This is a genomic window from Burkholderia sp. RS01 (assembly GCF_039748055.1).
Lineage (GTDB): Bacteria > Actinomycetota > Actinomycetes > Actinomycetales > Micrococcaceae > Arthrobacter.
In genome coordinates this window covers 1-57,109 of the sequence record NZ_JBDLAK010000013.1, presented here as the reverse complement: position 1 = coordinate 57,109, position 57,109 = coordinate 1, and the positions used below count along the sequence as shown (strand labels likewise).

The window sequence follows — 57,109 nt, the reverse complement described above, 5'->3', positions numbered from 1 at the left end:
TGACGTCATCGAAGAGCTCGCCCGCAGGCTTGAGCTCGCGCCGAAAGCGCTTGAAGCCTGGAGCCAGCCCATCTCAGTCAGCGACGCCGAATACGTCCTGGCGGGGCTGTATGCCCGGCAGGCCTGGGACCTGCGCGACTACGCCCTCGCCGCCGAACATGCCGCCTCGGCCGCGCGCATCGCCCTCGAAGGCAAGAACACCAGCGCCTGGTGGAACATGACCTACATGCAGGCCGAGTGCCTCATGAAGCAGGGCCAGCTGAAGGAATGCCAGAGGGTCATGGAACACCTGCTGGAGCACCCCATGGCCACGGAATCCGCCGGGCTGGGCGTCCGTGCCCGCCAGATGCTCGCGGCGCTGTGCCACGGGCAGGGCCAGCTGAGCGCCGCCGTCGAGCATGCCCAGAAGGCCGTGGAACAGTGCGCGCAGCTGCCCAAGGGCTCCACGCTGATCATCGGCGCGCTCCGTGCGCTGATCGGCGCCCTGGCGGAAAGCGGTCGCCTGGACGAGGCCTGGAAGTACTGCCAGGACATGAACGAGCAGATGGACGAGCACTCCATGTCCCAGCTGGCCGGGGAGGTGGCCTGGGTGATCGGGAACGTCGCGTTCATGCGGCACGACTACCCGGAGGGCATCAAGCACCACGAGCGTGCGGCCAAGCTACTCTCCCCCGCGAACGACATCGATCTTTGGGCCCGCTTCAACAAGGCGTCGGCCGCCGTCCGGCTCTCCTCCGGGATCGTGGAGCCGGAAACCCTGTCCGCCATTGAACGCGCCGAACTTGCGCTGTCCATTGTGGGCGGCAACAAGACGGACCAGCTCGAGGTGGCCTTCATCCGCGCCCGCTGGCTCTACCTGACCGGCGACATCGTGGCGGCCGTGCAGAAACTGCGGGAGATCCACGCCGAGCGCGCCGCACTGGCCAAGCACACGGCCGGCGAGGTGTCGCTGCTCCTGGGCAAATCACTCAAGGCAGCGGGCGAATCCGAGGAGGCGCTGGTCCTCCTCGAAGAAGCGCAGAAGGAGTTCAGCGCCGCCGGCGCCCAGGACCGCGTGCAGCAGGCCCTCGACGCCATGCTGGAGATCCGGCTCGCGCAGCGCCGGGCCGCCGCGGCCGAAGCCAGCTGAGACAACCGAAAAGGCGCCGCCGCGAACGGATCCCGGGGGCGCCTTTTCGTTGGCCTGCTGGAGGCGGCCGCTACATAAGAGCTGCCGCTACTGGAACGTCCGGCCGGTCAGCTTCTCGAACGCTTCGACGTAGCGGGCCCGCGTGCGCTCCACCACGTCCGCGGGTAGGGCCGGCGGAGGCGTGTCCGAGGCCTTGTCCCAGCCGGACTCGGCCGAGGTCAGCCAGTCACGGACATACTGCTTGTCGTAGGAGGGCTGGGCCTTGCCGGGCTCGTACGTGGCGGCGTCCCAGAACCGCGAGGAGTCGGGCGTCAGGACCTCGTCGCCCAGCGTGATGGCGCCGGTCACCACGTCGTAGCCGAATTCCACCTTGGTGTCCGCCAGGATGATGCCGCGGTCGCGGGCGGTCCGCTCGGCCTTGGTGTAGATCTTCAGGGTCAGCTCGCTCAGGCGCGCGGCGATGTCGTCGCCCACCATGGACACGACGGCATCGTAGGTGATGTTTTCGTCGTGCTCGCCCACCTCGGCCTTCGCGGACGGCGTGAAGATGGCCTTCTCCAGGCGGGAACCGTCCACCAGCCCTGCCGGCAGCGGGATGTTGCACACCGTGCCGGACTGCCGGTACTCCACGAGGCCGGAGCCGGTGAGGTAGCCGCGGGCAATGCATTCGACCGGGAACATCTCCAGCTTCTTGCAGATCATGGCCCGGCCTTCCACGGCGGCGGGAACCCCGTCTGCCACCGAGGAGGCCAGCACATGGTGCTCGACCTCCAGTTGGTCGAACCACCAGAGGCTCAGCTGGGTGAGGATGCGGCCCTTGTCCGGAATTTCGCTGCTAAGCACGTGGTCGTAGGCGCTGATGCGGTCACTGGCCACCACCAGCACGCAGTCCTGCCCGAACTGCTCGGTGATGGACTCGTCCACCGGGACGTACAGATCGCGGACCTTGCCCGAATAGACGTGGTTCCAGCCCGGAAGCTCAGGGGGCGCGGTGTCCAGGCCGCGCCTGGACTCGCTGCCGTTGCCCTCAAGTTCAGCCACTGTCATGCCTTTTCTTTAGGAGTGGAGCCGGCCTTGGCAGCCGACGGGGCCGCGGCAGCAGACGCCACCTTGATTTCGCCGCGGGCGGCCTTGCCGCCGATGTCCGAACGGAACTGGGCGCCGTCCAGCTGAACCAGCTCCACGCCGTCGTACGCCCTTTCCCTGGCTTCGACGAGGTCGGAGCCCAGCGCCACCACCGCGAGCACGCGTCCGCCGGCGGAAACCACCTTGCCTTCGTCGTCGAGTTTGGTCCCGGCGTGGATCACGTGGACGCCGTCCAGCTCGTCCACCTTCTTGAGGCCGCGGATGCGGTCGCCGGTCCGCGGGGTGTCGGGGTAGTTTTCGGACGCCACGACGACGGCGACTGCGGTGTCCTTGGACCAGCGCAGCTCTTCTGCCTTGTCCAGTTCGCCCTTGGCAGCTGCCAGGAGCAGGGCACCGAGCGGCGTCTTGAGCCGGGCCAGCACGGCCTGGGTTTCGGGATCGCCGAAACGGACGTTGAATTCGATGACGCGGGTGCCGCGGGACGTCAGCGCGAGGCCGACGAACAGGACGCCCACAAAGGGGGTGCCGCGGCGGCCCATCTCGTTCACGGTGGGCTGGGCCACGCGGTCGATGACTTCCTGGACGAGGCCTTCCGGAGCCCACTCCAGCGGCGTGTAGGCGCCCATGCCGCCGGTGTTGGGGCCTTCGTCGTTGTCGTAGATGCGCTTGAAGTCCTGTGCCGGGGACAGGGCAACGGTGTTGCGGCCGTCGCACAGGACGAACACGGAAACCTCGGGGCCGTCCAGGAATTCCTCGATCACCACGGTGCCGCCGGCGTCGAAACAGCTCTGCGCGTGGGCGAGGGCTTCGTCGCGGTTGTTGGTGACCACCACGCCCTTGCCCGCGGCCAGGCCGTCATCCTTGACGACGTAGGGTGCGCCGAAGGTGTCCAGGGCCGCTGCAGCTTCCTCGGCGTTGCCCGCCACGAGCGCCATGGCGGTGGGCACGCCGGCTTCGGCCATGACCTGCTTGGCAAAGGCCTTGGAGGCCTCGAGCTGGGCTGCTGCCTTGCTGGGCCCGAACACGGGAATGCCCGCGGCACGGACGGCATCGGATACGCCGGCGGCGAGGGGCGCTTCCGGCCCGACGACCACCAGGTCGACGTCCAGCCGGGTGGCCAGCGCCGCCACGGCCTCCGGATCGTTCCCGTCAATGGCGTGCGTTGGGACAAGCTTGCTGATGCCGGCGTTGCCCGGAGCCGCATGGACTTCGGAAACGTTGGGATCTGCAAGCAGGGAGCGGACAATGGCGTGTTCGCGGCCGCCGGGGCCAATGACGAGTACCTTCACAGTCTCCAAGCGTACTTCGTGGAGAGGGCTGGCTCCTAAGCTGTGTCGGGCCCGGCCGGCGGCCCCCGTCCGTGCTTCCCGCCGCCTGGAACAATCCCCCGGACCCGCCGCTACGAACAACGGGCATGAAGAAGCTCACGAAGTGGCTCAAGGGCCCCGCCCCATTGGCGGCGCTGGCCGGCGTAGCGGCTGCCGCCGTCGTACTTTCCGTCGCGGAACTGATCGGCGCGTTTTTTACGGCGCGGGCCACCCCCGTCATCGCGCTGGGCTCCACGTTCATCGACTTCACGCCGCCGTGGATGAAGGACTTCGCGATCGCCACGTTCGGCACGAATGACAAGGCCGCTCTGTTCGTGGGCATGGGCCTGACCATTTTCCTGCTGGCGTGCGTGCTGGGCGTGGTGGCCTACCGCAAGTGGTCGCTGGGTGTGGCCGGAGTGCTGCTGATGGGCGCCATCATCGTGGCCAGCGTGGTGACCCGGGCCAGCGTCAAGCCGGTGGATGCCGTGCCGACGCTCCTCGGAACGGTGGCCGGACTCATCATGCTGCGGCTCCCGGTCTCCCGGCTGTGGCGGATGAGGCCCTTTCCCGAGGCCCCGGCCGACGTCGCGGCGAAGCTTCCGGACCGGCCCGCAACCACCCGGCGGGCATTCTTCACGGCAACCGGCCTGACCGCCGTGGCCGCCGGGATGGCCGCGACCGGCGGCCGTTTGCTGAGCGCTGCGCGCAGCAACGTGGCGCAGGCCCGCGGGTCGCTCCGGCTGCCGTCGCCGGGCAAGGCCGCGGCCGCGGTGCCCGCCGGGGTGCAGTCCGCGGTGCCCGGCGTCACGCCCTGGCTCACGCCGAACGGCGACTTCTACCGGATCGATACGGCGCTGAGCGTTCCCGAAATCAACGCAGACGAGTGGGAACTGCGCGTGCACGGCCTCGTGGAACAGGAGGTCCGGCTCACGTTCCAGGACCTGCTCGACGCCGACCTGATCGAGTCCCATGTGACCCTCACCTGCGTCTCCAACCCCGTGGGCGGCAACCTCGCCGGCAACGCCAAATGGCTGGGGCTGCCCATCCGCGAAGTCCTCAAGCGTGCCCGGCCCAAGGACGGCGCGGACATGGTGCTCTCCACGTCGATCGACGGGTTCAGCGCGTCGACTCCGCTGGAGGTCCTGCAGGATGGCCGCGACGCCATGCTCGCCATCGGCATGAACGGCGAGCCGCTGCCGCTGGAGCACGGCTACCCCGTCCGCATGGTGGTGCCAGGGCTGTACGGCTTCGTCTCCGCGACCAAGTGGGTGGTGGACCTGGAGGTGACGCGCTTTGCGGACAGCAAGGCGTACTGGACGCAGCGCGGCTGGTCCGAGCGGGGCCCCATCAAGACCATGGCCCGGGTGGAAGTACCCAAGTCCTTCGCCGTGGTGCCCGCCGGGCGGGTGGCGATCGGCGGCACGGCGTGGGCCCAGACCCGGGGCATCACCAAGGTGGAAGTCCAGATCGACGGCGCCGGGTGGGCACCGGCCGTCCTGTCTGACGAGGCCTCCGTGGTGACGTGGCGGCAATGGTCCTTCGACTGGGACGCCAAGCCCGGCTCGCACTACATCAGGGTGCGTGCCACGGACGGCACGGGCGAGGTCCAGACGGAGAAAAGGGCGGATCCGGTGCCCGATGGCGCTTCCGGCTGGCAGTCCGTCATGGTCACCGTGGAGTAGGGGCGGACCGGCCCCTGACGGGTCCCGGGAATGCGAATCCGGCACCATAGACTTGGGCTATGCCACTAAATTCGCATGCCACGTTCTCTGTGGAGTCCGCCGTCGAACTCGCGGTTGTGGAACGGAGCGGATTCGTCGAATCCCGGCACATCGGAGCAGCAGTGGTCCTGGCCGCGGACGGCATGGTGGTCACCCAGCTCGGCGACATCACCACCCCCATCCTTGCCCGCTCCACGCTGAAGCCGCTGCAGGCCCTGGCCTCAATGCAGTCCGGCGTTCCGCTCCGGGGTGCCCAGGTGGCCCTCGCCTGCGCCTCCCACACCGGCTCGCTGGACCACATGGACGTGGTGGAGGGCATGCTGAAAGCCGCCGGCGTTAAGGAGGAGCAGCTTCAGTGCCCGGCCGCCTGGCCGCAGGACGAGACAGCGCGAACGTGGCTCACCCGCTCCGAGAAGGGCAAGTCCAGGCTGGCCTACAACTGCTCCGGCAAGCACGCCGCGTTCCTGTGGGCCTGCACCGAAAACGGCTGGGACACGCACAGCTACCTGGAGCCTAACCACCCCCTGCAGCAGCGCATCCGCACCGTGATCGAGGAGTATTCGGGCGAGAACATCGCGCACCTGGGCATCGACGGCTGCGGCGCCCCCGTGGCCGCGATTTCGCTGACCGGCCTGGCCCGCGCCTACTCCAAGCTGGCGAAGGCGCCCGGCGACAAGAATTCCAACGCCCGGGCAGCCACGATCGCCACGTCGATGCTGGACTACCCGTGGGCCGTGCAGGGCAGGGGTGAGGCCAACACCATCGTGATGGAGGAGCTGGACGTCATTGCCAAGATCGGCGCGGAGGGCATCCTGGTCATGGCCACGACGCAGGGCGTATCAGTGGCGGTGAAGGTGCTGGACGGAAACCTGCGTGCCACGTCGCTGATCGGCCTGACGCTGCTGGCCGCCGCCGGCGCCGTGGATATTCCAGGCGTGTCCAGTGTGCTGGAAAAGGTGGTGGAGCCCGTCCTCGGCGGCGGCCGGCCGGTGGGCAGGATCCGCCTGGGGCACGCCGTTTCGGCCCTGCTGGACTAGGCCCCTAACCTGGCCGCCCTACGCGGGCCAGGCGCCGGGCCGGAGGGCGAAACAGCCGGGTTCCGGAGCCTGTGGCGTAGGGTAATGACGGAAGAAAATCGATGTGGAGGTGCCAGGACGTTGGCTGTTTCCCGACGCCGGATTGACCCCGAAGAGGGCCGAGCGGCCGTGGCCCAATGGTCGGCCGCCGGCACGCCGCCGGCTGCAGGTTCCGCCGCACCTTCCGCTGCGGGTACCGGCGCAGGTACCGCCGCACCGGAGGTCCCCCGGTCCGTGATTGCGACGGCGGTGCGCTACTCGCTCGAGGAAGTCACCGCCCGGGCACCCGGCAACTCCGTCGAGGTCCGGGTCCCGCCGTTCGGCGTCACCCAGTGCGTCGAAGGCCCGCGCCATACCCGAGGCACGCCGCCGAACGTCATCGAGTGCGACGCCGCCACCTGGCTTGCGATGGTGACCGGCACGTTGAGTTGGGCGGACGCCGTCGGGGGCGGACGGGTGGCTGCCTCCGGACTCCGCGCCGACCTGTCGGCGCTGCTGCCCCTGTAGCCACGGCCTGTCGTCGCCTTAACGCGTGACACTCCGCCCCGGGATAGTCGGGGCGGAGTGTCGCGGGCTACGAGCTGGAGGCTGTGGCCGCAGCGCCGTGCAGCTATTCGTGGTTGATGGCCGCCGACGGCTTGCTCATCTGGAACTCGGGGATCTGGTCGGCGGTCGGGCCGCCACGGAACTTGGGTGACGGCTGGCCGCCGCCGCTGATCCGTTCAAGTTCCTGGTCCTCGAAGTCGTCCTCGACGCCGAGCATGATCGCCGAATCGTGGTTGGTGATCTCGCCCTTGAAGGCCCGGACCATGACGTCACGGTCAAACTGTCCTTCCCACTTGGAGACCACGAAGGTGGCCACGCAGTTGCCCAGCAGGTTGACCACCACGCGCATCGAGTCCATCAGGCGGTCGGCCCCCAGGAGGAGGGCGACGCCGGCAACCGGGAAGATCCCGAGGGCTGCCGCGGTGGCGGAGAGGGCCAGGAAGGAGGATCCGGGGACGCCGGCCATGCCTTTGGACGTCAGCAGGAGGACACCCAGTGCCGCGAGCTGCTGCCCCAGGTCAAGGTGGTGGCCGAATGCCTGGGCCAGGAACAGCAGGGAAATCGAAAGGTAGATCGCGGCGCCGTCGAGGTTGAACGAGTAGCCAGTGGGAACCACCAGGCCGGTGGTGGCCCGGGAGCAGCCCGCGTTGGTCAGCTTGGTCATGATGCGCGGCATGACGGCCTCGGTGGACGCCGTGCCGAGGGCCAGGAGAAACTCCTCCCTCGTGTACTTGAGGAACTGCCACAGCGGGACGCGGGCGAAGCCCCACGCCACGAGGAACAGGAGCCCGATGAAGACCAGGGCTGCGCCGTAGCAGGCGGCGATGAGCTGGGCGTAGGTTCCGAGGGTGTCCAGCCCGTATTGGCCGATGATGAACGCCATCGCGCCAAACGCGCCGATCGGGGCCACCTTCATGATCCAGGACATGATCTTGAAGATCAGTTCCAGGACGGTCTCCATGAGGCTGACAACCGGCATGCAGCGCTCGCGGCCGATGACGACGATGGCCGCCCCGAAAAAGACCGAGAAGAAGAGGACCTGCAGCAGGCTGTTGCTGGCGAAGGCTCCGATGACGCTGGTGGGAATGATGTCCAGGATGAAGGATGCGGCATCCTTGGGCACGGCGTGGCCGGTCTTGGCGTCGACCGCCTCCTGCGACAGGGTGCTCGGGTCGATGTTCAGGCCGGCTCCCGGCTGGACGATGTTGCCCACAACCAGGCCAAAGACCAGGGCGAAAAGCGTGGCCGCTGTGAAGTACAGAAGTGCTTTGACTCCTACCCTTCCGACCGCCTTGACGTCGCCTACGGCTGAGATTCCGGTGACGATCACCAGGAAGATCAGCGGCGCGATGATCATTTTGATGAGCTGGATGAAGCCGTCACCTAGCGGCCTCAGTTGAGCGCCTAGGTCCGGCCAGAAATGCCCTATGAGAACACCTGCCACGACGGCGATCAGAATTTGGAAGAAGAGCGACCTGTACAGGGGCTTCTTCTTCGACGGCGCCGAACTCGCCTTCAGCGCCGCGGAATCTGGGATCTTCATTGATCTGTACCTATTCAATCGGGGACAGCCCCGGAAATCGGGGTCTAATTCCAAAGTAACCCCGCTCACATTATTCCGCAAGGGGATAAACACTTTCCACACTACGGAAAAGGCGAACCGATTTTGGGCACGCAAAAATCCGCTGCGCCTCCGGGCATCCGCGCGGGGATCCAGTGTGCGGAGGTCCGAAGACGTAGCGGAAACGGTGGGGAGTGCTGTTAGCCGCGGCCGATGAAGGGCATGCCGGCAGCCGTGATGACCACGGAGCCCACACTGGCCGATGGCGGCATGCCGGCCATCATCAGGACCGCCCGGGCGGCGTCTTCCACGGGGAACATGGGCTCGACTTTGCGGGTGCCGTCCGCCTGGAGCGCGCCCGAGCCGGCGCCGATGGTGTCCATGATTTCGGTGGCGGTATTGCCGATGTCGATCTGGCCGCAGGTGATGCCGAAGCCGCGGCCGTCAAGCTCGATGCTCTTGGTCAGGCCTGTCATGGCGTGCTTGGTGACGGCGTAGGCCACGGTCCGCGGCCGCGGTGAATGCGCCGAGATGGATCCGTTGTTGATGATCCGGCCGCCCTGCGGAGTCTGCGCCTTCATGGCGCGGACAGCCGCACCGGCGCACAGCAGCGATCCGGTGAGGTTCACGGCAACGGTGGCTTCCCAGCCGGCGAGCGTAATCTCATCCACCGACGCCGCCGGGCCAAACACGCCCGCGTTGTTGAACAGCACGTCCACCCTCCCCCACCGCTGGAGGGCGGCAGCGAAAAGGCGCTCGACGTCGTCGGGCACGGTGACGTCGCACGGCACCGCCAGTGCGTCCGGGTGGCCGCCTGCCGTTTCGAGCAGCTGCGCCTCGCGGCGGCCGGCCAGGGCCACGCGGTAACCGCCCGCGAGCATTTGGCGGGCCACCGCCCGGCCAATGCCGGAACCGGCCCCGGTGACGACGGCGACGGGTCCGGGCTTTGGCGTGGTGGTCATGCGGTACTCCTGCTGGTTCCTGGCCTAGTGGCCGGCTTGCTGGGCCGGCTTACTGGGTGGCGTGAACATCCGCCCCCATCAGTGGCCAGCCTATGACGGTCTTGGGCCGGGGCGTGGCGTAAGTCCGGACCTTGGACGTGGACAGCCGCATCCGGACGAGCGATTCCGCAATGGTCACCGCGGCCGCCACGCCGTCCACCACCGGAACTCCGGCCCGCTGCCGGATCTGCTCGTCGAGTCCGGCCATGCCGCCGCAGCCCAGGACGATCACCTCGGCCTTGTCCTCCCGGACGGCAAGCAGGGCCTGTTCGATGATTGCCTCGACGGCGCGCCCGGGTTCTTCCTCAAGCTCCAGGACTGCCATGCCGCTGGCCCGCACCGACGCGCACCGGGCGTCGAGGCCGGCCAGCTTCAGCCGGTCTTCGATGAGCGGCACGGCACGGTCAAGGGTGGTGACCACGGAGTACTTGTGGCCGAGGAACATGGCAGTGCTTGCCGCGGCCTCGGTGATGTCGACGACGGGCACATCCAGCAGCTCCTGGAGTCCCTCCCGGCCATGCTCCCCGTACCCTGCCTGGATGACGGCGTCGAACGGTTCCGGGTAGCTGACCACGCGGTCCATCACGGCAATGGCGGCCAGGTAGCTTTCGAAGTTGCCCTCGCAGGAATCCGCGCCGAAGCGCGGCGTGAGCCCGATGATCTCGGTGCCGGGCGCCGCGATGCTGCGGGCCTGCGCGGCGATGGAGTCGGTCATGGACCGGGTGGTGTTGACGTTGGCGACGAGAATGCGCAAGTTGTCCTCCTGGGATGCGTGCGGGCTGCGGTCAGTGGGTGCTCGCGACGGCGATGGACTCGCCGTCGACGTCCTCGAACTGCTGCTTGTGGTCGGCGATCAGGTAGTACGTCAGGGCGGCGACGCCCGCGCCGAAGAACCAGGCGAACGGGGCTGCTGCCTCGAGTGCCGGGACGAAGGCGATGAGGATCGCGACGGCGGAGGCCGGCAGGAGCGCGGTGATCGCTTTGGGATTCACGCCCTTCTTGTAGAAGTACGCACCGCCGGGGTTGTCGCTGTACAGCTCGGGGACGTTGACCTTGCCGCGGCGGAGCAGCCAGTAATCGGCCATGACCACGCCGAACAGCGGGCCGAGCAGGGCACCGAGTCCGCCGAGGAAGTACACGATGACCAGCGGGTTGTTGTAGAGGTTCCACGGCAGGATGACCAGACCGATTGTGCCGCTGACCCAGGCCGCCTTGCGGAAGTCCAGGTGCTTGGGGAACAGGTTGGTGAGGGCGTAGACGGGGGCGACGAAGTTGGCCATCAGGTTCACGGCAATGGTCAGGATGAGGATCGCGAGGCAGGCCAGCACCAGGAAGAGGGTGTTGGGAATGCTTTCGACGATGTCCGACGGCGTTTCGATGATGGTGCCGTTGATCTTGTACTGCCCGCCGGCCAGGACCACCACGATGGCGCCGAACAGGAGCATGTTGATCGGGATGCCCCAGAAGTTGCCGCGGACGATCGATTTCCTGGACTTGGCCGAGCGGGTGAAGTCGCAGAAGTTCAGGACGAAGGTTCCGTAGATGGACACCCAGAGGGCGCCGCCGGCGAAGATGGTCCGCCACATGTCGCCGCCTTCAAGACCCCTGATGCCGGTCCACTGGATGGCGCCGTGGGCCTCGATGAAGACCCAGACGGCCAGCAGGACCATGGTCAGCAGGATGATGGGACCGGCGAACGCCTCGTATTTGCGGATCATCTCCATGCCGAAGCTGACGATCACCAGCTGCACGATCCACAGCGCAACGAACGCGATCCAGCCCAGCGTGGACAGGCCGAGGATGGAGTTGGTGTCCAGTTCATGCAGGGACGGGACCATGGCCACGAGCATCACCCGAAGCACCACCGACGCCAGGAACGTCTGGATGCCGAACCAGGCCACCGCGACGGCGCCGCGCAGCAGGCTGGCCAGCTGGGCGCCGCGGATCCCGAAGCTGATCCGGCTCATGACCGGAAAGGGAACGCCGGTCTTCTGGCCCATGAAGCCGGAAAAGCTGAGCAGCGCGAAGAGAAGGACGGCGCCGATGGCCAGGGCCATGAGGATCTGCCAGCCGCCGAGGCCGAGGGAGAAGAGGCCGACGGCGAACGCGTAGTTTCCGAGGCTGTGGACGTCGTTCGCCCACAGGGTGAAGATGCTGTAGCCGGTCCAGCGGCGTCCGTGCCGCTTGGTGGGAGCGAGGTCGGCGTTGTAAAGCGTGGGGCTGATGTCGTGGCCCGAGGCGGTGCTGGCCGCCTCGCAGAGGGCGTCGATGCCCGTGGCGGGATGGACCGGCTTGCCCGACAGCGCTGTCGGGGCGGGAGCCGTTTCGACGCCGACTGATGGGGTCGTCTGCATCTGGTTTCTCCAGTTCTGGGGAAGGATTGAGGGCGGAAGGCTGAGCTTCCGGGTAGCTGATTCCGCGTTGTGGAAATTAGCTTTTGAAGAGTGGAATTACTGTATGACCTAGGTCACCCCGGCGTCAAGGTTGATTTGCTGCGCCGGGCGGTCACAATCGGCACCCAGCCTCCGGGAAGCCCCAATTGGGGCACGCCCGGGCCGCCCGCCTTGACCGGCCAATCCTTTAGTGCCTAATCTCGAATGGCAAGAATGCTTTCTCACAATACGAAAACATGAGCCCAACATTCAAAGATGAAACGAGGCTGCCGTGGCTGCAGGAGAAGATACCTCCCATATCCTCAGCGGGTTGACTAACCAGCTGCCTGATCGTGATCCGGAAGAGACCGCCGAGTGGGTTGAGTCCCTGGATTCGCTGATCAGGGAACAGGGCACCGAGCGTGCCCAATACATCATGCGCAGTCTCCTGCAGCGTGCCGGCGCCCAGAGCGTCGGGGTTCCGATGGTCACCACCGCGGACTATGTGAACACGATCCCGGCGGACCAGGAAGCGGAGTTCCCGGGCAACGAGGAGTTCGAACGCCGGTACCGGGCGTACATGCGCTGGAACGCGGCCGTGATGGTGCACCGGTCCCAGCGGCCCGGGATCGGGGTGGGCGGGCACATCTCCACCTACGCCGGGGCCGCGACGCTGTACGAGGTCGGCTTTAACCACTTCTTCCGCGGCAAGGACCACCCCGGCGGCGGGGACCAGGTCTTCTTCCAGGGCCACGCCTCCCCCGGGATGTACGCGAGGGCGTTCATGGAGGGCCGGCTCACCGAGCAGGACCTGGACGGGTTCCGGCAGGAAAAGTCCAAGGCCGGGCACGCGCTCTCCTCCTACCCGCACCCGCGGCTGATGCCGGAGTTCTGGGAATTCCCCACCGTCTCGATGGGCATCGGGCCGATGAACGCGATCTACCAGGCCCAGTCCAACCGGTACCTGCACAACCGCGGCCTGAAAGACACCGCGGAGCAGCAGGTCTGGGCGTTCCTGGGCGACGGCGAAATGGACGAGCCCGAGTCCCGCGGCCTGCTCCAGCTCGCCGCGAACGAGAACCTGGACAACCTGAACTTCGTGATCAACTGCAACCTCCAGCGCCTGGACGGGCCGGTGCGCGGCAACGGCAAGATCATGCAGGAACTCGAGGCGTTCTTCCGCGGCGCGGGCTGGAACGTGATCAAGGTGGTCTGGGGCCGGGAATGGGATGACCTGCTCGCCCGCGACTCCGACGGGTCGCTGGTGAAGATCATGAACGAAACCCCGGACGGGGACTACCAGACCTACAAGGCCGAATCCGGCGGGTTCGTCCGCGAACACTTCTTCGGCAAGACCCCGCAGACCAAGGACATGGTCGCGGACCTGACCGATGACCAGATCTGGAACCTCAAGCGCGGCGGCCACGACTACCGCAAGGTCTACGCCGCGTACAAGGCCGCGACCGAATTCAAGGGCAAGCCCACCGTGATCCTGGCCAAAACGGTCAAGGGCTACGGACTCGGCGCGCACTTCGAAGGCCGCAACGCCACCCACCAGATGAAAAAACTCACCCTCGACGACCTCAAGGAATTCAGGGACTACTTAAGGATTCCGATTTCCGACGCCCGGCTGGAGGAGGACCCCTACAGCCCGCCCTACTACCACCCCGGCGCGGACGCACCCGAGATCGCCTACCTCCTTGAGCGGCGCGCGGCGTTGGGCGGCTATACGCCCGAGCGCCGTCCCAACCACGCGGCCATTGAACTGCCTGAGGCCAAGACCTATGAGGTGGCCAAGCGCGGTTCGGGCAAGCAGCAGGCCGCCACCACCATGGCGTTTGTGCGGCTCCTGAAGGACCTTCTCCGCGACAAGAAGTTCGGTCACCGGATCGTTCCCATCGTGCCGGACGAATCACGGACCTTCGGCATGGACGCGTTCTTCCCCACCGCCAAGATCTACAACCCGGGAGGCCAGAACTACCTGTCCGTGGACCGGGACCTGGTCCTGGCCTACAAGGAGTCCGCCCAGGGCCAGCTGATCCACCCCGGCATCAACGAAGCCGGCGCCGTTGCGGCGTTCACCGCCGCCGGAACCGCCTACGCCACCCACGGCGTGCCGCTGGTCCCGGTCTACGTGTTCTACTCCATGTTCGGCTTCCAGCGCACCGGCGACGCCTTCTGGGCCGCAGCCGACCAGATGAGCCGCGGCTTCATCATCGGCGCCACCGCAGGACGGACCACCCTCACCGGCGAAGGACTCCAGCACGCCGACGGCCACTCCCCGCTGCTTGCCTCCACCAACCCGGCCGTGGTCACCTACGACCCCGCCTACGGCTACGAAATGGGCCACATCGTGCGGGACGGACTCGAGCGCATGTACGGTGAACACCCCGACGGCGGGACGGCCGGTTCGGCCACGGACCGGAACCTCATGTACTACATCACGGTGTACAACGAGCCGATCACCCAGCCAAACGAACCCGAGAACCTCGACGTCAACGGCGTGCTGAAAGGCATCTACCGCGTATCAGCGTCGGGCGCTGAAGGTCCCAAGAGCCAGATCCTGGCCTCCGGCGTGTCGGTGCCGTGGGCCCTGGACGCGCAGCGGATCCTGGCAGAGGACTGGGGCGTCTCCGCGGACGTCTGGTCCGTCACCTCCTGGAACGAGCTCCGCCGCGACGGCCTGGCCGCCGAGGAAGAGGCGTTCCTGAACCCCGGCGAACCGGCCCGGGTCCCCTTTGTGGCCCAGCAACTGGCAGACGCCCAGGGTCCCGTCGTGGCGGTCTCCGACTACATGAAGGCCGTCCCGGACCAGATCCGCCAGTTCCTGCCCCACCAGTTCGCCTCCCTCGGCGCCGACGGCTTCGGCTTCTCCGACACCCGCGCCGCCGCACGCCGCTTCTTCAAGAACGACACCCACTCGATCGTGGTGAAAACCCTGCAGCTGCTCGCGGCCAGGGGAGAGGTGGACGGCGGAGTGCCTGCGTATGCGATGGACCGCTACAAGCTCCTCGACGTCAACGCGGGCACCACCGGCGGAGCCGGCGGCGAGTCCTGACCGCTGCTGGTTGAGCCTGCCGAAACCTGGTCCCGGCAGGCTCAACCGGCGGAGTGCACGCTCCCCGCAACCAGCGACGGCGGTCCCCCCCCTCCCGTGGGGGCCCCCCGCGGCCCGGCAGGGGTGCGCGTTCGATTTACGTTGAGCTCAGCCCCGGGCGACGGTCAACGATGAAACCGGTCGCAGCGTTTTCCCGCACCGCGGTGATGCCTGCGACCACTGCTTTGATGTTCGGGAAGCTGGGTGAAACCGCAACCACGGCGCCATCCTCCGCCGTGAGCCGGAACCGGAATGCCCCCTTGCCTTCGCTCAGTATTTCGAATGTGCCTGCCATCTATGCTCCTTCTGGGCTGCGCCATTGCAGCCGTCTGTGACCCCCAATTGCCAACACGACGTCTACGACGTTAGCGGCCATTAACCGAAGTAGCCACCCCTACTAATCGGTAGTTTTCCGGCGGCACCATGGCGGGGCCCGTCCGTCGGCCCCCAGCAAAGTCCCCTAAGGTGGTGCACATGTCAGATTCCCCGACGGTTGCCACCACGGCTGTCCTGCTGGCAGCGGGCGCCGGAACCAGGCTGGGACTCGGTCCGAAGGCGCTCCTGCCCTTCCGCGGCCGCACGCTCGTTGAGGTGCTGGCGGACGTGCTGGTCGACGGCGGCTGCCGTGAAGTGGTGATCGTCCTTGGCGCGGCCGCCGGCACCGTCCGCGCCGCCACCGATCTGGGCCGGCACACCGTCGTGGAGAACGCGGACTGGGCCGGCGGCATGGGCAGCTCCTTGAGGCTGGGGCTCTCCTGCGCCCGGCCCGGGGACAACGTGCTCGTGGCTCTTGTTGACCAGCCGGGGCTGACACCGGACACTGTGGCCCGCCTGCTCAGGACGCACCGGCCCGGCCGGGTGACGGCCGCGGCCTACCCGGATGCGGCAGGGAAGCTCCGGCGCGGGCACCCGCTTTTGCTCGACTCCACGCTCCGCGCCGGCGCGGCGGAGTCGGCAACGGGCGACGCCGGAGCGCGGCAATTCCTGCAGGCCCACCCGGGGCTGATCGACCTGGTGGACTGCGGAGCGCAGACCGGGGGCGATGAGTCCGGCGGCGCGGACATCGACACCCTGGACCAGTTGCACCTGCTGGACTGACCCCGCCCGCCACAGCAACGCGGGGTCAGATATCGCCCCATAGCGGCCCCGGATTGGGCCGGAAGTGACCCCGCGTTGCAGCTACCAGCGGGGGTGGATCGCCTCGCGGAAGTAGTGGTCGTAGATCCAGGCCACGCCCTCGTTGAACTCCGCGTCCAGGGTTATTCCGGCCGCGGCCGCGTTGGACCGTGCCTGCTCCACGTTCCGGGCACCGGGGATTACCGAAGTCACGCCGTCCTGCGCGGCGATCCAGGCGATGGCTGCCTGCGCGGTGCCGGCCCCCTCGGGCACCAGCTGCTCGAACTCGGCAACCGCCTTGAGCCCGAGCTCGTAATCGACGCCGGAGAACGTCTCTCCGACGTCGAACGCGCCGCCGCTGCGGTTGTAGTTGCGGTGGTCGTCCGCGGCGAACGAGGTGTCTTTGGTGTACTTGCCGGACAGCAGGCCGGACGCGAGGGGCACGCGGGCGATGATTCCCACGCCCGCGTCCTTTGCGGCGGGGAGGACCTCGTCCAGCGGCTTAAGCCGGAACGCGTTCAGGATGATCTGCACCGACGCCGTGCCGGCGTGGCTGATCGCTTCCAGTGCTTCGTCTGTACGTTCCACGCTGACGCCGTAGTTCCGGATGGCGCCCTCGGCGACGAGGGTGTCCAGGGCGTCATACACCTCGGCGTTGCTGTAGACGGACGTGGGCGGGCAGTGCAGCTGGACCAGGTCCAGGGAGTCGGTCCCCAGGTTGCGGCGGGAACGGTCCGTCCATTCGCGGAAGTTGGCCAGGTTGTAGTTCTCCGGGCGCTGTTCCGCCCGGCGCCCCATCTTGGTGGCAACCGTGATGCCCAGCCCAGGGTTGTCCGCCAGGAACGCGCCGATGGCCTGTTCGCTGCGGCCGTCCCCGTAGACATCAGCCGTGTCGAAGAACGTCACCCCCGCTTCAGCCGAGGCGGCGAGGATGGCTTGCGCCTGCGCCGGATCCACGTTCCCCCAGTCGGCGCCGAGCTGCCAGGTGCCGAGTCCTACGACGGAAACGTTCCGTCCGGTCTTGCCTAAAATGCGCTGTTCCATCCCACGACTATATGTGGGGAACCCCAACGCGGGGTCACTTAGCGCCCGTTTGACGCGGTTCATTGGGCGCTAAGTGACCCCGCGTTGCGTTTGGCGGCGCGGACGCTTTGGTGGCGGGGACCAGACCGGCTTCCTTCAGGCCCAGGTAAATCTTGTCCCGGGCGATGGGCAGCTCGGCGAACCGCACCCCGGTGGCGTGGCGGATGGCGTTCGCCAGGGCCGGAGCCACCGGGTTGAACGGGCTCTCACTCATGGACTTTGCCCCGAGCGGCCCGAGTTTGTCGTTCGTGTCGGCGAAGTACACCTCGCTGCGCGGCACATCGGCGAAGGAGGGGATGTGGTACTGCCGGAGGATGTCGGTGGTGACGCGTCCGGCGTCGTCCAGCCTGACCTCCTCATAGAGCGCGGCGCCCAGTGCCTGCGCGATCCCGCCCTCGATCTGGCCGCGGCACTGCCGCGGGTTCACCACCACGCCGGCGTCCGCCGCCTGGACGCTCTGCAGGATCTTCAGTTCCCCTGTTCCGGTGTTCACGGCGACCCGGAACCCATGGACGTTGAAGGCCACCGATCGCGGGGTCCCGCCCCAGCGCCCCTCGGCGGCGAGTTCGACGCCGGCCCGGCTGGCGGCGTCGTAAAGTTCCGTCAGCGGCACCCGGGTTCCCTCGCAGACCACGGCGTCGCCGTCGAGCACGCAGCCCGATGCCTGGATCTGCCGGCTGCCGGCGGCGAAGGCCCGGATCCGGACGGCAAGTTCCTCGGCGGCGCCCAGCGTTGCCTTGCCCGCCACAACGGTTCCGGCGGAGCCGAAGGCGCCGGTGTCGTGCTCGATTAGGTCCGTGTCAGACTGCCGGACCGCGACCCGGGCGGCCACCGTGGACAGTGCCGTCGCCGCGAGCTGTGCGTGCACGGTGGTGGTCCCGTTGCCGAATTCGGCGGTCCCGACGTCGGCGGCGTACGTGCCGTCCGCAAGGAGCCTGAGCTTCGAATGTGCAAAATGGCCCCGCGGCGGCACGGTGTCGATCATGGACAGCGCCGTGCCCTCCCCCGTGACCCAGTCCGGCCCGAGATCGTCCAGCCCGGCGGACCGGTAGCGTTCACGGCCCCGTTCCAGGGCGTCCTGCACCAGCCGCGTGCACTGGTCCAGCCCGTAGCTGCCGTAATGGACGTCCTCTTCGGGCTCGGAGTGCGTGGAGAGCATGTCATCGCCCTCGCGGACCATGTTGCGGCGGCGGAACTCCAGGGGGTCCATGCCGATGCCGAGGGCCAGCTCATCCATGGCCGATTCGATGGCGAAGATCATCTGGCTCAGGCCGTAGCCCCGGAACGCGCCGGAGGGCACCGTGTTGGTGTACACGGCGAGGGCGTCCACCTTCTTGTTGGCGCATTTGTAGACCGCGAGCGATTCGCCGCAGCCGTGGAACATGACGCCGGGTGCGTGGTTGCCGTAGGCGCCGGTGTTCGTGAGGACGTCCAGCTGCAGCGCCGTCAGCCTGCCATCGCTGCCGGCGCCGGCCTTGAGCTTGATGGTGAACGGGTGGCGGACGGTGCTGGCGGTGAACTGCTCGGTGCGCGTGAACTCCAGCTGCACCGGGCGCCCCAGCTTCAGGGCTGCGAGCGCCGCGATGTCCTCCGTCAGCACCTCCTGCTTCCCGCCGAAGCCGCCGCCCACGCGTCCGGCAACCACGTGGACCTGTTCCTCCGGCAGGCCGAACACGCGGCAGAGCGTGCGCCGCACGAGGAACGGGACCTGGCTGGACGTGCGCACCTGCAGCCTGCCGGCGTCGTCCACCGAGGCGATGGACGCGTGCGTCTCCAACGCCACGTGCTGCACGCGCTGGGTCCGGTACGTCTGTTCGTGGACGAAGTCCGCCGCCGCAAACCCGTCCCGGACACTGCCCAGTTCGGAGTGCAACTCGGCCACGATGTTCCGGTCCGGCCGGGCGATCCGTGCGGCGCCGGCGTCCTTGTCGCCGTGGAGCGCGGGCGCCCCGGGACTGGTGGCATCCTGCGGCGTGAACACGGCGGGGAGTTCTTCGTAGTCCACCCGGACGGCGCGGACGCCCGCCTCGGCCGCGGCCACGGACTCGGCCACGACGGCGGCAACGCGCTGCCCGCGGAACCTCACCACGGTGTCCAGCACCCGGGTGTCGTCGGGGTCGTCGGTGTAGAGCTCGTGCTGGGCGCTGGAAAACAGCTGGGCCGGCGCATCCTCGTGGGTGAGGACGGCTACGACGCCGGGGACTGCCAGGGCCGCGGACTTGTCGATGGACAGCACCCGGGCGTGGGCGTGCGGCGATCGCACGAGCTTCAGGTGAAGCAGTCCGGGCAATTCCTCCGCCGGGACGTCCAGCGTGTAGCGGGCCTGGCCGGTCACCACGGCCCGGCTGGCGGGGGCGGGTACGTCGTCGCCCAGCTGGCCGGGCTGCGGCGCGGGCTGGCCTTCGCCGGCGATGCCCGAGCCCGGCCCGGCGGGATCCGGGTGGCCCTCGTGGCCGCACACGGCGTCGCCGATGGCCCGGTACCCCGTGCAGCGGCACAGGTTTCCTTTCAGGCTGCGGGGCAGGCTCTCCTTCTGGGAGTCACCGAAGGTGGCGGCCGTCATCACCATGCCGGCGGTGCAGAAACCGCACTGGAAGCCCTGCCGGTCCAGGAACTGCTGCTGCATCGGATGGAGCGCGGCGCCGGCCGTGGCGCCGGCGGCGCGGCCGTCGGTTGCGCCGCCGATGCCGGCCGTGGTTTCGGCCGCGGTTCCGGCGAGGCCCTCGATGGTGGTGACTGCGTGGCCGTCGGCGCGCACGGCCGGATAGATGCAGCTGTGCACGGGCGTGCCATCAACGTGCACGGTGCAGGCTCCGCAGTCCCCGCCGTCGCAGCCCTTCTTGACGCCGAGGTTGCCCTGTTCGCGCAGGAACGTGCGCAGGCACTGGCCGGGGCGCGGCGGGGTGTCCACCGCTGCGCCGTTGATGTCGATGGCCATGATCAGGCCCCTTCCTGCGGCGTGGATTCCCGCCGCGGACTCTGTGGCGGCCAGAAATCGCCGGACACACGGGAGGGCATCCCGCCCGTCCGGGTGTCCAGCTCGTCCCGGATCTCCCCGGCCAGGCGGTACGTCATGTCGCGCCGCCAGGCCGGCAGGCCGTGAATGTCGTCGTGGTACAGGCTGTCCGGGATGGCCCCGTCCAGCGCGGCTGCGAGGTCCTCCGCGTCCGGCGCCGAGCCGAAGCGCAGCTGCACGGGCCGCTTCGTCGCGGCCGTGACAGTGAGCGTCAGGTGCCCGCAGCCGTCGAGCGTTCCGATCAGCAGCACCCCCGAGCGGCCGAGGTTGCTCAGCGACAGCCGGCGGAACGCCACCCGCGAGGACAGGGCCGACGCCGGGAGGCTGACACTGCGCAGCAGCTCGCCTGGTGCCAGGGCGTTCTGCCCGTCTCCGGTGATGAACTCCGCCACCGGCAGCTCCCGGCTGGAGCCGTCCGGGCTGAGCACCGTGGCGGTGCCGTCCAGTCCGGCGCAGAGCGAGATCATGGGGCCGGCGGGGAGTGAGGTGCACAGGTTTCCGCCCACCGTGGACATGTTCCACACCTTGAAAGACGCCACGAAGGAGTCGCAGCAGGGGCGGATGAGGTCCAGGCCGGGCCAGTCGGGGGCCGGTGCCGGTGATCCGGGTGCCGGTGACTCTGCGGTCACTGATCCGGCATTCGGTGATCCGGCCAGCGTGTCCGGCAGTGCGTAGAGCTCGGCAACGGTGCACGTGGCGGCGAGCTCGATGCCCGCATCTGTCACCGTGACTGCGGGCCAGCCGGCCGAGCCGAGGTCCAGCAGGCGCCGGAGCGGCTCCGGGCCGAAGGCGGTGCTGCCGTAGGAAAAGAGCACGGTGCCGCCGGCGAGCCAGGCGTCGCCGTCGCGCCAGTCGGCAGGGTCCGTGGTGCGGACCACGGCCTCAATGGTGTTCATGTCCATGCTGTCTCCTGGCGGGCTGATGCGGTGCCGGGGCGCGGCTCTGTGCTGAGGCGCGGCCCGGAAGGGCGGCGCGGTTCGGCGAAGAGGCTTTGTTCAGAGGGGAAGCGGGGCTCGGCGGGAAGGCGGTGGATGGGACCGGTGCCGTCTTTGAGCGGCGGGCAGGCCGCGGAGCCACTGCGGGCAGCGATGAGCTCCGCGGTAATGGAGACCGCCACTTCGGCCGGCGTGACGGCCCCGAGATCCAGGCCGATCGGTGAATGCAGCCGGGCCAGTTGTGCCGGGGTCACGCCCGCCTCGAGCAGGGCATCGACGCGCTGCCGGTGGCTGCGCCGCGAGCCCATCGCTCCGACGAACGCGACGTCCAGGCCGAGTGCGGTCCTCAGGAGCGGGATGTCGAATTTGGGGTCGTGGGTGAGCACGCAGATCACGGTCCTCGCGTCCACCCGGCCCGCGGAGGCTTCGGCGGCGAGATACCTGTGCGGCCAGTCGGTGGCGACGTCATCCGCGGCGGCGAAGCGGTCCTGTCCGGAGAACGCGGGGCGGGCGTCGCAGAGCGTGACGCGGTAGCCGAGCAGCTTTGCGGTAGGCAGCAGCGCGGCGCCGAAGTCGTTGGCCCCGAAGACCAGCAAACGGGCCGCAGGCAGCCTGCTCTCCACGAGCAGCATGGCCGGCTCCGGGCCGGTGCCGTCGTTTTGTGGCACGGCTGTGCCGGAATCCGTGCCGGAAACTACAACCGAACCTTCACCGGACGTTGCCGCGGCGTGGAACGAGTCGGGGGCCGAGGTGCCGGCCGCCGGAAGGCAGCCCTCCGGCGGGGCGAGCCGCACCAGTCCGGTCCGGCCGCCGCGCAGCAGCGGTTCCAGCTGGGCAGCGGCCGCCAGCATCTGCCGCCCGGCCGCCGGGGCGCCAACATGGTTCAGTCCCAGTAGCGCCGCGAGTTCCGCGGAAGAGGCCACCCGGAAGGTTACCGGATCGGGGATCACGACGGCGCCGCCCCCGCGGGCGTCCACCCGCCGGATCAGGGCCAGTGCGCCGTCGGGTCCGTGGCCGGTGAGCGCCTGCAGGTTCTCCAGCCGGAGGCCGCCCGGGGCCGATCCCAGCGGCTGGATGTGGACCTCCAGCTCACCGCCGCAGGTGAGCCCGACGGCGAACGCGTCCTCGCGACTGTAGCCGAAATGCTCGAGGCGGCTGCCGCCGTCGGCCATCACTTCGAGTGCCGACTGAACCACGGCCCCCTCAACGCAGCCGCCGGACAGGCTGCCCAGGATCCTTCCCGTTTCGGAAACCAGCATGGACGTCCCCGGCGGGCGCGGTACCGAGCCGCTGGCCGCAACGATGGTGGCCACGGCACACCGCTCGCCGGACACCGCCGGGCGCCAGCCGCTCAGAGAAGGCATTAGATCCAGCATGGCGGCACTCCCTCTTCCCGTGCGATGGTGCCCATATTGTCATTCCTATCCTTTGTACGGGGAAGCGTTCACCATGGCGCACGCATCAATTTGGTTGCAGTTGGTGGACCGGGGCGGGCCCCATCTGCCTGCCCCGGTCCGGTCTTTGTCGGCCGGCTACGCGCCGAACCGTTAGGCGCCGAGCCTCTAGGCGCCGAGCAGCGCGCTGACGGGGCCGCGGGCGAAGTAGACCAGGAAGCCGGCCGTCACCACCCACATCAGCGGGTGGATCTTCTTGGCCTTGCCGGAGGCTGCCCCGATCACGGCCCAGGACACGAAGCCCACTCCGATGCCGTTGGCGATCGAGTAGCTCAGCGGCATGGTGACGATGGTCAGGAAGGCCGGGAGGGCCACCGCGAACTTAGAGAACTTGATCTCGCGGATCTGGGCCATCATCATGGCGCCCACCACCACCAGGGCGGCGGCGGCAACCTCGAGCGGCACCACGCTGGTGAGCGGGGTGAGGAACATGGACCCCAGGAACAGCGCGCCGGTGACCACCGACGCCAGCCCGGTGCGGGCACCTTCCCCGATGCCCGCCGCGGAGTCGATGTACACGGTGTTGGAGGACCCCGACGTCGCGCCGCCGGCCACGGCCCCGATGCCTTCCACGATGAAGGCCGACTTCAGCCGCGGGAACGTGCCGTCCTTGTGTGCCACGCCCGCGCTCTTGGCGAGCCCGGTCATGGTGCCCATGGCGTCGAAGAAGTTGGTGAACACGAGGGTGAACACCAGCATGGTCGCGGCGAGCCCGCCGATCCGGCCGAAGGCACCGAACATGTCGAACTGGCCCACCAGGCCCAGGTCCGGCGCCGACACCAGATGGCCGGACAGCACGGGGGTGTTAAGGTGCCAGCCGCCGGGGTTGGCCTCGCTGCCGGGGCCGATGTGGAAAATCGCCTCCACGAATGCCGCCAGGATGGTGCTGGCCACGATGCCGATCAGCAGGCCGCCCTGGACCTTCCGTGCCACCAGGATGCCCATGACCAGCAGGCCCACGATGAACACCATGGTGGGGATGGACGTGATGGAGCCGTTCTCGCCGAGCTGGACGGGCGGCCCGCCGGTGGTGGCGCGGACGAAGCCCGAGTCCACGAAGCCGATGAAGGCGATGAACAGGCCGATGCCGACGGTGATGGCCGCCTTCAGCTCCTTGGGGACTGCCCGGAAAATGGCGGTCCGGGCGCCGGTGACGCCGAACAGGACGATCAGGATGCCGTTGATGACCACCAGTCCCATGGCCTCGGCCCAGGTGACCTCGTGGATCACGGCCACGGCGAGGAAGGAATTGATGCCGAGGCCTGCCGCGAGTCCGAAGGGCAGGTTCGCGATTAATCCGAACAGGATGGTCATGACTCCGGCGGTGAGGCCGGTGACGGCGCCCACCTGCGCCGCGGACAGCCAGCCGCCGGCAACGTCCGTGGGGGCATTGTCCGCGCTGAAGCCGCCCAGGATCAGCGGGTTCAGGATGACGATGTACGCCATGGTGAAGAAGGTGACCAGCCCGCCCCGCAGTTCGCGCGCCAGGGTGGAGCCGCGCTGGGTGATCTGGAAGAAGCGGTCAAGGAAGGCGTTCGACGCCGGCGGCCGGGTGTTCGGGGCCTGCTTCCGCTGGCGCTGGGGTGCCACGCGGGGCCCCTCGGGGGTGGTGTCCAGGATTGTCATCTCAGCCACCGGCCCTAGTAATCGATCCTGGAGTCGAGCGTGTTCCAGGTGCTGAACGGTTCCAGGATGGCCGGCGCGCCGGGTTCGCCGAGGTCCAGTTTGGACACGGGCATCAGGGCATCCCGGTCTGCGTTGTCGAAGTACTCGTAGAAGACGGCGTCGTCGAAGCCGACGGAGGCGGCGTCGTGCCGGTCGGCGGCGAACACCACGCGGTCGATGCGGGCCCAGAGCGCGGAGGCCAGGCACATGGGGCACGGCTCGCAGCTGCTGTAGAGGGTGGAGCCGCGGAGGTCGAAGGTGCCGAGTCCGCTGCACGCGCGGCGGATGGCCGTGACCTCGGCGTGGGCGGTGGGATCGTTGTCGGCGGTGACGCGGTTGACGCCGTCGAACGCCTGACCGTCGGCGGTGACGATCACGGCTCCGAACGGGCCGCCGCTATTCAGGACGTTGGCGGTTGCCAACCGGATGGATCTGGCCAGAAAGTGTTCGGCCGTGACGGTGGTACTCATGATGCGACTCCCTTTGCTGTGGAAGCCTGTACCCGTGCCGGGACGGAAAGGACCAGTTGCGACGGTTACCAGGCTTCAGCATGTGCTTTTGAAGGTTAAGTTGCGCCTGGTAGATAGCTTCCCGGTGGCCGGGTGCCCGCCTTTGGCAAGATCGAGATTAGCACCGGATTGTGGCCTGCGCCATAGTTTTCTGGAAACTTAATTTCGCGATGTGAAATCCATGTTTCCGGGCTGTCACTCCCCCTACCGCTCACGGCTGTCACATTGCGCGGGCATTGACGCCCTTCCGGAGCCGGCCCTACGCTGGTGCCGATCCGGCCCCCGTCAGGCGGCCGGGCACCTGGATCAGCAGACAGGCCCCTGAGCTGGAACGCATCGGCACGCCCAGACAGGAACCGCACATGACCCAGACACCTTTCCGCACCCCCGAACCCCGGCTCTGGATCAGGAATCCGCAGGCCGCCTACTCCGCCAACGGCCTTGATGCCTCCGGCGGCGTAGTGGTCAGCGGGGGCCGGATCACGGAGGTGCTTGGCTCCGGCGAACTGCCGTCGGCGCCCTGCGAGGAGACGTTCGACGCCTCCGCGCATGTTTTGCTACCGGGCCTGATCAACACCCACCACCACTTCTACCAAACGCTGACCCGCGCCTGGGGGCCGGTGGCCAACGCCCCGCTGTTCCCTTGGCTGCAGACCCTCTACCCGGTGTGGGCCCGGCTCACGCCGCGGGACCTCGAGCTCGCCGCCACCGTGGCCCTCGCCGAGCTCCTGCTGTCCGGCTGCACCACGGCGGCGGACCACCATTACCTGTTCCCGCCGGGCATGGAGGACGCCATAGACATCGAAGTGCGGGCGGTCCGCCGGCTGGGGATGCGGGCCACCCTGACCCGCGGCTCCATGGCCTTGGGACAGAACGACGGCGGGCTGCCGCCGCAGTCGACCGTGCAGGCGGCGGAAGTGATCCTTGCCGACAGCGAACGGCTGATAGGGCAGTACCACGAGCGCGGCGACGGCGCCGTGATCCAGATCGGACTGGCTCCGTGTTCGCCGTTTTCCGTGACCAGGGAGATCATGGCCGAGAGCGCCCTGATGGCCGAGCGGCTGGACGTCCGACTGCACACGCACCTGGCCGAGACCCTGGACGAGGAAGAGTTCTGCCTCAGGATGTTCGGGCTGCGGACCGTCGACTATCTCGACAGCGTGGGCTGGCTGACGGACCGGACATGGCTCGGCCACGGCATCCATTTCAGCGACGCCGAGATCGCCCGGCTGGGAGCCGCGGGCACCGCCGTCGCGCACTGCCCGACGTCGAACATGCGGCTGGCATCCGGCACCGCGCGGGTCCTGGAACTCGAGGACGCGGGAGTGCCCGTGGGGCTGGGGGTGGACGGATCGGCGTCGAACGATGCGTCAAACATGATCCTCGAGGCGCGGCAGGCGCTGTACCTGCAGCGGCTGCGCTACGGGGCCCAGGTTCCTGTAGAGCGTGCGCTGGGCTGGGCCACCCGCGGATCCGCGGCGGCGCTGGGCCGGACGGACCTCGGCCAGCTGGCACCCGGGATGCAGGCCGACCTGGCCCTGTTCAGGCTCGATGACCTGCGGTTCTCGGGCAGCCACGATCCCCTCGCCGCATTGCTGCTGTGCGGTGCGGACCGGGCCGACCGGGTGATGGTGGGCGGGCAGTGGCGCGTCATTGACGGGCAGATCCCGGGGCTGGACGTGGCCGGGCTGATCGCCGAGCACTCGGCCGCAGCCCGGCGGCTCGTCGCCGGCTAGGATCCCCTTTCCGGCAGGCTCCGTTTCGACCGTTCCCTTCGCACTCGATGCACGCAAACGTCTTGCGCGCCGGGAACCATCGAAACGGGGCCTATGCTGCGACATCCGATCGTTGCTAGCGTGGCGCCATGACTCCGTCGAAGACGCCGGCCGAGATCCTGGACATTGCCGGCACCGAGGTCCGCATCTCGAGTCCGGACAAGGTGGTGTTCCCCGAGCCCGGCCTGACGAAGCTCGACCTGGTGCGCTACTACCTTGCCGTCGCGGACGGTGCGCTGCGCGGCGCGGGCGGCCGGCCGATGGTGCTCAAGCGCTTCCCGAAGGGCATCGACGCCGAGCCGTTCTTTCAGAAGCGCGTGCCCGAAAACCACCCCGAATTCATCGACACGGCGGTACTGAACTACGCGTCGGGGACGTCGGCTGAGGAGGCCGTCATCCGGGATGCCGCGGGCCTGGCGTGGGTCGTGAACCTTGGCTGCCTCGACCTCAACCCGCATCCGGTGCGCGCGGAGGACCTCGAACACCCCGACGAACTGCGGGTCGACCTCGATCCGATGCCGGGCGTCGACTGGTCCCAGATCGTTGATGTTGCGTATGTCGCGCGGGAGGTGCTCGACGACGTCGGGCTCGTGGGGTGGCCGAAGACGAGCGGTTCGCGCGGACTCCACATCCTGGTGCGCATCTCGCCGCAGTGGTCGTACCGCGACGTGCGGCTCGCCGCCGAGACCCTCGCCCGCGAGGTCGAAAACCGCGCTCCGGGCCTCGCCACCGCGCGGTGGTGGAAGGAGGAGCGCGGCGAGAGTGTGTTTGTCGACTTCAACCAGAACGCCAAGGACCGCACCGTGGCATCGGCCTACTCGATCCGGCCCCTGCCCGACGCCCGGGTCTCGACGCCGCTCACCTGGGATGAGGTCCGCTCCGCCCGGCCGGAACAGTTCACGGTGCCCACAGTGATCGAGCGCTTCGCCGCGATGGGCGACCCCCACGCCGGCATCGACGGCGCGGTCGGCTCACTCGACGGGCTCCTCGCGCTGGCCGCCGAGCTCGGCCCCGCCGAGAAGCCGCCGCGCGGCGGCGACGGCTCCGGCCGCCGGCAGTCGGTGATGCCACTCATTGAGGTCGCCCGCACCAGGACCAAGCCCGAGGCGCTCGCGGCGCTCGACGAATGGAAGACCCTGCATGCGGACCTCGTCCCGGCCCTACACCCCGCCGACGTGCTCGTCGACGGAATGCGCGGATCGAGCTCGCTCTGGTACCGGGTGCGGGTGAACCTGCAGCACGTCCCCGAAGCGGAGCGTCCGCCGCAGGAGGAGCTCATCGCCGACTACGACCCCTGGGCCGGCAAGGAGTGGCCGGGGCGTCCGGCGTCCTAACGCCGGCGCCCCTCAGCGGATTGCGCGTCGCTCGCGGCCGAAGACCGGCAGCGCCCGCAGCCAGCGGGAGAGGCCGCGGGCCTGGCGGTCGCAGTCGGCCGGGATGTAAAAGTCGGGATCCGTGGCGCCGAACGGCAGATACAGTTCCTGGCCGGGCGCCGGGAATTCCGCGACGTTGTTCTTATCCTGCGAGTCCATCTGTTCCTCCTCGTTCTTGTGTTGCCTGCCTTCCGGACTAATTTCACAATCCGGAAAGTATTTTTTGTTATATGGAAAATTCTAGGCCGGCCTGCCGGCGCGGTCAAGACCCCGCAAGGCGACCGGTCACAATCGGATTTTTCAAATTGTGATGTACACCACGGCATGGCTGCGCTACGCTGGAAGGCAATTCGTGGCGCATGTCACGTAACCTGGGAGCAGCAGGCAGGGTCGTAATGAGCTGACATCAACTGATGTCGGCTCATTTTTTGTTGGGTCGACGGGACAAGAAACGCGTGGGAAACACGCGCTTAATTTCACTGTGGAACTTTGGTTCCACTTACGGAAGTTGGGAACTGACCATGAGCAACAACATCGTCCTCGGCAACAACCAGTACGGCAAGGCTGAAGTCCGCGTCGTCAAGATCACCCGGGACACGGCGCGCCACGAGATTGAAGACCTGAACGTCACCTCGCAGCTCCGCGGCGACTTCGCCGCGGCCCACCTCGAAGGCGACAACGCCCACGTCGTGGCCACGGACACGCAGAAGAACACCATCTACGCCTTCGCCCGCGAAGGTATCGGCTCACCCGAAGCCTTCCTGCTGCGCCTCGGAGAGCACTTCACGTCCAGCTTCGAATGGGTCACCGGCGGCCGCTGGGAAGCCGAGTCCTACAGCTGGGACCGCATCCAGGCCCACGGCAGCGCGCACGACCACTCCTTCGTGCGCAACGGCCAGGAGGTCCGTACGGCGGTGCTGGTCCGCGAGGGCTCCACCACCCACCTGATTTCGGGGCTCAAGGACCTGACCGTCCTGAAGTCCACGCAGTCCGGTTTTGTTGGCTACCCCAAGGACAAATACACCACGCTGCCGGAGACCACGGACCGGATCCTCGCCACCGACGTTTCCGCCCGCTGGCGCTTCAAGGCAGGAACGGACTTCAACTCCCTGGACTTCAACAAGAACTACGACGACGTTAAGGCCCTCCTGCTCGAAGGCTTCACCGAGAAGTACTCGCACGCCCTGCAGCAGACGCTCTTCGACATGGGAACCAAGGTCCTCGAGGCGCACAGCGAGATCGAGGAGATCAGGTTCTCGATGCCCAACAAGCACCACTTCCTGGTGGACCTCTCGCCGTTCGGCCTGGACAACCCCAACGAGGTCTTCTTCGCCGCGGACCGCCCGTACGGCCTGATCGAGGCCACCGTCCAGCGGGACGATGCCGCTCCGGCAGAGATCGCCTGGTCCGGCATCGCCGGCTTCTGCTGACCCGCACAGGCGGCTGAGCCTGGCTCCCCCCAGGCTCGGCCACCGGGCAGGCAGTCCCGACAGGGCCCGCCAAGCACCACTGATTCAAAACTTGTTAGCCAGACATTGTTAGCCAGACGAAGGCGTCTGCCATGAACCAAGAAAGTCTGCCATGAACACCAAGAAAAAAGTCCGCCCAGCGGCAGCCCGCCCCGAAGACCAGAAACTGCCCATCGGCAGCACCTTCGCCTACGGGTTCCAGCACGTCCTCACCATGTACGGGGGAATCATTGCCCCGCCGCTGATCATCGGTGCGGCTGCAGGGATGTCCTCGCAGGACATCGGCCTGCTGATTGCCGCCTGCCTGTTCGTTGGCGGCCTGGCCACAATTCTCCAGACCGTCGGCATCCGGTTCTTCGGGTCCCAGCTGCCCCTGGTCCAGGGCGTCTCCTTTGCGGGCGTGTCCACCATGGTGGCGATCGTCCACGGCGGCGGTGGCATCCAGGCGGTCTTTGGCTCGGTGATCGCAGCATCGCTGATCGGCCTGCTCATCACCCCGCTGTTTTCCAAGATCATCCGATTCTTCCCGCCGGTGGTCACGGGCACGGTGATCACCACGATCGGCCTGACGCTGATGCCGGTCGCGGCCAACTGGGCCATGGGCGGCAACAGCAAGGCACCGAACTACGGCAGTGTCGCCAACATCGGACTGGCCGCCGCCACCATGGCCATCGTCCTGCTGCTGAGCAAGGTGGGCAGCGCCGCGATCTCGCGGCTCTCCATCCTGCTGGCGATGGTGCTCGGCACCCTGATCGCCGTCATCTTCGGCATGGCCGATTTCTCCAAGGTGGGCCAGGGCGAAATCGTCGCGTTCCCCACGCCGTTCGCGTTCGGCGCCCCCACCTTTGAGATCGCCGCGATTGTCTCCATGCTGATCGTCATCCTGGTGACCCTCACGGAGACCTCAGCGGACATCATTGCTGTGGGCGAGATCGTGGGCACCAAGGTGGACTCCAAGCGGATCGGCGACGGCCTGCGGGCGGACATGCTCTCCAGCGCCATCTCACCGCTGTTCAACTCCTTCACCCAGAGTGCCTTCGCCCAGAACGTGGGCCTGGTTGCCATCACGGGCGTCAAGAGCCGGTTCGTGGTCAGCGCCGGCGGCCTCATCCTCGTCATCCTTGGCCTGCTGCCGGTGCTTGGCCGGGTGGTCGCAGCGGTGCCGACTCCCGTCCTGGGCGGCGCCGGCGTCGTACTCTTCGGAACGGTAGCCGCCAGCGGCATCCGGACACTTGCCAAAGTGGAGTACAAGAACAACATGAACCTGATCATCGTGGCTGCATCCATCGGGTTCGGCATGATTCCGATTGCCGCCCCGGCGTTCTACGACCAGTTCCCGTCCTGGTTCGGCACCATCTTCCACTCAGGCATCAGCTCGGCCGCGGTGATGGCCATCGCGCTGAACCTGCTCTTCAACCACCTCAAGGCCGGCAACTCGGAGAACCAGTCGGTGTTTGTGGCGGGAACCGGCCGCGTGGTCCGCGAGGAGGATTTGAAGTGCCTGGCCGACGGCGACCGCTACGAGGGCGGCAAGCTGATCGACTGCGACGGCAAGGAAGTCCCGGTCCAGTCCTCCACCACCACGGAGCACTGAGCACGGAGCCACTCCACGAAAAAGCGCGAACGAACACTTGAGGCCCCTGGAAAGCGCCGGGCCTCAAGTGTTCTTTCGCGCTCCAGTGGCAGCACCAAAAGCAAGCGCGAAGTACGACGGCGGGGGTCAGTTTTGGTTGAGCTCGTCCGAGATCGCCTGGGCTGCTTCGCGGAGCAGCGGCACGGCCCGGTCGGCGAACGACTGGTCCACGCGGGACACCGGCCCGGACACCGAGATGGCCGTGGGCGTGGGGGCGTTCGGCACGGCCATGGCGAAGCAGCGGACTCCGAGCTCCTGCTCCTCCTCGTCAATGGAGTAGCCGCGCTCGCGGATGCGGTTCAGGTCCGCAATGAGGGAATCGAAGTCGCCGATGCTCTTGGGCGTGGGCGTGGGCATTCCGGTCCGGGTGACAATCCCGCGGACCACTTCGTCGTCCAGCTGCGCCAGGATGGCCTTGCCCACGCCGGTGTCATGAGTGTGCGCGCGGCGGCCCACCTCGGTGAACATGCGCATGGAGTGCAGCGACGGCACCTGCGCCACGTAGATCACCATGTCCGAGTCCAGCACCGCCATGTTGGAGGTCTCGCCCAGCCTGTCCACGAGGGACTTCAGCTGCGGCCGGGCCAGGGCGCCGAGCTGCTTGTTGGCGCCTTCGCCGAGCCGGATCAGCCGCGGTCCGAGTGCATAGCGGCGGTTAGGCAGCTGGCGGATGTAGCCCAGCGTGACCAGGGTGCGCAGGAGCCGGTGGATCGTGGGCAGGGGCAGATCCGTGGACGAGGAGAGTTCACTGAGCGTGACGTCGCCGCCGGCGTCGGTAATCAGTTCCAAAAGTTCAAAGACGCGCTCAACGGACTGCACGCCTCCGGGGGCTTTTTCAGCCATGTAGGAATCTCCTGCTTGCTCGGTTCCGACAACTCTTATCCGCATCGTGAAAAGAACTGCTTAGAAAGCCAAAGATACAGCACCGTATCGCCGGCGTCGATGCACCTTCGGGCTTGTGTTTCCATAAGGTAGATAATAATATCCATAATACGAAAACATTCACCGCAACGAACCGGCCCAGCGATGGGCCCAAACAGGAGGACCATTCAATGGCGAACCCGAGCCCCGGAAATTCGATCACCCTGCGTGTGGAAGCGCCGTCCAGCTTCTCCGCCACCAGCGAACTCGCCGCCGCCGTCGGCGCTGCCGGCGCTGCCATCACCGCCCTGGACGTCACCGAGTCGCACCACGAGACCCTGGTTGTCGATGTCACCTGCAACACCACCGACGACGACCACGCCAACCGCGTGAAGGACGCCCTCAACGCGCTCGACGGCGTCACGGTCCGGAACGTCTCGGACCGCACCTTCCTCATGCACCTGGGCGGCAAGCTCGAGGTCGTCCCGAAGGTTGCCCTCCGCAACCGCGACGACCTTTCCCGCGCCTACACCCCCGGCGTCGCCCGCGTCTGCCTGGCCATCGCAGAGGACCCGTCAGCGGCCCGCAACCTGACGGTCAAACGCAACACCATCGCCGTCCTTACCGACGGTTCAGCCGTGCTTGGCCTGGGCAACATTGGCCCGGCCGCGGCCCTGCCCGTCATGGAAGGCAAGGCGGCCCTGTTCAAGCAGTTCGCCAACGTTGACGCCTGGCCGGTCTGCCTGGACACCCAGGACACCGAGGAAATCATCATGATCGCCAAGGCCATGGCCCCCGTATACGGCGGCATCAATCTCGAGGACATCGCCGCCCCGCGCTGCTTCGAGATCGAGAACCGGCTCCGCGACGAACTCGACATCCCCGTGTTCCACGACGACCAGCACGGCACCGCCATCGTCACCCTGGCAGCCCTCGTCAACGCGCTCCGCGTGGTGGGCAAGAAGCTCGGCGAGGTCCGGATCGTGGTGTCCGGCGTGGGCGCGGCGGGTTCGGCCATCATCCAGCTGCTCAAGGCCCAGGGCGCGCGGCACATCGTGGCCGCCGGCCGCTCCGGCGCCATCCACTCCGGCGAGCAGTACAACGACGAACACCGCAGCTGGATCGCCGCGAACACCAACGAAGAGGGCTTCAACGGAACCCTGCACGAGGCGCTCAAGGGCGCGGACGTGTTCATCGGCGTCAGCGCCCCGCACGTGATCGGCGAGGAGCAGGTTGCCTCGATGGCCAAGGATGCGATCGTGTTCGCCATGGCAAACCCCACCCCGGAGATCGATCCCGCCATCGCGTCCAAGCACGCCGCCGTCGTGGCCACGGGCCGCAGCGACTTCCCGAACCAGATCAACAACGTGCTGGCGTTCCCCGGATTCTTCCGCGGGCTGCTGGACGCCGGGGCATCGGACATCACGCCCGAAATGCTGGTGGCCGCTGCCGAGGCCATTGCCAATCGCGTTGCCGACGATGAGCTCAACGCCAGCTACATCATCCCCAGCGTCTTCGATCCCCACGTGGCCGCGGACGTCGCGGCAGCAGTCGCCGCAGCCGCCCTCGCCGCGGCGGGTACTGGCATCCCGGCGGCAACAGCGGAAGACTCAACAGAAGCAGCAGCATCCGCTGACCCGGCCTTCGCCAACGCCTGATTCGCAGCCCTGGAAAGGACCCACAATGGCTATCACAGTCACAGACCCCCGGCCGATCGAACGTGCTGAGGAGATCCTCACCCCCAAGGCGCTGGCCTTCGTGGAGGAACTCCACAAGCGCTTCGCCGGCACCCGCTCGGACCTCCTCAAGGCCCGGGCCGTCAAGCGCGAGCACGTGGCCAGGACCGGCAGCCTCGATTTCCTGCCGGACACCCAGGACGTGCGCGACGGCGACTGGAAGGTCGCGCCTGCGCCGGCGGCCCTGCGGGACCGCCGGGTTGAGATGACGGGCCCCGCCTCCCCCGCGAAAATGGCCATCAACGCGCTGAACTCCGGCGCCAAGGTGTGGCTCGCGGACCTCGAGGACGCGAGCACCCCCACCTGGGCCAACGTCATCGACGCCATCCTGAACCTCCGCGACGCCGCCACGGGAACCCTGAGCTACACCTCCCCCGAGGGCAAGGAGTATCGGCTCCGCACGGACGCCCCGCTCGCCGTCGTGGTGGCCCGGCCCCGTGGGTGGCACATGGAGGAACGGCACCTGCTGATCAACGGCGCACCCGCCGTGGGCGCCCTGGTGGACTTCGGCCTGCACTTCTTCCACATCGCCAAGCAGCTGGTCCTCAACGGCCAGGGCCCCTACTACTACCTGCCCAAGATGGAAAGCCACCTCGAGGCCCGCCTCTGGAACGAGGTGTTCGTGTTCGCGCAGGACTTCCTGGGCATCCACCAGGGCACCATCCGCGCCACCGTGCTGATCGAGACCATCCCGGCCGCGTTCGAGATGGACGAGATCCTCTACGAGCTCCGCGACCACGCCTCGGGGCTGAACGCCGGCCGCTGGGACTACCTGTTCAGCATCATCAAGTACTTCCGCGACGCCGGCGCCAGCTTCGTGCTGCCGGACCGTGCCACGGTGGCCATGACCGCGCCCTTCATGCGCGCCTACACGGAACTGCTGGTCAAGACCTGCCACCACCGCGGCGCCTTCGCGATGGGCGGCATGGCAGCCGTCATCCCGAACCGGCGCGAACCCGAAGTCACAGCCCAGGCCTTCGAGAAGGTCCGCGCGGACAAGACCCGCGAAGCGAACGACGGCTTCGACGGCTCCTGGGTGGCGCACCCGGACCTCGTCCCGGTCTGCCAGGAAGTGTTCGACTCGGTTCTCGGCGACCGCCCCAACCAGCTGGATAAGCAGCGCCCCGAGGTCAGCGTGACCGCGGGCCAGCTGCTGGACATCGCCTCGGCCGACGGCCAGGTCACGGAAGCGGGCCTGCGCCTGAACCTGTACGTCGCCGTCGCCTACACGGCCGTGTGGATCTCGGGCAACGGTGCGGTGGCCATCCACAACCTGATGGAGGACGCCGCCACGGCCGAGATCTCCCGCTCGCAGGTGTGGCAGCAGATCCGCAACCAGGTGGTCCTCGCCGACACCGGCAACACCGTGACGCGCGAACTGGTCACGACGATCCTGGCCGAGGAGACCGAGAAGCTGCGCGGCGAGGTGGGCGAGGAAGCCTTCGAACGCTACTACCGGCCGGCCAGCAGCCTGATCGGAGACATCTGCCTGTCCGAGGACTACACGGACTTCCTCACCACCCCGGCCTACGAACTGGTGGGCTGACGCATGGCAGTACCCGAACCCTCGCTTAGTGCCGCTGACCTCGCCCGGATCGACTCCCAGCTGGCGGCCACCGACCGCCTGCTGGAGCGGAACTACCCCGGCGACGACGGCACCCGCCAGCCAGTTCACACCGTCTACGTCCCCGCGGACCGGTTCACGCCGTCGCTCGCCGCCGACTGGGGCGCCCAGGCGCTGTCGACGGCGGCCGCCCACGGCGGGCTGGCCCGGCTCGGCGCGCTGCTGGGCCAGGACGGCGACCTGGCCGCCTCCGTCGCCTCACGGGTGGAGGCGAAGCTGAGCAGCGAACCGATCGAGGACCTCCGGCTCGACTTCGAGGACGGCTTCGGGGACCGGGGCGACGACGCCGAGGACGCCGCCGCCGTCTCGGCGGCTTCCGCCGTGGCCGCCGCTGTTGCGGCCGGCTCCGCGCCGCCGTTCATCGGGATCCGGTTCAAGTGCTTCGAAGCCCCCACCCGGGCCCGCGGGCTGCGCACCCTGGACCTGTTTGTTTCGGGCCTGGCCGCGGCCGGCGAGCTCCCCGATGGCCTGGTCCTCACGCTGCCCAAGGTCACCACGGTGGCCCAGGTGGAGGCGATGGACTTCGCCGTTTCCCGGCTCGAGGAAATCCACTCGCTGCCGGCGGGCCGGCTGCGGTTTGAGGTGCAGGTGGAGACGCCGCAGCTCATCCTCGGCCCGGACGGCAGCTCACCTGTGGCGCAGCTTCCGCACGCGGTCCCGGGCAGGATCAGCGGCCTGCACTACGGCACGTACGACTATTCCGCTTCCCTGCAGATCTCCGCCGAATACCAGTCCATGGAACACCCGGTGGCGGACTTCGCCAAGGAAGTCATGCAGCTGGCCGCCGCCGGCACGGGCATCCGGCTGTCGGACGGCTCCACCAACATCATTCCCGTGGGCGACAACGTGGAGAACGCGTGGCGCCTGCACGGGCGGCTGGTGCGGCGTTCCCTGGAACGCGGCTACTACCAGGGCTGGGACCTGCACCCGGCCCAGCTGCCCAGTCGGTTCGCGGCGACCTACGCGTTCTACCGCCAGGGGCTGCCCGCCGCGGCGGCACGGCTGCGTAACTACATTGAACACACCGAGGGCGGGGTCATGGACGAACCGGCCACCGCCCGGGCGCTGGCCGCCTTCGTGCTGCGCGGCGTCCAGTGCGGCGCCGTAGGTGCCGAAGACGTCCAGGCGCTTGCCGGCGTCGGAATCCCCCAACTCACCGGCCTGGCCCACCCGAGGCTGGCCCACACCACTTCGAAGTAAGGATCCAATGATGGGCAAGTACTACTACCCCCAGGGCGGCCTGCCGCCGCAGACCCACCTCACCACGGAACGGGCCATCGTCACGGAAGCCTACACGGTCATCCCCAAGGGCGTCATGACCGATATCGTGACCAGCACCCTGCCGGGATTCTCCAACACCCGCTCCTGGATCCTGGCCCGCCCGATCTCCGGGTTTGCCACCACGTTTTCGCAGCTGATCGTGGAGATCGGCCCGGGCGGCGGTGCTCCCAAGGCCGAGTTTGAGCCCGGCGTCGAAGGCGTCGTCTTCGTCACCAAGGGCAAGGTCAACCTGACCCTCGACGGTGAACTGCACCAGCTTGAGGAGGGCGGCTACGCCTACCTGGCCGCCGGTGCCACCTGGGGACTGGAGAACGTCTCGGATGACATTGTCTCCTTCCAATGGATCCGCAAGGCCTACGAGCGGCTCGAGGGCTACGAGGCAAAGTCCTTCGTCACCAGTGATGCCGAGGTGGAACCCACCGCGATGCCGGATACCGACGGCGCCTGGAAGACCACCCGCTTCACGGATTCCAGCGATCTGGCCCACGACATGCAGGTGAACATTGTGACGTTCCAGCCGGGCGGTGTCATCCCGTTCCCGGAGACCCACGTCATGGAGCACGGCCTGTACGTCCTCGAGGGCAAGGCCATGTACCTGCTCAACAACGACTGGGTTGAGGTGGAGGCCGGCGACTTCATGTGGCTGCGCGCCTTCTGCCCGCAGGCCTGCTACGCCGGCGGCCCGGGCCAGTTCCGTTACCTGCTGTACAAGGACATGAACCGCCAGATCCGCCTGACCTAGCCTGCCTGCCTTTTAATAGCGACGCTTAATACCCACGATGAGATCGCCGGAAGCCTGCCACCGCAAGCGTCCGGCGATCTCCCGCGTTCCGGCAAATTCGGTGCGGCGCTTGCGGCGGCTTGGCGCGTATCCTGATGCCATGCCAGGGCTCCGGTTTCCGGGCTCCATCCAGCGATGCGTTGCAGCCGTGGCTGCAGGCATGCTGGCCGTCGCCCTCGGCGGTTGCACACCGGTGCCCAAGCCGCCCGACCGGCAGACGCCGCCCAGCTGGATATTCGCGGACCTGCTTGATTTCAGCCAGACGATGCGCGAGGAGGGCGCTCCGGCGGTCCTCGTCCAGGCAAAGAATAACGGTGTGGAGTGGACTCACGCCCAGGGGGTCCGGACCCTCGACGGGCGGCAGCCGGTGCAGCTGACCGATCCTGTCCAGATGGGCGGGCTGACGACGTCCATGATCGCCGTCTCCGTGCTGAGGCTCGCGGAAGAAGGCCGCATCATGCTCGACGGCACGGTGGACCAATACCTTCCGGAATTCAGCCGCATCCTGAAGGAGCCTGAGCCGATTACCGTCCGCAGGCTGCTGAACCAGGAGTCGGGCATCCCGGACTACGGCGACGAACTGTGGACGTCTGGGCCTCTCCGGCAGGTCTTCAACACGCCCCTGTCCCTGCGGGACCGGCTCAGGCTCGCCGCGCACCTGCCCTGGGCGTACAAACTCGCCCAGCCCTTCGAGCCTTCCGGATCGAACTTCGTCGCCCTCGCCCTGCTCATAGAACAGCTCAGGGTTCATCCCTTCGCCGAGGTCCTGCGGTCGGAGATTATCGAGCCGCTGGGACTCACGGACACCTTCATGACCGCCGGAGGGCCTCCGAAAGCGGAGCTCCTGCACGGGTACATCACCGTTGAGGACAAGCAGTTCGATGTCGCCTATCCCCGGGTGTACATCGACGCCCCTGGCGGCATGGTTTCCACGGTCCGGGATGCCAACACCTACTATGCGGCGCTGCTGCAGGGAAAGCTCCTGAAGCCCTCCACCCTGGCCCAGATGAAGGAAGCGGTGTACTCCGACTTCAAACTCGGGATGACCCGGTGGAACGATACCTGCACCAACGACTTCTACTACGGCAACATCGGGGACGTGCAGGGCTACGGGATGGTGGCGATGACCAGCGCCGACGGTACGCGGCAGATCTCCATGGCCATGACCTATCCGCCGTCGCCGTTCGTGGCCTTCCTCCACCCGCTCGTCCCGGAGATGGCCGATCTGGCCCAGCAAATATTGAACGACTGGTGCTAAGGCCGCCACCCTTGCATCGGGACGGGACGCGCGGAAGCATGAAGGCATGCTGACGATCGGAACAACTGTCCTCGGAGTCAACGACGTCGCCCGCGCCACCGCGTTCTGGTGTGATGCCTTGGGCTACGTCCCCCGGGAGGAGGGCGACGAAACGTGGGTGGTGCTGGTTCCGCAACGGGGCGAGGGCGCCCGGCTGGCCCTCATGCTCAGCGAGTCGCCCGTGCAGGCACACCCGCGCATCCACCTGGACCTTTACGCCGATGACCAGGCCGGCGAAGTGGAACGGCTCGTGGAGCTCGGAGCTTCCCGCGTGGACGGGGACCTGTACCCGGACGACCCCGACTTCGTGGTCCTGGAGGACCCGGACGGAAACCGCTTCTGCGTTGTGGACGCAGGGGCCTAGCCCTCCAGCAGCCTGCCGATGGCGCTGTCCCTGAGTCCGTCCAGGAGCTCGCCGGGTCCTTCGTAGACTTCGACCGCGCCGGCCGCCCGGAGTTCCGCCTCGCTCGTGCCGCCGCAGGTGACCCCGATCGTGGGGATCCCGAGCTTATTGGCGGCCAGCACATCCCAGACGGCATCCCCCACGTAGACAACATCGGTGGCCGCAAGCCCCAGCGCGTCGAGCGCCGCCACCAAGATGTCCGGCTCGGGCTTGCTTTCCTCGGCATCGTCGGCGCTCGTGGCCGCATGGATGAAGGAATCGGCGGCGAGGGTGGAGCGGAGGGCCTTAAGGTCCCCGCCCTTCGCGGAGGAGGCCAGCGCCACGGCCAGCCCGCTCTCGTAGCACTGGGCCAGCAAGTTCCGGGCTCCGCTGAACGCGCGGAGGGACGGCCAGTACGTGCCGAATATTCCCGAGTGCGCCGACAGGACAGTGTCGTCGAGGGATTTGTCGCGTTCCTCCGGCAGCAGGCCGTCCACCAGCCGCGGGCCGCCCATTCCCACGCAGCGGTGGATCCGTGCCATGTGCACGTCAAAGCCGGCCTGGCGGAACGCCTGCCACCAGGCAATCGTGTGGATATAGGACGAATCGACGAGAGTCCCGTCCACATCGAACAGGACTCCCTTGGTGTATCGGCCTTTCAACTGGCGGTTCGGCATTCCTCCGCGGCCTCAGTGCCCGGCCGGCGAGTGCGGATGCGTCAGGAGGGCGGGCGTGCGGGTTGCGCCCGAGGTTGCCGCCTTACGTGCGGGCTTGGTGCTGTGGACTGCGGGCCGCTTGACTGCATCCTTGCAGTGATCGCGGACCAGTCCCATGCCGGCAATCTCACGGGCACGCGCCACGCCGGCCACAGCTGCGCGCTTGGTGGGAAAAGTGACGGAGACGGCCATGAGCGCCCCCGATCCGTCAAGCAACCGGATCCTGTAGCCTCCGTCGGGAGCGTCCACCAATTCGAAATATCCAGCCATCGCGCTTTCCTCCTTCTTCACCATCCGCTTCTTCACGATTCGGCGAGTTATTAGTAAGTATACTTACTGCCAGCTGCAAGATAAGAGCCAAAAAGGGGCAGCGTCAGGCCCTGCCCGCCCTTGACTCCATGGGCTTGTCACTGCGCCGGGGCCGCTGCTGGTGAAGTTCCAGGGCGCTCGTCACGAGCGCGAAGTGGCTGAACGCCTGTGGCGTGTTTCCCAGGTGCCGCGCACTTTGGACACCCCATTCCTCGCTCAGCAGGCCGACGTCGTTGCGGAGCGCCAGCAGGCGCTCGAAGAGCTCCGTGGCCTGCCGCCGGCGGCCGGCACCGAGCAGCGCTTCCACGAGCCAGAACGAACAGGCCAGGAAGACACCTTCGTCGCCGGGCAGGCCGTCGTCGCTTTCCTGGGGCCGGTACCGGAGCACGAATCCGTCCTCGGTGAGTTCCCGCTGGATGGCGTCGATGGTACCGATCACCCGGGGATCATCCGGCGGCAGGAAGCCCACGCGCGGAATGAGCAGCAGGCTGGCATCCAGCTCGGGGCGGTCGTAGGACTGCGTGAACGTGTTCCGTTCCGCGTCGAAGCCGTGCGTCATCACGTCGTCGCGGATGGTGTCCCGCAGGGCCTCCCAGCGGTCGGCCGGACCGGGAAGGCCCGAATCCCTGACGCCCCGGACCATCCTGTCCGCCGCGACCCAGGCCATGATCTTCGAATGCGTGAAATGGCGCCGCGGCCCGCGCATTTCCCACAGCCCGTTGTCCGGCTGGTCCCATGCGCCTTCCAGGTATTCCATCAGCGCCACCTGGACATCCCAGGCTTCGTCCGTGTGCTTCAGCAGGGAGTTGCGCGTGAGGGACAGGCAGTCCAGCACCTCGCCCCAGACATCCAGCTGCAGCTGGCCCGCAGCGCCGTTGCCGATGCGGACCGGCGACGAGCCCTCGTACCCTGCCAGCCAGGGGATCTCCATCTCGGGCAGCCGGCGTTCGCCGTGGATGCCGTACATGATCTGCAGGTCCGCCGGATCGCCCGCGACGGCGCGCAGCAGCCAGTCCCGCCAGGCGGCAGCCTCTGCCGTGTAGCCGGCGGCAAGCAAAGCCTGCAGCGTCAGGGTGGCGTCACGGAGCCAGCAGAAGCGGTAGTCCCAGTTGCGCGGGCCGCCCAGCTGCTCCGGGAGGGACGTGGTCACGGCCGCCACGATGCCCCCGGTGGGAGCGTAGGTGAGGGCCTTGAGCGTGATCAGCGAACGCTCCACCGCATCCTTATAGGGGCCGGTCACCTTGGACCGCCCGGCCCATTCCCGCCAGAATTTCTCGGTGGACTCCAGGACGCTTTCGGCGTCCACGGACCGGGGCCGGTGGACGTGGCTCGGCGCCCAGGTCAGCACGAACGGCACACGATCGCCGGCCTTTACGGTGAACTCGCTGACGGTCTGCATGTGCTCGCCCCGAAGCGGCGCGTCCGTCACGAGGTAAGCAGAATCCGGCCCGGCGATGGCATGCAGTCCGCGGCTGTCTCGGCGCACCCAGGGCATGATGTGGCCATAGTCGAAACGCAGGGCCAGCTGCCCTTTCATCCTGACCTTGCCATGCAGGCCCACCACAATCCGCACGATGTCCGCCACTTCGTCGCGCGGGGGCATGAAGTCGATGACCCGCACCGCTCCGTCTTCGGTTTCCCACTCGGTTTCCAGGATCAGGGTGTGCCGGCGGTAGCGGCGGCTGGTACATTCGCCGCCGCCCTCAGGTGCCAGGATCCACCGGCCCGATTCGGGCGTATCGAGGAGCGCATTGAAGCACGCAGAGGAGTCGAAGCGCGGCAGGCAGAGCCAGTCGATGGAGCCTTCCGTGCTGATCAGGGCTGCCGTGTGCAGATCGCCCACCATGGCGTAGTCCTCGATGCGTACCATGCCCTTACAGTGCCACAGCTGACCCCGCGGCACGAGAGGATGCCGGGTGTAGCCTGAACGCAGGTAAAGCAGTTGCCGTCGGAAGCTGACTGTTGTCCCTGCCGGGCCGTCCTTGGCGAGAGGGCAGGGCAGAACTTTGGAGCCAACTTTTGGATAGTGACCTGAACGAAACCGACGTGGCGGAGTACGCCCATGACCTCCTGCTCGGAACCCGGGACGTCGGGGACTTCCTCAATGAACTGGCACGCTACTCCGCCGGCAACCTTCCGGACCGCATGGCCAGGTCCATTGCGGCATCACCCTCCTGCGGCGCCGTTCCGCGGCCACCGTGGCCAGCAGCAGCGAGCGTGCCCTGGTTCTTGACGAGCTCCAGTACCAGTTCGGCGACGAGTGACTGGTGCCCCCGTCGGACGGAATCCGCCGACAGGGAGCACTTTTCGACCGTCCATGAACTGAGAACGGGGGCACGGTGACGGTGTACATCGGCACGTCCGGCTGGAGCTATGACCATTGGGAAAATGTGCTGTACCCGCCCGGGCTGCCCGCCCGGGACCGACTGCAGCACTACGTGGCGCGGTTCAGGACCGTGGAGCTGAATGCGAGCTTCTACCGCTGGCCGCGGGACACCTCCTTCGCGAGCTGGCGGCGCCGGCTGCCCGACGGATTCGCCCTGTCCGTCAAGGCCCCGCGCGGCCTGACCCACGGCAAGAAGCTCTACGGCCCGGACGTGTGGATCGAGCGGATCGCGCGGTGCTGGCATGAGCTTGGCGACAAACGCGCCGTGCTGCTGGTCCAGCTGCCGCCGGATCTGGCACGCGACGACGCCCGCCTTGGCTATTTCCTTGCCGCCATGCCGGACTGGATCCCGGTCGCGGTGGAGTTCCGGCACCCCAGCTGGGACCACCCCGAGGTGTACAGCATGCTGGAGCGGCACCAGGCCGCGTACTGCGTCATGAGCGGCGCCAATTTGCCCTGCATCCTGCGCGCCACCGCCCCCTTCGTTTACGTCCGGCTGCACGGTCCGGACCACCAGCACCTGTACGGCGGATCGTATTCGGATGAGGAGCTTGGCTGGTGGGCTGACCGGATCCGCGAGTGGCGCGGCGTCGGGAAGGATGTGTACGCCTATTTCAACAACGACGGCGGGGGTAACGCCGTGCGGAACGCGGAGACCCTGCGGTGGCTGCTGGGAGACGGCTGATCGGGGCCGGCGCCCGTGCGGCCGTCCCGGTGGCTGAAGGTAACAGAGCATGACGGCGACCCGCCGGACCCCGGCCTGTGGCAGAGTGAAGGAATGGACACCGCGTCACACCAAACATCCCTGTCAGGCAAGCGCGTCTTCCGCCTGGCCCACCGGCTCTCAGACGCGGTAAACACCGCGCGCCTGAAACTTGCGCGGCGCTGGAAGTTCGAACCCAAAACCATTGCCTACCAGGGCTACGGCTCGACAGGGTGGGTCCGCGTCCTCGGCAGGGTGGTGCTGGCCAGCAAACCGGTGCCGGGCAGCCGCGCGGAGCACGCCGCCAAGAACGGCAACGAAAACGTGCGCGGCTGGCGGGCGTTCACCAGTGTGCCCATCCCGCGGTCCGAGGTGGAGATTGAGATCGGCGGAACGGTCACCAAGGTCACGGCCGACCGGGGCGGACTGATTGACATCGATGTCCAGGTGTCCCTCGCGCCGGGCTGGCACACGGCCGTCCTGCGTTCAGTCGGCACGGAACCGGCCGAAGCCCGCATCTTCGTCATCGGCCCCGAAACCAACTTCGGAATCGTGTCCGATATCGACGACACCGTCATGGTCACGGCCTTGCCGCGGCCCTTCCTTGCCCTGTGGAACACGTTTGTGCTCAGCGAGCGTGCCAGGATGGCGACCCCGGGAATGGCTGTACTGCTGGACCGGCTGACAGTGGAGCACCCTGAAGCGCCGGTGATCTACCTTTCCACCGGCCCCTGGAACGCGGCGCCCACGCTGGCCCGGTTCCTCAACCGCAACATGTATCCGTCCGGCGCCCTGCTGCTGACCGACTGGGGGCTCACGCAGGACCGCTGGTTCCGCAGCGGCCAGGACCACAAACTCGGGAACCTACACCGGCTCGCCGCCGAGTTTCCGCACATGCGCTGGCTCCTGGTCGGCGACAACGGCCAGCACGACGAGGAGATCTACTCGGAGTTCGCCCAGGACCACGCTGACAAGGTGGCGGCCATCGCCATCCGGCAACTGTCCGTCAGCGAATCAGTCCTCGCCGGCGGCCACTCGGAGGACGGCGACCACAGCGCCTCCTCCGTGCCGTGGATCTACTCCCCCGACGGCGCCGGCATGGCCCGCCAGCTCAGGGAGCTCCAGCTCATCTGACCGGCCCTGACCTGACCCATGCTGGCCTGACGGGTCAGAGTTCGAGTGGCTGCGCGCCGCCGTCGGCCTGCATCGCTTCCGGCACCACGGCCGCGGCGATGGCGGCTCCCGCCGAGGTCACAAGCTTGCGTTCCTCGAGGAGTTCCTGGAACCAGTAGTAGGACGCTTTCGGCGTCCGCTCCTGGGTCTCGAAGTCCACGTGCACCAGCCCGAAGGGCTGCTTGTATCCGCCGGACCACTCGAAGTTGTCCATCAGGGACCATACGTAATAGCCGCGAAGGTCGAGCCCTTCCGCCACGCCGCCGGGGGCCGTGGCCGCAAGTGCCGTGCCCAGGTGGTCCGACAGGTAGCGCAGGCGCCGCTCGTCCGGGATGAACTTGCGGTTGGTCGACTTGTCCGTGACGATGATGTCTTCGAAGCTCGCTCCGCCTTCGGTGATGATGACGGGCGGGAGGTTGGGATACCGGTCCCGCATCTCCTTGAGTGCGACCGCCATGTATCCCGGCTTGACTGGCCAGCCGTAGGCGGTGGTCTCCGTGTCCGGCCAGGGCTCGATGTGCAGCGGCGCGCCGGGCGTGGCGGCGCTGAGATCGTCCCCCATGGCCTCGGCCATGGCCGCAGGCACCGGACTGTCGCCGGCGCCGGCCGCCACCCGTGTGGGCATGTAGTAGTTGAGCCCGTAGAAGTCCAGCGGCTGGGAGATGACGCCCATGTCCTCGTCCGGATGCTCGAAGGACGAAAAGAACTTTCCGACCCGCACGAGGTCCGGGTACTTTCCCAGAAGGACCGGGTCCGAGTACAGGCGATTTTGGGCCACGTCCATTGCCCCGGCGCTCATCCAGTCCAGCGGGTTGCCGGAGTTCGGCACCATGGGTGAGTAGACATTGGTCATGCCGATTTCGCCCGGCACCTTTGCCGCCCGCAGCGCCTGGACCGCCAATCCGTGGCCCAGCAGCTGGTGGTGCACGGAAGGCAGCCCGTTCGAGAACTCCGCCTTGCCCGGCGAATGCAGGCCGAGTGCATAGCCGTTGGTGGTGACCGTTGCGGGCTCGTTGATGGTCACCCAGCGGGCCACCCTGTCGCCGTAGGCGGCCGCGGCGACTGCCGCGAACTCGCCCAGCCTGTAGGCCGTGTCCCGGTTCAGCCATCCGCCGGCCTCGTCCAGGGGCAGGGGCGTGTCCCAGTGGTAGAGCGTCACCATCGGAGAGATCCCGTTGGCCAGGAGCTCGTCCAGCAAGCGGTCGTAAAAGTCCAGCCCTGCGCGGTTCACCGGTCCGCTGCCGCGGGGCTGGATTCGCGGCCATGAAAGGGAGAATCGATATGAGTCGATGCCCAATTCCTTCATGAGGGCAACGTCCTCGGGCATCCGGTGGTAGTGGTCACACGCCACCGCCGGGCTGTGGCCGTCCACGATCGCACCGGGCTTGGCGGCAAAGACATCCCAGCCTGCAGGTCCGCGGCCATCCTCGTCGAGCGCGCCTTCGATCTGGAAAGCGGCTGTTGCCACTCCGAGCGTGAAGGCCGCCGGAATCGTGGCGGCCAGCTCTTTGGCGGACATGTGCATGAGCGGAACCTCTATGGTGTTGTCGGGAAGGCTAGGTATATCAGTGAACTGCGGTATCTTCCAGAATGACACACGCCGTGTCGGCTGACGAGGGCATCCCGCTCCGACCGGCGGGCGCGCCCAGGGGGCCGCGGGCGTCGACTGATTGCACTGGTAGGGCCTGCGCATGGATGAAAATTTGGCGAAGTTCATCGACAATTTTGCCCGGCTGGTGGAACTCGCGCAGTCCGGCCAGCACCGGGTCCGTGCGGGAACGCAGCTGCTGACGACGCTCACAGACCATCTGGGGATCCCCGCCGAATCACTGTCCGTGGTGGTGGAGGAAATTCCGCCGCACCGGTTCGTGGATGCGGACATCCTGATGGCCGAGCTGGCCGGTGCGGATGAGGGATTCCGGCTCGTGGGCATCGGCGGCGGTGACCAGCGCCACCACCAGTCACTCAGCGACATGCTGCAGCAATCCCAGTTCTTCCCGCAGTTCCCGCTGTCCCAGCCCGATTACACCAACCTCGCCGTGGGGCCGGACGAGCAGCGGCAGGCGGTGGCGCTCGGGCTGTGGCTCTTCAGGCACGGAGGCAGGCCAGTCGCCGTCCTGCAGCGTGACGCCAACCCCCGGTACGGACGGCAGACCGCCTCCCTCGAAGTCCTGGCAGGCGACACCACGAACTCCGCCGGCTTCCTGTCCGATTTCCGCAGGCAGATGCAGCACCGCAGTGTCCTGAAGGGCCAGGTCATATCACTGGTCATGGGCGAGTATGGCCCCAGCGCCGCAGGAGTCACGTTCCATCCCCGGCCGGAGCTGGCTGCCTCTGATGTCATCCTGCCGGACGGCCTGCTGCAAAAGGTGTCGGACCATGCCCTCGGGATCGCCGAGCACCGTGAGTCGCTCAGCGAATACGGGCAGCACCTCAAGCGGAACATCCTGCTCTACGGCAAACCCGGCACGGGCAAGACGCATACCGTGCGGTACCTGTTGAGCCAGAGTGACGGCGCCACCGCCATCCTCCTGTCCGGCGGATCGCTGGCCAGAATCTCGGAAGCCGCCACCATGGCCAGGGCGCTGCAGCCGTCCATCGTGGTTCTTGAGGACTGCGACCTGATCGCCGAGGACCGGAGCTTCGGGCACGGGCCGCAGCCGCTGTTGTTCGAAGTGCTGGACGCCATGGACGGCCTGGACAGCGACGCCGACGTTGCGTTCGTCCTCACCACAAACCGCGTGGACATGCTTGAACGCGCCCTGGCACAGCGTCCCGGCCGTGTGGACCTTGCCGTGGAGATCCCCCTCCCGGCCGTGGCGGAACGCACCGAACTGGTGAAACTGTATGCCCGCGGGATCCCCTTCAGTCCTGCTGCGGTGCAGGACGCCGCCGCGCGCACCGAAGGCACCACGGCCTCGTTCGCCCGCGAGCTCGTGCGCCGGGCGGTAGTGGCCGCCGCGTTGGAGGGCGTGCCCGTCGCCGACGGGCACCTGGGCCAGGCAGTGGACGGGCTGATGGCCGACGGCGAAGCCCTCACCCGCAGCCTCCTCGGCAGTGGCCCCGGCGACGGCGACGGTTTCGGCGGGCCAGGCTTCGGCGCGCAAGGCCACTTCCACCCCGGGGCATGATGACTTGGGGAAAATGACGCTGGCGTAGGGTTCAAGCCCAGGGGCCGCTCTCCCACCGGACAGGGCCGACCCACAGCGGCGGATCCGCGTGCGGGATGCGCCGGACGGGGATGTTCCGCGGGTTGGCGGTGCTGGTGCGGACCGGACTGGTGTCGGCGGAACGGGCGGTTTCCTGGTCATAGGCACTGCGGCGTTCCGGGTCCCTCAGCACGAAGAAGGCCTGCATGATGCGCTGCAGTTCGGCGGGCACGGCTTCCCCGCTGTCCAGGTCAGGATGATGCGTGCGCATCAGGGAACGGTAGGCGCGCGCGATCTCCTGCTGCGTCGCACCGCGGGGAACGTGCAACACCGCGTAGTGGTCGGGAACGGCGCTGGCCATCGGGGGTCCCCTAGCTGGAGGGTACAGGACCGGCTTCCGGTTCCGCCCGAAGCGGGAAACCGGAAGCCGTCCCCGGGGCGACTCGGTTAGCTTCCGATTTCGTGCAGCTGGCCCCTGCTCTCAATTTCGATCTTGCGGGGCTTGGCCTGCTCGGCAACCGGGATCCGGAGCGTCAGCACGCCGAGATCATAGGTGGCCTTGATGTGCTCGGTATCGAGGGTGTCGCCGAGAATCAGCTGGCGGCTGAAGACGCCGCGGGGCCGCTCGGCAACCACCAGCTCAACGTTGGGCTGCGTCGGGTCGCGGCGCTCTGCCCGGACTGTCAGGACGTTCCGTTCAACGTTCAGGTCCACGGTGTCGGGCGTGACGCCGGGCAGGTCAAAGGCGACGACAAACTCGCCGTCCTCCTGCCACGCGTCCATGGGCATCGCGGCCGGACGAGCCGCCGTGCCGAAGACCTGCTGGGTGAGCCGGTCCAGCTCACGGAACGGGTCGGTACGGATCAACATCATTTCCCACTCCTTCAGCATGTAGGTGTTCATGGCAACCCACCCCGAGATCCATGATTCAGATCTATGGTGGTGGATATAGATTTTTTATAGCATCCGTGACAAACTGGCGCAAGAGACTATTTCGAAAATTTCCAGACCGGGGGAAACAGTGGCAGATCAGGGCGACGACCGGGGGCTGTACGCCATTTCCGTGGTGGCGGAACTCCTCGGTACCGGCCAGCAGAACATCCGGCTCTACGAGCGCCGCGGCCTGCTCACCCCGGACCGGACATCAGGCGGAACCAGGCAGTACAGCGAGCAGGACCTGGCGGTCCTGCGCCGGATCGCGGAGCTCCTGGACGACGGGCTCAACCTGGCGGGCGTGGCCAAGGTGCTTGCCCTCGAGGTGGACAACGCCAGGCTCCGGCGGGAGCTGGAACGGTCCCGGACCCGAAACTCGCGGCGCGCCACCGGCCTCTGAAACACGCGGCACCGAGCTCCCCGCGCCCGGCGCACCACGCTTCTCAACTCCGTGTGCCGCTCAGCTCCGTCCGAATCTTAGCTCCGTCCGCCAGCGAGCATGAATGACTCCTCCAGCAGCTCGGCGAGTTCGCCGCCGTCGAGCCTTTCAAGCCGGACCAGCACCAGCTGCGGCGACCGCTCGTGGTGCGGCGTCCAAAAGTACGTCTCCGGATCCGTGCCCGCGAGCGCCTCGCGCTCCCCGGTTTTGACGGTCAGCACGCCCTCTTCCCAGATCCGGGCCATCAGCGTCTTCGCGAACCATGCCGGCTGACCCAGCTGGGACGTTCGGTGACGCCCGGCAGTGAGAGGCAGATGCGGCGGACGTCGGCTTCGGTGACCATGCCCCACTGTGGCACCGCGCGCCGGCCGCGGCAATATCCGCGCGGACACGCGGCTACCCGGGCGCGCCGCCACCTGGACGCGCGGACACGCGCGCGCCGTCAATCCGCGGGGGAATCAGCTTTGGACAGCTCGCCGGTGACGGCCTCACCCCGCACCCGGGCAGTCCGCCAGGTATCCACGGCGATCACGGCGCCCACCACCACAAGGGAGAGCGCCACAGAGGCCACGGCGTCGCTCACCCAGTGGTAGCCGAGGTAGAGCCGGCTGACCGCCGCCAGGAACACGCCAATAATGGCGAAGACAAATGCGACGGCGGCCGACTTGGACTTCCGCCGAGAAAACACGAGGAACGTGGTCACCAGCAGAAAGTCCGAGGCACCCAGCACATGGCCGGAAGGGAACGAAAAGGTGTGGTCGGCCCCGAACAGCATGAGATCCACCGGCGGGCGGTCACGCCCAACGGAATGGCCGATGAGCTGCGCCAGCCCCACACCCGTGAGCATCGCAGCCGCCAGCAAAATGGGCCGCCAGGCGTGCTTGGCCAGGATCCCCCACGCGACCGTGACCACCAGGACGATGATAGGCAACCCCACCGGCCCAAATATGACCGCCAGGGCAATCATGACAACGGTCAAGGCACCGGAGCGCAGGGTCAGCAGCCATTGCCGCGCTGCCTCGTCGGCGCTCGCCACTCCGTCGTGCTGGAGGACTCCGGCCAGTGTCACGAAGAAGACTGCGGCACCCACCAGCACCAGGACCACCGCAGTCACGTAAAGCGCTTTTCTCGCTCCGGCGTCCATGTAGCGTTCCTCAACCACGAACTTGTCGTGGAATGTCCGCCACCAGCCCGCCTTGCCCGCTGATTCTTCTGCCATTGGAAGCCTGCCTATACGCCGAGGGGAAACTGTCCTCTGATGAGAATATCCCCGTTGCGGAAACGCCGGGCGGAAAAAGCCATGTTCGGCGGCGCCTTACGGAGGAACCGCGCCGCTGTTACCGTGAACTACCCAGCCACTACAAGGCCTCAGGAGACAGCATGAGCACTGAAGGAACCGGAACAGGCCAGGACGATCAGCCTGATGCAGCCGCACCAAAGGACGGGAAAGCGGCACTCCCCACAACCGACCCCCAAGTGGCCACCGCCGAAGAAACTGAAGACGTCGACAACACCCCCGTGGACACCACCGAGCCGGGCTGACACTGGCGCAGCCCGAATCAGGGCCGCCGAATCCGGGCTCTGTCCCGCAGCAGGACCCCGGTGGATAATGGATTCACAGTGGTGGCGACGCAGCTACGGAGGATGCCATGAGGATCGTCGGAACGCTATTGATCATCTGGCTCCTCATCGGGGCCTTTGCTGCATTCCAGCGCGGTTATTTCGGCGGTTCCCCTAACTCGTGCGCCGAGTTCGGCACCGTGGCCGTGACCATCGTCGCCGGGCCGCTGAACTACATGGGCGCCAACCCCAAGATCGCCTGCGAAGTTCCGCAGCCCTCAAAGTAGCCGGACGGCACGATTGCGTTCACTCCCGATTCACGCGCGCGTTCTCGCTTGTCCAAACGGGCTAGCTAGGTTCGGGCCATGGACATTACGCGCAGAACGCTCATCACCACCGGCCTTGGTGCCGGACTCGTCATCGCCCTGCCCGGAACCGCAATCGCCGACGAACGGAACTCGGAGGCTAGCCTTCCCACAGACCCTTTCACCCTGGGCGTGGCCTCCGGCGACCCGTGGCCTGACGGCTTTGTGATTTGGACCCGCCTCGCCCTCAGCCCGCTCGCGGAAGACGGCCGGGGCGGCATGCCGTCGCGCACCGTCGCCGTGGGCTGGGAAGTGGCCGAAGACCCGGCAATGCGGAAGGTTGTCCGGCGCGGGGTCGAGCAGGCCGTGACGGCAGGCGCCCACTCCGTGCATGCCGAGCTGCGCGGACTCAAGCCGGGCCGCGAGTATTTCTACCGTTTCCGTGCCGGCCGCCACATCAGCCCGGTTGGCCGCACACTGACAAGCCCGGCCTGGAACGAGACGCCCGCGGCGCTGGCCATGTCCTTCGCCAGCTGCGCCCAGTACGAGCACGGCTATTTCACGGCCTACCGGCGCCTCGCCGAGGACCAGCCGGACCTCGTGCTGCATCTGGGCGACTACCAGTACGAATACAAGAAGGGCTCCTACGTGACGGCGGGCGGCAACCCCCGCGACCACGAGGGGCCGGAGACTGTGACGCTCGAGAACTACCGCCAGCGCCACGCGCAGTACAAGGCCGACGCCGACCTTCAGGCCGCGCACGCGGCCGCACCGTGGCTGGTGGTCTGGGACGACCACGAGGTGGACAACAACTGGGCGGATGAGGTGCCGGAGAACACCGACCCGGCCCAGCTGAATGACACCGCCCCCAACTTCCGCCGGCGCAGGGCTGCGGCGTTCCAGGCTTATTACGAAAACATGCCCCTGCGCGCTCCCACCAGTCCCGCGGGGGCAGACATGAAGATCTACCGCACCGTGCAGTGGGGACAGCTGGCGAACTTCCACATGATGGACACCCGCCAGTACCGGGACGACCAGCTGGCCGGCGACGGCTGGCGCAGGAACGTGCAGGAGCGCCTCGCGGAGAACCGGACTATCACGGGCGCGGAGCAGGAACAGTGGCTGCTGGACGGATTCCGGAAGTCCCGTGCCCGCTGGGATGTCCTGGGCCAGCAGGTGTTCTTCGCCGAACGCGACCGCAACGCGGCCGCGGACATCGACGACATGTCCATGGACGGCTGGGACGGCTACGCCGCTTCCCGCCGCCGGATCACCCAGGGCTGGGTGGACGCGAAGGTGAGGAACGCCGTCGTGCTTACCGGCGACGTCCACCGCAACTGGGCCAACAACGTCAAGGTCGACTACAAGAACCCGGGTGCGCCCGTGGTGGGCTCGGAACTGGTGTGCACTTCCGTCACCTCGACCGGCAACGGAACAGGCTCCGTCACAGACCCGACCATGGCCTGGAACGATCATCTGAAGTTCTTCAACGATCAGCGCGGGTACGTCAGGACCACCATCACCAAGGACTCGATGACGGCCGACTTCCGGGTGCTGGACTACGTGGCGGCCCCCGGTTCGCCGGTGAGCACCAAGGCCTCCTTCCAGATCCACGACGGCGTTCCGGGACTGCAGTAGCGCGGCTAACCGCTCCAAATACGCGGCGGGGTGCCGGCCCATTCCGGCCGGCATCCCGCCGTCAAAACCGTTACGCTCCTCCCGTGGCACTGCCGGTTCCGGGACGCGGACGCGTGTGAGTTGACTCACAGTCGGAAATTGGGCTATTCTCGACTTTGTTAGCGCTCACAACGTGACCGCAACGCCACCAGCCGGTCCCGTCGGAAGGCGCAGATGCCTTTCGACCCAGCACCAATTCGCGGCACGAGTCAGCCGCGGAAGGAGAACAAGTGCGTATCAAGAAACTTCTGGGCGCCTTTGCAGTCGTCCTCGCCGTCACCGTGGGGGCAACCGGCTGCGGCAGCCGGCCCGGCACCGCGGCCCCGTCCGGCAGCGCAGACGCTGCCGGTGCCCTCGTCGGCATCTCCATGCCCACGCAGACGTCCGAACGCTGGATCGCCGACGGCAAGAACGTCTCCGAGTCCGTAGCCAAGCTCGGCTACAAGGCGGACCTTCAGTACGCCAACGACGACATCCCCACACAGGTCTCGCAGATTGAGAACATGCTCACGAAGGGCGCGAAGGCGCTCATCATCGCGGCCATCGACGGCACCACCCTGACGGACGTCCTGGCCAAGGCCAAGGAACAGAACGTCAAGGTCATCGCGTACGACCGCCTGATCAACGGCACGCCGAACGTCGACTTCTACACCACCTTCGACAACTACACGGTGGGCGTCCAGCAGGCGACGTCCCTCCTGACCGGGCTGGGCCTCATGGACGCCAGCGGCAAGAAGGTGGACGGCAAGGGCCCGTTCAACGTGGAGCTCTTCGCCGGCAGCCCGGACGACAACAACGCGAACTTCTTCTGGACCGGCGCCATGGACACCCTGAAGCCGTTCATGGATGCCGGCACCATCAAGGTGCCCAGCGGCCAGACCAAGTTCGAGCAGGCAGCCATCCTCCGGTGGCAGGCACCCGTCGCGCAGAAGCGCATGGAGGACATCCTCACCGCCGCCTACAGCTCGGGCAAGAAGCTCGACGGCGTGCTGTCGCCATATGACGGACTGTCGATCGGCATCATTTCCGCCCTGACCAGCACCGGCGGCTATTCCAAGGGCAGCCTGCCGGTCGTCACCGGCCAAGACGCGGAGAAGGGCTCCGTGAAGTCCATCATCGCCGGGGAACAGTACTCCACCATCTTCAAGGACACCCGCAAGCTGGGCGAGCAGGCAGTGAAGATGGTCGACGCGGTCCTCAAGGGCCAGCAGCCCGAAACCAACGACACCGAAACCTACAACAACAAGGTCAAGGTAGTTCCCGCGTTCCTGCTGAAGTCCGTGATCATCACCAAGGACAACTACAAGCCGGAGCTCGTTGACTCCGGCTACTACACGGAGGCCGACATCAAGTAGCCGCCGTGACGGGTGCGGCCGGGCCCCTGCCCGGCCGCACTCCCCGGGGGCCCTGCATCAGCAGGAGTCCGGCTCCAACCAATCTGCGGGAAATAAACATGAACGTACCCATCCTTCAAATGCGGGGAATCACCAAGACTTTCCCCGGCGTCAAAGCCCTCCAGGACGTCACCCTGGACGTGAACCGCGGCGAGGTCCACGCCATCTGCGGTGAGAACGGGGCAGGGAAGTCCACCCTCATGAAAGTGCTGTCGGGCGTGTACCCGCACAACACGTTTGACGGCGACATCCTCTTTGAAAACGAGCCGTGTGACTTTTCCACCATCAGCGACAGCGAAAAGCGCGGCATCGTCATCATCCATCAGGAACTGGCGCTGAGCCCGTACCTGTCCATCGCGGAGAACATCTTCCTCGGCAACGAACTGGCGACCCGCGGCTGGGTGGACTGGCGCAAAACCAACCTTGAAGCCGCCAAGCTGCTGGCCCGGGTCGGACTCAGCGAAAACCCGGTGACACCAATCCAGCACATCAGCGTCGGAAAGCAGCAGCTCGTCGAGATCGCGAAGGCGCTCTCCAAGGAAGTAAAGCTGCTCATCCTCGACGAGCCCACGGCCGCGCTGAATGACGAGGACTCGGGCCACCTGCTGGACCTCATCCTGCACCTGAAAGGCCAGGGCGTCACCAGCATCATCATCAGCCACAAGCTCAACGAGATCCGGAAAGTGGCGGACGCCGTCACCATCATCCGGGACGGCAGGACCATCGAGACCCTTCGGCTCGACCAGGGGCAGATCACCCAGGAGCGCATCATCCGCGGCATGGTGGGCCGCGACCTCGAAAGCCTTTACCCGGACCGCACGCCCAGCATCGGCGAAGAAGTCCTCCGGATTGAAGACTGGACGGTGCAGCATCCGCAGGACCACACCCGCACCGTGGTCCACAACGCCAGCCTCAATGTCCGCAAGGGCGAGGTCGTCGGGCTCGCCGGCCTCATGGGAGCCGGCCGGACCGAGCTGGCCATGAGCGTCTTCGGCCGGACGTACGGCCGCGCCGTGTCCGGGAAAGTGTTCAAGCACGGGCAGGAGATCAACACCTCCACCGTGTCGGAGGCAATCCGCCACGGGCTCGCCTACGCAACGGAGGACCGGAAGCACTACGGCCTGAACCTCATCGAGGACATCAAGCGCAACGTCTCGATGGCTGCCCTCCGGAAGCTCGCCAAGCGCGGCTGGGTGGACAGGAACGAAGAGACCATCGTTGCCAACCGGTACCGGACCAGCATGAACATCAAGGCCCCCTCGGTTGCGGCCATCACGGGCAAACTGTCCGGCGGCAACCAGCAGAAGGTGGTCCTGAGCAAGTGGATGTTTTCGGACCCGGACGTGCTGATTCTCGACGAGCCGACCCGCGGCATCGACGTGGGTGCCAAGTTCGAGATCTACACGATCATCGCGGAACTCGCCGCCGAGGGTAAGGCCGTCATCGTGATCTCCTCCGAGCTCCCCGAACTCCTGGGCATCTGCGACCGGATCTACACGCTGTCCGCGGGGCACATCACCGGCGAAGTGCCAATCGCCGAGGCCACCCAGGAAACCCTCATGCACTACATGACCAAAGAGAAGGAATAACGAACATGTCCGCCCTACGAGAATCCCTCGGCTTCCTGACAAGCCGCCTCCGCCAGGTTGGCATCTTCGTCGCCCTGATCCTGATCGTCCTGCTCTTCCAGGTCCTCACGGACGGGATCCTGCTCCAGCCCCAGAACGTCACCAACCTGGTGGTCCAGAACAGCTACATCCTGATCCTGGCCATCGGCATGGTGATGGTGATCATCGCCGGCCACATCGACCTCTCCGTCGGCTCCATTGCGGGCTTCATCGGGGCCGTATCGGGCGTGATGATCGTCCACTGGGGCTGGGCCTGGTGGATCGCCATCCCGGCCTGCCTGCTGGTGGGCGCGCTCGTCGGGGCCTGGCAGGGCTACTGGATTGCCTACGTGGGCATCCCTGCGTTCATTGTGACCCTGGCGGGCATGCTCATCTTCCGCGGCCTGACGCTGATCACGCTCAAGAACCAGCAGATCACCCCGTTCCCGGACGAACTCCGGGCCCTGGGCGGAGGCTTCCTCCCGGACATCTCCGGCGGCACCTCGGTGCTGGAGTGGCTGACGGTCATCCTCGGCGTCGGCGGCACCGCCGCGATCCTGTTCCAGTCCATCAAGGAACGCCGCGTGCGCCGGAAGTTCAACCTCGAAAACGAGCCCATGGCCTGGTTCGCCACCAAGACGTCGTTCATCGCGGTGCTCATGCTGACCATCACGTTCCTCCTCGCCAGCTACCGCGGCACCCCGATCGTGCTGATCGTCCTCGCCGTCCTGGTGATCGCCTACTCGGCGCTGATGAGCAACAGCATCTTCGGCCGGCACACGTACGCGATCGGCGGCAACCTCCACGCAGCCGAGCTCTCCGGCATCAAGACCAAAGCCGTGACGTTCCGGCTGTTCGTGAACATGGGTGTGCTTGCCGCCCTGGCCGGACTCGTGTTCACCGCGCGCCTGAACTCGGCGCAGCCGGCGGGGGGCACGGGCTTCGAACTGGATTCCATTGCCGCGGCGTTCATCGGCGGAGCCGCAGTCCAGGGCGGAATCGGCACCGTGGCCGGAGCCATGATCGGCGGCCTCATCATGGGCGTGCTCAACAACGGCATGTCCATCCTGGGCCTGGGCACCGACTACCAGCAGCTCATCAAGGGCCTGGTGCTCCTGCTCGCAGTGGGCTTCGACATCTTCAACAAGAACCGCAGCGGCGGCGGATCCACCATCGCCAAACGGTTCAAGTGGAAGACGGCCCCGTCGGACAGCGCCGAGGAACCCCAGCCGGCAGCCAAGACGCCCGTTGCCGTTGCCGCCAAGCCTGCGGGCGCCGGGCCAGTGGGCGCCGAGCCGGTGGGCGCGGAGCCGGTGGGCGCGGTCGAAAACCCCTGATCCGCCCCGCCAGGCCCAACTGGGTAGCAGCACGCGCCGTTCTCAGCGCCCAGAACCGCGTGTGCTGCTACCCAGTTGGGCGGGCAGGGCACCGCACGGAAGGAATGCGCATGTCCCACGCCAGCGACGACTGGAACCTGTTGATCGGACGCACCGTGGAGCTGCGGCGCGACGGCCTGCACGTCCGCACTGCCGAGGTGGAGAATGCGTCCCTGGATTCGTCGGTGATGTGGCTGCGATTCGACGGCAACCACGGCCGCCAGCTGATCGCGAAGTCGGACGGCTTCGAGGTGCGGCCGGTGTCCTGAGCCAGTTCAGGTCACCGGCCGCACGGAATGCCGGCCCGTTCAGGAACTGCTCGGGCTCAGGGCCTGGCGGCGTTCCTCACCAGTCGTGCACGGTGCCGTCGACGAGGCGGTTATAGGGCAGGTAGGCCTGCTGGTACGGGTAGGCCGCGGCGGCTTCTTCGTTGAATTCGACGCCGATGCCGGGCTTCTCGCCCGGGTGCAGGTAGCCGTCCACGAAGGTCATG

50 protein-coding genes (1 of these 50 cut by a window edge) are annotated in these 57,109 nt (G+C 67.3%); 27 read left to right on the top strand and 23 right to left on the bottom strand.

The features are described from left to right. A protein-coding gene (locus ABFP37_RS13440; protein WP_078026560.1) for a helix-turn-helix transcriptional regulator crosses the window boundary here: on the top strand, positions 1-1,129 show its 3' portion. Its footprint begins 134 nt before the window's first position; 1,129 of the gene's 1,263 nt are visible here — the last part of the coding sequence; its start codon lies off the left edge, out of view; its stop codon occupies positions 1,127-1,129. An 87-nt stretch (positions 1,130-1,216) separates the two neighbouring features. On the opposite strand, the gene ABFP37_RS13435 is transcribed toward ABFP37_RS13440, so the two are convergent. Continuing rightward, positions 1,217-2,176, bottom strand: a complete 960-nt coding sequence (locus tag ABFP37_RS13435; protein ID WP_347033882.1) for a phosphoribosylaminoimidazolesuccinocarboxamide synthase — start codon at positions 2,174-2,176, stop codon at positions 1,217-1,219. Continuing rightward, positions 2,173-3,504 (bottom strand): phosphoribosylamine--glycine ligase, encoded by a 1,332-nt coding sequence (gene purD, locus ABFP37_RS13430; protein WP_347033915.1) that lies wholly within the window; start codon positions 3,502-3,504, stop codon positions 2,173-2,175. Before purD ends, ABFP37_RS13435 begins: the two co-directional genes overlap by 4 nt. 125 nt (positions 3,505-3,629) lie before the next feature. Between purD and ABFP37_RS13425 the strand changes: the two genes are divergently transcribed. The 3 genes from ABFP37_RS13425 (at position 3,630) to ABFP37_RS13415 (ending at position 6,829) form a co-directional block, all read left to right on the top strand. Further along, complete coding sequence (locus ABFP37_RS13425) at positions 3,630-5,207, top strand: molybdopterin-dependent oxidoreductase (RefSeq protein WP_347033881.1); 1,578 nt, start codon at positions 3,630-3,632, stop codon at positions 5,205-5,207. A gap of 59 nt (positions 5,208-5,266) precedes the next feature. Next, on the top strand, positions 5,267-6,283 hold the full coding sequence (locus ABFP37_RS13420; protein WP_078026564.1) for an asparaginase: 1,017 nt from the start codon (positions 5,267-5,269) through the stop codon (positions 6,281-6,283). 120 nt (positions 6,284-6,403) lie between these two features. Further along, positions 6,404-6,829 carry a sterol carrier family protein gene (locus ABFP37_RS13415; protein WP_078026565.1) on the top strand — a complete coding sequence of 142 codons (426 nt, stop codon included), beginning with the start codon at positions 6,404-6,406 and terminating at the stop codon, positions 6,827-6,829. 103 nt (positions 6,830-6,932) lie between these two features. Here ABFP37_RS13415 and dctA read toward each other — a convergent pair whose 3' ends face one another. The 4 genes from dctA to ABFP37_RS13395 form a co-directional block, all read right to left on the bottom strand. After that, positions 6,933-8,411 (bottom strand): C4-dicarboxylate transporter DctA, encoded by a 1,479-nt coding sequence (dctA, locus tag ABFP37_RS13410; RefSeq protein ID WP_078026566.1) that lies wholly within the window; start codon positions 8,409-8,411, stop codon positions 6,933-6,935. A 218-nt stretch (positions 8,412-8,629) separates the two neighbouring features. After that, the gene (locus tag ABFP37_RS13405; protein ID WP_347033880.1) at positions 8,630-9,391 is read right to left on the bottom strand and encodes an SDR family oxidoreductase; all 762 of its coding nucleotides are present in this window, start codon (positions 9,389-9,391) and stop codon (positions 8,630-8,632) included. A 49-nt stretch (positions 9,392-9,440) separates the two neighbouring features. Then, positions 9,441-10,184 carry an aspartate/glutamate racemase family protein gene (locus ABFP37_RS13400; RefSeq protein WP_078026568.1) on the bottom strand — a complete coding sequence of 248 codons (744 nt, stop codon included), beginning with the start codon at positions 10,182-10,184 and terminating at the stop codon, positions 9,441-9,443. A 31-nt stretch (positions 10,185-10,215) separates the two neighbouring features. Continuing rightward, positions 10,216-11,784 carry an NCS1 family nucleobase:cation symporter-1 gene (locus tag ABFP37_RS13395; RefSeq protein WP_347033879.1) on the bottom strand — a complete coding sequence of 523 codons (1,569 nt, stop codon included), beginning with the start codon at positions 11,782-11,784 and terminating at the stop codon, positions 10,216-10,218. Positions 11,785-12,133: 349 nt separating this feature from the next. Here ABFP37_RS13395 and aceE point away from each other — a divergent pair, with 349 nt between their 5' ends. Continuing rightward, positions 12,134-14,860, top strand: a complete 2,727-nt coding sequence (gene aceE, locus ABFP37_RS13390; protein ID WP_347033878.1) for a pyruvate dehydrogenase (acetyl-transferring), homodimeric type — start codon at positions 12,134-12,136, stop codon at positions 14,858-14,860. Positions 14,861-14,996: 136 nt separating this feature from the next. On the opposite strand, the gene ABFP37_RS13385 is transcribed toward aceE, so the two are convergent. Continuing rightward, positions 14,997-15,194: a DUF1508 domain-containing protein gene (locus ABFP37_RS13385; RefSeq protein ID WP_347033877.1), complete on the bottom strand. Its 198-nt coding sequence runs from the start codon at positions 15,192-15,194 to the stop codon at positions 14,997-14,999. A gap of 179 nt (positions 15,195-15,373) precedes the next feature. Here ABFP37_RS13385 and nboR point away from each other — a divergent pair, with 179 nt between their 5' ends. Beyond that, entirely contained in the window at positions 15,374-15,997 is a 624-nt protein-coding gene (gene nboR / locus ABFP37_RS13380) for a nicotine blue oxidoreductase (RefSeq protein WP_347033876.1), read from the top strand. A gap of 81 nt (positions 15,998-16,078) precedes the next feature. On the opposite strand, the gene ABFP37_RS13375 is transcribed toward nboR, so the two are convergent. From ABFP37_RS13375 to ABFP37_RS13350, 6 genes are all read right to left on the bottom strand, one after another. Beyond that, positions 16,079-17,059 carry an aldo/keto reductase gene (locus ABFP37_RS13375; RefSeq protein WP_347033875.1) on the bottom strand — a complete coding sequence of 327 codons (981 nt, stop codon included), beginning with the start codon at positions 17,057-17,059 and terminating at the stop codon, positions 16,079-16,081. Positions 17,060-17,093: 34 nt separating this feature from the next. Then, positions 17,094-20,036, bottom strand: a complete 2,943-nt coding sequence (locus ABFP37_RS13370; RefSeq protein WP_347033874.1) for a molybdopterin cofactor-binding domain-containing protein — start codon at positions 20,034-20,036, stop codon at positions 17,094-17,096. 2 nt (positions 20,037-20,038) lie between these two features. Then, the gene (locus ABFP37_RS13365; RefSeq protein WP_347033873.1) at positions 20,039-21,016 is read right to left on the bottom strand and encodes an FAD binding domain-containing protein; all 978 of its coding nucleotides are present in this window, start codon (positions 21,014-21,016) and stop codon (positions 20,039-20,041) included. Continuing rightward, positions 21,007-22,413: an XdhC family protein gene (locus ABFP37_RS13360; protein ID WP_347033872.1), complete on the bottom strand. Its 1,407-nt coding sequence runs from the start codon at positions 22,411-22,413 to the stop codon at positions 21,007-21,009. Before ABFP37_RS13360 ends, ABFP37_RS13365 begins: the two co-directional genes overlap by 10 nt. A 198-nt stretch (positions 22,414-22,611) precedes the next feature. Then, positions 22,612-24,129, bottom strand: coding sequence for an NCS2 family permease (locus ABFP37_RS13355; protein ID WP_347033914.1), 1,518 nt, complete (start codon positions 24,127-24,129; stop codon positions 22,612-22,614). A 14-nt stretch (positions 24,130-24,143) separates the two neighbouring features. After that, positions 24,144-24,638 (bottom strand): nucleoside deaminase, encoded by a 495-nt coding sequence (locus ABFP37_RS13350; RefSeq protein WP_347033871.1) that lies wholly within the window; start codon positions 24,636-24,638, stop codon positions 24,144-24,146. A 401-nt stretch (positions 24,639-25,039) separates the two neighbouring features. On the opposite strand from ABFP37_RS13350, the gene ABFP37_RS13345 reads away from it, so the two are divergent. Further along, positions 25,040-26,413, top strand: coding sequence for an 8-oxoguanine deaminase (locus ABFP37_RS13345; protein WP_347033870.1), 1,374 nt, complete (start codon positions 25,040-25,042; stop codon positions 26,411-26,413). A 128-nt stretch (positions 26,414-26,541) separates the two neighbouring features. Then, the gene (ligD, locus tag ABFP37_RS13340) at positions 26,542-27,786 is read left to right on the top strand and encodes a non-homologous end-joining DNA ligase (RefSeq protein WP_347033869.1); all 1,245 of its coding nucleotides are present in this window, start codon (positions 26,542-26,544) and stop codon (positions 27,784-27,786) included. 12 nt (positions 27,787-27,798) lie between these two features. Here the strand turns inward: ligD and ABFP37_RS13335 are convergent, their stop codons facing one another. After that, entirely contained in the window at positions 27,799-27,984 is a 186-nt protein-coding gene (locus ABFP37_RS13335; protein WP_078029240.1) for a hypothetical protein, read from the bottom strand. A 362-nt stretch (positions 27,985-28,346) separates the two neighbouring features. Here ABFP37_RS13335 and pucL point away from each other — a divergent pair, with 362 nt between their 5' ends. After that, complete coding sequence (gene pucL, locus ABFP37_RS13330; protein WP_078029239.1) at positions 28,347-29,255, top strand: factor-independent urate hydroxylase; 909 nt, start codon at positions 28,347-28,349, stop codon at positions 29,253-29,255. Positions 29,256-29,406: 151 nt separating this feature from the next. Beyond that, the gene (locus ABFP37_RS13325) at positions 29,407-30,888 is read left to right on the top strand and encodes a nucleobase:cation symporter-2 family protein (RefSeq protein ID WP_078029238.1); all 1,482 of its coding nucleotides are present in this window, start codon (positions 29,407-29,409) and stop codon (positions 30,886-30,888) included. 126 nt (positions 30,889-31,014) lie between these two features. On the opposite strand, the gene ABFP37_RS13320 is transcribed toward ABFP37_RS13325, so the two are convergent. After that, positions 31,015-31,770 carry an IclR family transcriptional regulator gene (locus tag ABFP37_RS13320; protein ID WP_056622701.1) on the bottom strand — a complete coding sequence of 252 codons (756 nt, stop codon included), beginning with the start codon at positions 31,768-31,770 and terminating at the stop codon, positions 31,015-31,017. A 209-nt stretch (positions 31,771-31,979) separates the two neighbouring features. On the opposite strand from ABFP37_RS13320, the gene ABFP37_RS13315 reads away from it, so the two are divergent. The 6 genes from ABFP37_RS13315 to ABFP37_RS13290 all read left to right on the top strand — a co-directional run bounded on the left by ABFP37_RS13315 (position 31,980) and on the right by ABFP37_RS13290 (position 38,871). Continuing rightward, positions 31,980-33,446, top strand: a complete 1,467-nt coding sequence (locus ABFP37_RS13315; protein WP_078029237.1) for an NAD-dependent malic enzyme — start codon at positions 31,980-31,982, stop codon at positions 33,444-33,446. Between the two features lie 25 nt (positions 33,447-33,471). Continuing rightward, a complete protein-coding gene (aceB, locus tag ABFP37_RS13310; protein ID WP_078029236.1) occupies positions 33,472-35,070 on the top strand; it encodes a malate synthase A in 1,599 nt (532 codons plus the stop codon). 3 nt (positions 35,071-35,073) lie between these two features. Beyond that, complete coding sequence (locus ABFP37_RS13305; RefSeq protein ID WP_144275923.1) at positions 35,074-36,348, top strand: aldolase; 1,275 nt, start codon at positions 35,074-35,076, stop codon at positions 36,346-36,348. Between the two features lie 10 nt (positions 36,349-36,358). Further along, a complete protein-coding gene (locus tag ABFP37_RS13300) occupies positions 36,359-37,171 on the top strand; it encodes a bifunctional allantoicase/(S)-ureidoglycine aminohydrolase (RefSeq protein WP_347033913.1) in 813 nt (270 codons plus the stop codon). A 139-nt stretch (positions 37,172-37,310) separates the two neighbouring features. Next, positions 37,311-38,468, top strand: a complete 1,158-nt coding sequence (locus ABFP37_RS13295; protein WP_347033868.1) for a serine hydrolase domain-containing protein — start codon at positions 37,311-37,313, stop codon at positions 38,466-38,468. A gap of 46 nt (positions 38,469-38,514) precedes the next feature. Further along, complete coding sequence (locus ABFP37_RS13290; RefSeq protein ID WP_347033867.1) at positions 38,515-38,871, top strand: VOC family protein; 357 nt, start codon at positions 38,515-38,517, stop codon at positions 38,869-38,871. Here ABFP37_RS13290 and ABFP37_RS13285 read toward each other — a convergent pair. The 3 genes from ABFP37_RS13285 to ABFP37_RS13275 form a co-directional block, all read right to left on the bottom strand. Then, on the bottom strand, positions 38,868-39,551 hold the full coding sequence (locus ABFP37_RS13285) for an HAD family hydrolase (RefSeq protein ID WP_347033866.1): 684 nt from the start codon (positions 39,549-39,551) through the stop codon (positions 38,868-38,870). The two genes, ABFP37_RS13290 and ABFP37_RS13285, sit on opposite strands and share 4 nt — an antisense overlap. Positions 39,552-39,578: 27 nt before the next feature. Continuing rightward, entirely contained in the window at positions 39,579-39,875 is a 297-nt protein-coding gene (locus tag ABFP37_RS13280) for a hypothetical protein (protein WP_347033865.1), read from the bottom strand. 103 nt (positions 39,876-39,978) lie between these two features. Beyond that, a complete protein-coding gene (locus ABFP37_RS13275) occupies positions 39,979-41,784 on the bottom strand; it encodes a glycoside hydrolase family 15 protein (protein WP_078029232.1) in 1,806 nt (601 codons plus the stop codon). A 469-nt stretch (positions 41,785-42,253) separates the two neighbouring features. Here ABFP37_RS13275 and ABFP37_RS13270 point away from each other — a divergent pair, with 469 nt between their 5' ends. Beyond that, positions 42,254-42,985 carry a DUF72 domain-containing protein gene (locus ABFP37_RS13270; protein WP_347033864.1) on the top strand — a complete coding sequence of 244 codons (732 nt, stop codon included), beginning with the start codon at positions 42,254-42,256 and terminating at the stop codon, positions 42,983-42,985. A gap of 93 nt (positions 42,986-43,078) precedes the next feature. After that, the gene (locus tag ABFP37_RS13265; protein ID WP_078029230.1) at positions 43,079-44,137 is read left to right on the top strand and encodes a phosphatase domain-containing protein; all 1,059 of its coding nucleotides are present in this window, start codon (positions 43,079-43,081) and stop codon (positions 44,135-44,137) included. A 34-nt stretch (positions 44,138-44,171) separates the two neighbouring features. Here the strand turns inward: ABFP37_RS13265 and ABFP37_RS13260 are convergent, their stop codons facing one another. Beyond that, positions 44,172-45,695: a GH1 family beta-glucosidase gene (locus tag ABFP37_RS13260; RefSeq protein WP_347033863.1), complete on the bottom strand. Its 1,524-nt coding sequence runs from the start codon at positions 45,693-45,695 to the stop codon at positions 44,172-44,174. 172 nt (positions 45,696-45,867) lie between these two features. Here ABFP37_RS13260 and ABFP37_RS13255 point away from each other — a divergent pair, with 172 nt between their 5' ends. Beyond that, entirely contained in the window at positions 45,868-47,307 is a 1,440-nt protein-coding gene (locus ABFP37_RS13255) for an ATP-binding protein (protein WP_347033862.1), read from the top strand. Positions 47,308-47,338: 31 nt separating this feature from the next. Here the strand turns inward: ABFP37_RS13255 and ABFP37_RS13250 are convergent, their stop codons facing one another. Next, positions 47,339-47,686, bottom strand: a complete 348-nt coding sequence (locus ABFP37_RS13250; RefSeq protein WP_347033861.1) for a J domain-containing protein — start codon at positions 47,684-47,686, stop codon at positions 47,339-47,341. Positions 47,687-47,772: 86 nt separating this feature from the next. Beyond that, on the bottom strand, positions 47,773-48,198 hold the full coding sequence (locus tag ABFP37_RS13245) for an Hsp20 family protein (protein WP_347033860.1): 426 nt from the start codon (positions 48,196-48,198) through the stop codon (positions 47,773-47,775). A gap of 148 nt (positions 48,199-48,346) precedes the next feature. Here ABFP37_RS13245 and ABFP37_RS13240 point away from each other — a divergent pair, with 148 nt between their 5' ends. Continuing rightward, the gene (locus tag ABFP37_RS13240) at positions 48,347-48,658 is read left to right on the top strand and encodes a MerR family transcriptional regulator (RefSeq protein WP_078029227.1); all 312 of its coding nucleotides are present in this window, start codon (positions 48,347-48,349) and stop codon (positions 48,656-48,658) included. A 77-nt stretch (positions 48,659-48,735) separates the two neighbouring features. Here the strand turns inward: ABFP37_RS13240 and ABFP37_RS13235 are convergent, their stop codons facing one another. After that, a complete protein-coding gene (locus tag ABFP37_RS13235; RefSeq protein WP_260681094.1) occupies positions 48,736-48,942 on the bottom strand; it encodes an MmcQ/YjbR family DNA-binding protein in 207 nt (68 codons plus the stop codon). Positions 48,943-49,139: 197 nt separating this feature from the next. Continuing rightward, positions 49,140-49,916: a phosphatase PAP2 family protein gene (locus ABFP37_RS13230; RefSeq protein WP_078029226.1), complete on the bottom strand. Its 777-nt coding sequence runs from the start codon at positions 49,914-49,916 to the stop codon at positions 49,140-49,142. A gap of 161 nt (positions 49,917-50,077) precedes the next feature. On the opposite strand from ABFP37_RS13230, the gene ABFP37_RS13225 reads away from it, so the two are divergent. From ABFP37_RS13225 to ABFP37_RS13195, 7 genes are all read left to right on the top strand, one after another. Further along, the gene (locus tag ABFP37_RS13225; protein WP_185982427.1) at positions 50,078-50,239 is read left to right on the top strand and encodes a hypothetical protein; all 162 of its coding nucleotides are present in this window, start codon (positions 50,078-50,080) and stop codon (positions 50,237-50,239) included. Positions 50,240-50,346: 107 nt separating this feature from the next. Then, complete coding sequence (locus tag ABFP37_RS13220) at positions 50,347-50,544, top strand: hypothetical protein (RefSeq protein WP_078029225.1); 198 nt, start codon at positions 50,347-50,349, stop codon at positions 50,542-50,544. A gap of 78 nt (positions 50,545-50,622) precedes the next feature. Beyond that, complete coding sequence (locus ABFP37_RS13215) at positions 50,623-52,200, top strand: alkaline phosphatase D family protein (protein WP_078029224.1); 1,578 nt, start codon at positions 50,623-50,625, stop codon at positions 52,198-52,200. A 269-nt stretch (positions 52,201-52,469) separates the two neighbouring features. Further along, positions 52,470-53,594, top strand: coding sequence for a multiple monosaccharide ABC transporter substrate-binding protein (chvE, locus tag ABFP37_RS13210; protein WP_078029223.1), 1,125 nt, complete (start codon positions 52,470-52,472; stop codon positions 53,592-53,594). Between the two features lie 98 nt (positions 53,595-53,692). Further along, positions 53,693-55,222: a multiple monosaccharide ABC transporter ATP-binding protein gene (gene mmsA / locus ABFP37_RS13205; protein WP_078029222.1), complete on the top strand. Its 1,530-nt coding sequence runs from the start codon at positions 53,693-53,695 to the stop codon at positions 55,220-55,222. Between the two features lie 5 nt (positions 55,223-55,227). Next, positions 55,228-56,577, top strand: coding sequence for a multiple monosaccharide ABC transporter permease (gene mmsB, locus ABFP37_RS13200; protein WP_347033859.1), 1,350 nt, complete (start codon positions 55,228-55,230; stop codon positions 56,575-56,577). Between the two features lie 110 nt (positions 56,578-56,687). Further along, positions 56,688-56,885, top strand: coding sequence for a hypothetical protein (locus ABFP37_RS13195; protein WP_347033858.1), 198 nt, complete (start codon positions 56,688-56,690; stop codon positions 56,883-56,885). Positions 56,886-57,109 lie beyond the last annotated feature (224 nt).

Bases quoted from the DNA above. Each gene is read 5' to 3' on its own strand.
- ABFP37_RS13220 (WP_078029225.1), top strand. From the start codon at position 50,347: ATGAGGATCGTCGGAACGCTATTGATCATCTGGCTCCTCATCGGGGCC.
- ABFP37_RS13370 (WP_347033874.1), bottom strand. From the start codon at position 20,036: ATGGCCATCGACATCAACGGCGCAGCGGTGGACACCCCGCCGCGCCCC.
- ABFP37_RS13215 (WP_078029224.1), top strand. From the start codon at position 50,623: ATGGACATTACGCGCAGAACGCTCATCACCACCGGCCTTGGTGCCGGA.
- ABFP37_RS13195 (WP_347033858.1), top strand. From the start codon at position 56,688: ATGTCCCACGCCAGCGACGACTGGAACCTGTTGATCGGACGCACCGTG.
- ABFP37_RS13280 (WP_347033865.1), bottom strand. From the start codon at position 39,875: ATGGCTGGATATTTCGAATTGGTGGACGCTCCCGACGGAGGCTACAGG.
- ABFP37_RS13290 (WP_347033867.1), top strand. From the start codon at position 38,515: ATGCTGACGATCGGAACAACTGTCCTCGGAGTCAACGACGTCGCCCGC.
- ABFP37_RS13385 (WP_347033877.1), bottom strand. From the start codon at position 15,194: ATGGCAGGCACATTCGAAATACTGAGCGAAGGCAAGGGGGCATTCCGG.
- ABFP37_RS13265 (WP_078029230.1), top strand. From the start codon at position 43,079: ATGGACACCGCGTCACACCAAACATCCCTGTCAGGCAAGCGCGTCTTC.
- ABFP37_RS13355 (WP_347033914.1), bottom strand. From the start codon at position 24,129: ATGACAATCCTGGACACCACCCCCGAGGGGCCCCGCGTGGCACCCCAG.
- ABFP37_RS13245 (WP_347033860.1), bottom strand. From the start codon at position 48,198: ATGATGTTGATCCGTACCGACCCGTTCCGTGAGCTGGACCGGCTCACC.
- ABFP37_RS13425 (WP_347033881.1), top strand. From the start codon at position 3,630: ATGAAGAAGCTCACGAAGTGGCTCAAGGGCCCCGCCCCATTGGCGGCG.
- ABFP37_RS13420 (WP_078026564.1), top strand. From the start codon at position 5,267: ATGCCACTAAATTCGCATGCCACGTTCTCTGTGGAGTCCGCCGTCGAA.
- ABFP37_RS13375 (WP_347033875.1), bottom strand. From the start codon at position 17,059: ATGGAACAGCGCATTTTAGGCAAGACCGGACGGAACGTTTCCGTCGTA.
- ABFP37_RS13325 (WP_078029238.1), top strand. From the start codon at position 29,407: ATGAACACCAAGAAAAAAGTCCGCCCAGCGGCAGCCCGCCCCGAAGAC.
- aceB (WP_078029236.1), top strand. From the start codon at position 33,472: ATGGCTATCACAGTCACAGACCCCCGGCCGATCGAACGTGCTGAGGAG.
- ABFP37_RS13350 (WP_347033871.1), bottom strand. From the start codon at position 24,638: ATGAGTACCACCGTCACGGCCGAACACTTTCTGGCCAGATCCATCCGG.
- ABFP37_RS13255 (WP_347033862.1), top strand. From the start codon at position 45,868: ATGGATGAAAATTTGGCGAAGTTCATCGACAATTTTGCCCGGCTGGTG.
- ABFP37_RS13360 (WP_347033872.1), bottom strand. From the start codon at position 22,413: ATGCCTTCTCTGAGCGGCTGGCGCCCGGCGGTGTCCGGCGAGCGGTGT.
- ABFP37_RS13295 (WP_347033868.1), top strand. From the start codon at position 37,311: ATGCCAGGGCTCCGGTTTCCGGGCTCCATCCAGCGATGCGTTGCAGCC.
- ABFP37_RS13230 (WP_078029226.1), bottom strand. From the start codon at position 49,916: ATGGCAGAAGAATCAGCGGGCAAGGCGGGCTGGTGGCGGACATTCCAC.
- ABFP37_RS13235 (WP_260681094.1), bottom strand. From the start codon at position 48,942: ATGGCCCGGATCTGGGAAGAGGGCGTGCTGACCGTCAAAACCGGGGAG.
- mmsA (WP_078029222.1), top strand. From the start codon at position 53,693: ATGAACGTACCCATCCTTCAAATGCGGGGAATCACCAAGACTTTCCCC.
- nboR (WP_347033876.1), top strand. From the start codon at position 15,374: ATGTCAGATTCCCCGACGGTTGCCACCACGGCTGTCCTGCTGGCAGCG.
- ABFP37_RS13315 (WP_078029237.1), top strand. From the start codon at position 31,980: ATGGCGAACCCGAGCCCCGGAAATTCGATCACCCTGCGTGTGGAAGCG.
- ABFP37_RS13275 (WP_078029232.1), bottom strand. From the start codon at position 41,784: ATGGTACGCATCGAGGACTACGCCATGGTGGGCGATCTGCACACGGCA.
- ABFP37_RS13300 (WP_347033913.1), top strand. From the start codon at position 36,359: ATGGGCAAGTACTACTACCCCCAGGGCGGCCTGCCGCCGCAGACCCAC.
- ABFP37_RS13435 (WP_347033882.1), bottom strand. From the start codon at position 2,176: ATGACAGTGGCTGAACTTGAGGGCAACGGCAGCGAGTCCAGGCGCGGC.
- ABFP37_RS13345 (WP_347033870.1), top strand. From the start codon at position 25,040: ATGACCCAGACACCTTTCCGCACCCCCGAACCCCGGCTCTGGATCAGG.
- ABFP37_RS13365 (WP_347033873.1), bottom strand. From the start codon at position 21,016: ATGGACATGAACACCATTGAGGCCGTGGTCCGCACCACGGACCCTGCC.
- dctA (WP_078026566.1), bottom strand. From the start codon at position 8,411: ATGAAGATCCCAGATTCCGCGGCGCTGAAGGCGAGTTCGGCGCCGTCG.
- ABFP37_RS13225 (WP_185982427.1), top strand. From the start codon at position 50,078: ATGAGCACTGAAGGAACCGGAACAGGCCAGGACGATCAGCCTGATGCA.
- mmsB (WP_347033859.1), top strand. From the start codon at position 55,228: ATGTCCGCCCTACGAGAATCCCTCGGCTTCCTGACAAGCCGCCTCCGC.
- ligD (WP_347033869.1), top strand. From the start codon at position 26,542: ATGACTCCGTCGAAGACGCCGGCCGAGATCCTGGACATTGCCGGCACC.
- ABFP37_RS13250 (WP_347033861.1), bottom strand. From the start codon at position 47,686: ATGGCCAGCGCCGTTCCCGACCACTACGCGGTGTTGCACGTTCCCCGC.
- ABFP37_RS13260 (WP_347033863.1), bottom strand. From the start codon at position 45,695: ATGTCCGCCAAAGAGCTGGCCGCCACGATTCCGGCGGCCTTCACGCTC.
- pucL (WP_078029239.1), top strand. From the start codon at position 28,347: ATGAGCAACAACATCGTCCTCGGCAACAACCAGTACGGCAAGGCTGAA.
- ABFP37_RS13320 (WP_056622701.1), bottom strand. From the start codon at position 31,770: ATGGCTGAAAAAGCCCCCGGAGGCGTGCAGTCCGTTGAGCGCGTCTTT.
- ABFP37_RS13405 (WP_347033880.1), bottom strand. From the start codon at position 9,391: ATGACCACCACGCCAAAGCCCGGACCCGTCGCCGTCGTCACCGGGGCC.
- ABFP37_RS13395 (WP_347033879.1), bottom strand. From the start codon at position 11,784: ATGCAGACGACCCCATCAGTCGGCGTCGAAACGGCTCCCGCCCCGACA.
- ABFP37_RS13335 (WP_078029240.1), bottom strand. From the start codon at position 27,984: ATGGACTCGCAGGATAAGAACAACGTCGCGGAATTCCCGGCGCCCGGC.
- ABFP37_RS13305 (WP_144275923.1), top strand. From the start codon at position 35,074: ATGGCAGTACCCGAACCCTCGCTTAGTGCCGCTGACCTCGCCCGGATC.